The 54806-nt window shown below is 61.1% G+C and carries 60 protein-coding genes (2 of these 60 only partly in view); 19 read left to right on the top strand and 41 right to left on the bottom strand.

Annotated elements, in window-relative coordinates; all coding sequences use genetic code 11:
- The 6 genes from R0125_RS10685 to R0125_RS10660 all read left to right on the top strand — a co-directional run.
- Positions 1-527: the 3' portion of a TRAP transporter substrate-binding protein gene (locus tag R0125_RS10685; RefSeq protein WP_317238154.1), read on the top strand. 553 nt of this gene lie to the left of the window's left edge; the window shows 527 of its 1080 coding nt (coding positions 554-1080); the start codon falls outside the window, past its left edge; the stop codon is at positions 525-527.
- A 109-nt stretch (positions 528-636) separates the two neighbouring features.
- The gene (gene potA, locus R0125_RS10680) at positions 637-1761 is read left to right on the top strand and encodes a spermidine/putrescine ABC transporter ATP-binding protein PotA (RefSeq protein ID WP_317238153.1); all 1125 of its coding nucleotides are present in this window, start codon (positions 637-639) and stop codon (positions 1759-1761) included.
- Positions 1754-2611 carry a spermidine/putrescine ABC transporter permease PotB gene (potB, locus tag R0125_RS10675; protein ID WP_317238152.1) on the top strand — a complete coding sequence of 286 codons (858 nt, stop codon included), beginning with the start codon at positions 1754-1756 and terminating at the stop codon, positions 2609-2611. The genes potA and potB overlap by 8 nt, the downstream gene beginning before the upstream one ends.
- Complete coding sequence (potC, locus tag R0125_RS10670) at positions 2608-3381, top strand: spermidine/putrescine ABC transporter permease PotC (RefSeq protein ID WP_248183262.1); 774 nt, start codon at positions 2608-2610, stop codon at positions 3379-3381. Before potB ends, potC begins: the two co-directional genes overlap by 4 nt.
- Positions 3378-4418 carry an extracellular solute-binding protein gene (locus tag R0125_RS10665; protein ID WP_317238151.1) on the top strand — a complete coding sequence of 347 codons (1041 nt, stop codon included), beginning with the start codon at positions 3378-3380 and terminating at the stop codon, positions 4416-4418. Before potC ends, R0125_RS10665 begins: the two co-directional genes overlap by 4 nt.
- Before the next feature lie 161 nt (positions 4419-4579).
- Entirely contained in the window at positions 4580-6877 is a 2298-nt protein-coding gene (locus R0125_RS10660; protein ID WP_317238150.1) for a diguanylate cyclase, read from the top strand.
- A 20-nt stretch (positions 6878-6897) separates the two neighbouring features.
- On the opposite strand, the gene R0125_RS10655 is transcribed toward R0125_RS10660, so the two are convergent.
- The 6 genes from R0125_RS10655 to dctP form a co-directional block, all read right to left on the bottom strand.
- Positions 6898-7680: an alanine/glycine:cation symporter family protein gene (locus R0125_RS10655; RefSeq protein WP_317238149.1), complete on the bottom strand. Its 783-nt coding sequence runs from the start codon at positions 7678-7680 to the stop codon at positions 6898-6900.
- A 19-nt stretch (positions 7681-7699) separates the two neighbouring features.
- On the bottom strand, positions 7700-9283 hold the full coding sequence (locus R0125_RS10650; protein ID WP_317238148.1) for a hypothetical protein: 1584 nt from the start codon (positions 9281-9283) through the stop codon (positions 7700-7702).
- An 83-nt stretch (positions 9284-9366) separates the two neighbouring features.
- On the bottom strand, positions 9367-9810 hold the full coding sequence (locus R0125_RS10645) for a universal stress protein (RefSeq protein ID WP_248183270.1): 444 nt from the start codon (positions 9808-9810) through the stop codon (positions 9367-9369).
- 33 nt (positions 9811-9843) lie between these two features.
- A complete protein-coding gene (locus R0125_RS10640; protein ID WP_248183271.1) occupies positions 9844-11130 on the bottom strand; it encodes a TRAP transporter large permease in 1287 nt (428 codons plus the stop codon).
- 33 nt (positions 11131-11163) lie between these two features.
- Complete coding sequence (locus tag R0125_RS10635) at positions 11164-11757, bottom strand: TRAP transporter small permease (protein WP_248183274.1); 594 nt, start codon at positions 11755-11757, stop codon at positions 11164-11166.
- A gap of 104 nt (positions 11758-11861) precedes the next feature.
- Positions 11862-12893, bottom strand: a complete 1032-nt coding sequence (gene dctP, locus R0125_RS10630; RefSeq protein WP_248183276.1) for a TRAP transporter substrate-binding protein DctP — start codon at positions 12891-12893, stop codon at positions 11862-11864.
- Between the two features lie 244 nt (positions 12894-13137).
- Between dctP and R0125_RS10625 the strand changes: the two genes are divergently transcribed.
- The gene (locus R0125_RS10625) at positions 13138-13599 is read left to right on the top strand and encodes an META domain-containing protein (protein ID WP_317238147.1); all 462 of its coding nucleotides are present in this window, start codon (positions 13138-13140) and stop codon (positions 13597-13599) included.
- Here the strand turns inward: R0125_RS10625 and R0125_RS10620 are convergent.
- Entirely contained in the window at positions 13583-14107 is a 525-nt protein-coding gene (locus R0125_RS10620) for a YqiA/YcfP family alpha/beta fold hydrolase (RefSeq protein WP_317238146.1), read from the bottom strand. The genes R0125_RS10625 and R0125_RS10620 overlap by 17 nt on opposite strands.
- 146 nt (positions 14108-14253) lie before the next feature.
- On the opposite strand from R0125_RS10620, the gene R0125_RS10615 reads away from it, so the two are divergent.
- Positions 14254-14808 carry a glutathione peroxidase gene (locus tag R0125_RS10615; RefSeq protein ID WP_317238145.1) on the top strand — a complete coding sequence of 185 codons (555 nt, stop codon included), beginning with the start codon at positions 14254-14256 and terminating at the stop codon, positions 14806-14808.
- A gap of 3 nt (positions 14809-14811) precedes the next feature.
- Here the strand turns inward: R0125_RS10615 and R0125_RS10610 are convergent, their stop codons facing one another.
- From R0125_RS10610 to R0125_RS10600, 3 genes are read right to left on the bottom strand one after another with little or no spacing between them, the layout of a single operon-like run.
- The gene (locus R0125_RS10610; protein WP_317238144.1) at positions 14812-15795 is read right to left on the bottom strand and encodes an LLM class flavin-dependent oxidoreductase; all 984 of its coding nucleotides are present in this window, start codon (positions 15793-15795) and stop codon (positions 14812-14814) included.
- A 30-nt stretch (positions 15796-15825) separates the two neighbouring features.
- A complete protein-coding gene (locus tag R0125_RS10605; RefSeq protein ID WP_248183284.1) occupies positions 15826-16455 on the bottom strand; it encodes a metallophosphatase domain-containing protein in 630 nt (209 codons plus the stop codon).
- Positions 16456-16495: 40 nt separating this feature from the next.
- On the bottom strand, positions 16496-17272 hold the full coding sequence (locus R0125_RS10600) for a crotonase/enoyl-CoA hydratase family protein (RefSeq protein ID WP_317238143.1): 777 nt from the start codon (positions 17270-17272) through the stop codon (positions 16496-16498).
- 116 nt (positions 17273-17388) lie between these two features.
- Here R0125_RS10600 and R0125_RS10595 point away from each other — a divergent pair, with 116 nt between their 5' ends.
- The 3 genes from R0125_RS10595 to R0125_RS10585 all read left to right on the top strand — a co-directional run bounded on the left by R0125_RS10595 (position 17389) and on the right by R0125_RS10585 (position 20511).
- The gene (locus R0125_RS10595; RefSeq protein ID WP_317238142.1) at positions 17389-18789 is read left to right on the top strand and encodes an ethanolamine ammonia-lyase subunit EutB; all 1401 of its coding nucleotides are present in this window, start codon (positions 17389-17391) and stop codon (positions 18787-18789) included.
- On the top strand, positions 18786-19625 hold the full coding sequence (gene eutC / locus R0125_RS10590; protein ID WP_317238141.1) for an ethanolamine ammonia-lyase subunit EutC: 840 nt from the start codon (positions 18786-18788) through the stop codon (positions 19623-19625). Before R0125_RS10595 ends, eutC begins: the two co-directional genes overlap by 4 nt.
- A 145-nt stretch (positions 19626-19770) precedes the next feature.
- A complete protein-coding gene (locus R0125_RS10585) occupies positions 19771-20511 on the top strand; it encodes a ParA family protein (RefSeq protein WP_317238140.1) in 741 nt (246 codons plus the stop codon).
- A gap of 46 nt (positions 20512-20557) precedes the next feature.
- Here the strand turns inward: R0125_RS10585 and R0125_RS10580 are convergent, their stop codons facing one another.
- Positions 20558-22000 (bottom strand): hypothetical protein, encoded by a 1443-nt coding sequence (locus tag R0125_RS10580; RefSeq protein ID WP_248183294.1) that lies wholly within the window; start codon positions 21998-22000, stop codon positions 20558-20560.
- The gene (locus R0125_RS10575; RefSeq protein WP_248183297.1) at positions 22000-22212 is read right to left on the bottom strand and encodes a hypothetical protein; all 213 of its coding nucleotides are present in this window, start codon (positions 22210-22212) and stop codon (positions 22000-22002) included. Before R0125_RS10575 ends, R0125_RS10580 begins: the two co-directional genes overlap by 1 nt.
- A gap of 116 nt (positions 22213-22328) precedes the next feature.
- Here R0125_RS10575 and R0125_RS10570 point away from each other — a divergent pair, with 116 nt between their 5' ends.
- The 5 genes from R0125_RS10570 (at position 22329) to R0125_RS10550 (ending at position 27297) form a co-directional block, all read left to right on the top strand.
- Positions 22329-23063 (top strand): hypothetical protein, encoded by a 735-nt coding sequence (locus tag R0125_RS10570; protein ID WP_317238139.1) that lies wholly within the window; start codon positions 22329-22331, stop codon positions 23061-23063.
- A 45-nt stretch (positions 23064-23108) separates the two neighbouring features.
- Complete coding sequence (locus R0125_RS10565) at positions 23109-24332, top strand: DUF445 family protein (RefSeq protein ID WP_248183301.1); 1224 nt, start codon at positions 23109-23111, stop codon at positions 24330-24332.
- Positions 24333-24356: 24 nt separating this feature from the next.
- On the top strand, positions 24357-25145 hold the full coding sequence (locus R0125_RS10560; RefSeq protein ID WP_317238138.1) for a hypothetical protein: 789 nt from the start codon (positions 24357-24359) through the stop codon (positions 25143-25145).
- Complete coding sequence (locus R0125_RS10555) at positions 25142-25858, top strand: hypothetical protein (protein WP_317238137.1); 717 nt, start codon at positions 25142-25144, stop codon at positions 25856-25858. The genes R0125_RS10560 and R0125_RS10555 overlap by 4 nt, the downstream gene beginning before the upstream one ends.
- Positions 25859-25989: 131 nt before the next feature.
- Positions 25990-27297 carry a PAS domain-containing methyl-accepting chemotaxis protein gene (locus R0125_RS10550; protein WP_317238136.1) on the top strand — a complete coding sequence of 436 codons (1308 nt, stop codon included), beginning with the start codon at positions 25990-25992 and terminating at the stop codon, positions 27295-27297.
- A gap of 53 nt (positions 27298-27350) precedes the next feature.
- Here R0125_RS10550 and R0125_RS10545 read toward each other — a convergent pair whose 3' ends face one another.
- The 20 genes from R0125_RS10545 to phnP all read right to left on the bottom strand — a co-directional run bounded on the left by R0125_RS10545 (position 27351) and on the right by phnP (position 45079).
- Positions 27351-28535: an alpha-D-ribose 1-methylphosphonate 5-triphosphate diphosphatase gene (locus R0125_RS10545; protein WP_317238135.1), complete on the bottom strand. Its 1185-nt coding sequence runs from the start codon at positions 28533-28535 to the stop codon at positions 27351-27353.
- A 25-nt stretch (positions 28536-28560) separates the two neighbouring features.
- Positions 28561-29385 carry a phosphonate ABC transporter, permease protein PhnE gene (gene phnE, locus R0125_RS10540; RefSeq protein ID WP_317238134.1) on the bottom strand — a complete coding sequence of 275 codons (825 nt, stop codon included), beginning with the start codon at positions 29383-29385 and terminating at the stop codon, positions 28561-28563.
- Positions 29378-30178 (bottom strand): phosphonate ABC transporter ATP-binding protein, encoded by an 801-nt coding sequence (locus tag R0125_RS10535; protein ID WP_317238133.1) that lies wholly within the window; start codon positions 30176-30178, stop codon positions 29378-29380. The genes phnE (R0125_RS10540) and R0125_RS10535 overlap by 8 nt, the downstream gene beginning before the upstream one ends.
- A 57-nt stretch (positions 30179-30235) precedes the next feature.
- On the bottom strand, positions 30236-31132 hold the full coding sequence (locus tag R0125_RS10530) for a phosphate/phosphite/phosphonate ABC transporter substrate-binding protein (protein WP_317238132.1): 897 nt from the start codon (positions 31130-31132) through the stop codon (positions 30236-30238).
- A gap of 183 nt (positions 31133-31315) precedes the next feature.
- Positions 31316-32155, bottom strand: coding sequence for a transglutaminase family protein (locus R0125_RS10525; protein WP_317238131.1), 840 nt, complete (start codon positions 32153-32155; stop codon positions 31316-31318).
- A complete protein-coding gene (locus tag R0125_RS10520; protein ID WP_317238130.1) occupies positions 32152-33234 on the bottom strand; it encodes a permease in 1083 nt (360 codons plus the stop codon). The genes R0125_RS10525 and R0125_RS10520 overlap by 4 nt, the downstream gene beginning before the upstream one ends.
- Positions 33231-33884 (bottom strand): ribose 1,5-bisphosphokinase, encoded by a 654-nt coding sequence (gene phnN / locus R0125_RS10515; protein WP_317238129.1) that lies wholly within the window; start codon positions 33882-33884, stop codon positions 33231-33233. Before phnN ends, R0125_RS10520 begins: the two co-directional genes overlap by 4 nt.
- Positions 33885-33905: 21 nt before the next feature.
- The gene (locus R0125_RS10510; protein WP_317238128.1) at positions 33906-35093 is read right to left on the bottom strand and encodes an alpha-D-ribose 1-methylphosphonate 5-triphosphate diphosphatase; all 1188 of its coding nucleotides are present in this window, start codon (positions 35091-35093) and stop codon (positions 33906-33908) included.
- A complete protein-coding gene (phnL, locus tag R0125_RS10505) occupies positions 35090-35794 on the bottom strand; it encodes a phosphonate C-P lyase system protein PhnL (RefSeq protein ID WP_317238127.1) in 705 nt (234 codons plus the stop codon). Before phnL ends, R0125_RS10510 begins: the two co-directional genes overlap by 4 nt.
- A gap of 31 nt (positions 35795-35825) precedes the next feature.
- The gene (gene phnK, locus R0125_RS10500; RefSeq protein WP_317238126.1) at positions 35826-36635 is read right to left on the bottom strand and encodes a phosphonate C-P lyase system protein PhnK; all 810 of its coding nucleotides are present in this window, start codon (positions 36633-36635) and stop codon (positions 35826-35828) included.
- Positions 36632-37525 (bottom strand): alpha-D-ribose 1-methylphosphonate 5-phosphate C-P-lyase PhnJ, encoded by an 894-nt coding sequence (locus tag R0125_RS10495; protein ID WP_317238125.1) that lies wholly within the window; start codon positions 37523-37525, stop codon positions 36632-36634. The genes phnK and R0125_RS10495 overlap by 4 nt, the downstream gene beginning before the upstream one ends.
- Positions 37522-38637 carry a carbon-phosphorus lyase complex subunit PhnI gene (locus R0125_RS10490; protein WP_317238124.1) on the bottom strand — a complete coding sequence of 372 codons (1116 nt, stop codon included), beginning with the start codon at positions 38635-38637 and terminating at the stop codon, positions 37522-37524. Before R0125_RS10490 ends, R0125_RS10495 begins: the two co-directional genes overlap by 4 nt.
- A gap of 2 nt (positions 38638-38639) precedes the next feature.
- Positions 38640-39269, bottom strand: coding sequence for a phosphonate C-P lyase system protein PhnH (gene phnH / locus R0125_RS10485; RefSeq protein WP_317238123.1), 630 nt, complete (start codon positions 39267-39269; stop codon positions 38640-38642).
- Positions 39270-39272: 3 nt separating this feature from the next.
- Positions 39273-39773 (bottom strand): phosphonate C-P lyase system protein PhnG, encoded by a 501-nt coding sequence (gene phnG / locus R0125_RS10480; RefSeq protein WP_317238122.1) that lies wholly within the window; start codon positions 39771-39773, stop codon positions 39273-39275.
- Positions 39770-40501 (bottom strand): phosphonate metabolism transcriptional regulator PhnF, encoded by a 732-nt coding sequence (gene phnF, locus R0125_RS10475; RefSeq protein ID WP_317238121.1) that lies wholly within the window; start codon positions 40499-40501, stop codon positions 39770-39772. Before phnF ends, phnG begins: the two co-directional genes overlap by 4 nt.
- 93 nt (positions 40502-40594) lie before the next feature.
- The gene (phnE, locus tag R0125_RS10470) at positions 40595-41401 is read right to left on the bottom strand and encodes a phosphonate ABC transporter, permease protein PhnE (protein ID WP_317238120.1); all 807 of its coding nucleotides are present in this window, start codon (positions 41399-41401) and stop codon (positions 40595-40597) included.
- A gap of 33 nt (positions 41402-41434) precedes the next feature.
- Positions 41435-42445, bottom strand: coding sequence for a phosphonate ABC transporter substrate-binding protein (gene phnD, locus R0125_RS10465; RefSeq protein WP_317238119.1), 1011 nt, complete (start codon positions 42443-42445; stop codon positions 41435-41437).
- Positions 42446-42498: 53 nt separating this feature from the next.
- Positions 42499-43347 carry a phosphonate ABC transporter ATP-binding protein gene (phnC, locus tag R0125_RS10460; protein ID WP_317238118.1) on the bottom strand — a complete coding sequence of 283 codons (849 nt, stop codon included), beginning with the start codon at positions 43345-43347 and terminating at the stop codon, positions 42499-42501.
- 128 nt (positions 43348-43475) lie between these two features.
- On the bottom strand, positions 43476-44330 hold the full coding sequence (locus R0125_RS10455) for an EamA family transporter (protein ID WP_317238117.1): 855 nt from the start codon (positions 44328-44330) through the stop codon (positions 43476-43478).
- On the bottom strand, positions 44327-45079 hold the full coding sequence (phnP, locus tag R0125_RS10450) for a phosphonate metabolism protein PhnP (protein ID WP_317238116.1): 753 nt from the start codon (positions 45077-45079) through the stop codon (positions 44327-44329). The genes R0125_RS10455 and phnP overlap by 4 nt, the downstream gene beginning before the upstream one ends.
- A 163-nt stretch (positions 45080-45242) precedes the next feature.
- Here phnP and R0125_RS10445 point away from each other — a divergent pair, with 163 nt between their 5' ends.
- On the top strand, positions 45243-46010 hold the full coding sequence (locus R0125_RS10445; protein WP_317238115.1) for a fructosamine kinase family protein: 768 nt from the start codon (positions 45243-45245) through the stop codon (positions 46008-46010).
- Between the two features lie 15 nt (positions 46011-46025).
- On the opposite strand, the gene R0125_RS10440 is transcribed toward R0125_RS10445, so the two are convergent.
- Complete coding sequence (locus R0125_RS10440; RefSeq protein WP_317238114.1) at positions 46026-46754, bottom strand: RNA methyltransferase; 729 nt, start codon at positions 46752-46754, stop codon at positions 46026-46028.
- Positions 46751-48397, bottom strand: coding sequence for an NAD(P)/FAD-dependent oxidoreductase (locus tag R0125_RS10435; protein WP_317238113.1), 1647 nt, complete (start codon positions 48395-48397; stop codon positions 46751-46753). Before R0125_RS10435 ends, R0125_RS10440 begins: the two co-directional genes overlap by 4 nt.
- 162 nt (positions 48398-48559) lie before the next feature.
- On the opposite strand from R0125_RS10435, the gene rlmE reads away from it, so the two are divergent.
- Complete coding sequence (gene rlmE / locus R0125_RS10430; RefSeq protein WP_248183320.1) at positions 48560-49183, top strand: 23S rRNA (uridine(2552)-2'-O)-methyltransferase RlmE; 624 nt, start codon at positions 48560-48562, stop codon at positions 49181-49183.
- A gap of 21 nt (positions 49184-49204) precedes the next feature.
- On the opposite strand, the gene R0125_RS10425 is transcribed toward rlmE, so the two are convergent.
- Complete coding sequence (locus tag R0125_RS10425; protein WP_248183322.1) at positions 49205-50614, bottom strand: cytochrome P450; 1410 nt, start codon at positions 50612-50614, stop codon at positions 49205-49207.
- Positions 50615-50640: 26 nt separating this feature from the next.
- Positions 50641-50961 carry a 2Fe-2S iron-sulfur cluster-binding protein gene (locus R0125_RS10420; RefSeq protein WP_248183326.1) on the bottom strand — a complete coding sequence of 107 codons (321 nt, stop codon included), beginning with the start codon at positions 50959-50961 and terminating at the stop codon, positions 50641-50643.
- Between the two features lie 179 nt (positions 50962-51140).
- On the opposite strand from R0125_RS10420, the gene R0125_RS10415 reads away from it, so the two are divergent.
- A complete protein-coding gene (locus tag R0125_RS10415; protein ID WP_317238112.1) occupies positions 51141-52169 on the top strand; it encodes an AraC family transcriptional regulator in 1029 nt (342 codons plus the stop codon).
- A gap of 25 nt (positions 52170-52194) precedes the next feature.
- Here R0125_RS10415 and R0125_RS10410 read toward each other — a convergent pair whose 3' ends face one another.
- The 5 genes from R0125_RS10410 to R0125_RS10390 form a co-directional block, all read right to left on the bottom strand.
- Entirely contained in the window at positions 52195-52446 is a 252-nt protein-coding gene (locus tag R0125_RS10410; protein ID WP_410797608.1) for a sulfurtransferase TusA family protein, read from the bottom strand.
- The gene (locus R0125_RS10405) at positions 52439-52567 is read right to left on the bottom strand and encodes a hypothetical protein (RefSeq protein WP_282448412.1); all 129 of its coding nucleotides are present in this window, start codon (positions 52565-52567) and stop codon (positions 52439-52441) included. Before R0125_RS10405 ends, R0125_RS10410 begins: the two co-directional genes overlap by 8 nt.
- Positions 52564-53736: a formate dehydrogenase subunit gamma gene (locus R0125_RS10400; RefSeq protein ID WP_317238110.1), complete on the bottom strand. Its 1173-nt coding sequence runs from the start codon at positions 53734-53736 to the stop codon at positions 52564-52566. The genes R0125_RS10405 and R0125_RS10400 overlap by 4 nt, the downstream gene beginning before the upstream one ends.
- An 85-nt stretch (positions 53737-53821) precedes the next feature.
- The gene (fdh3B, locus tag R0125_RS10395; RefSeq protein WP_248183333.1) at positions 53822-54430 is read right to left on the bottom strand and encodes a formate dehydrogenase FDH3 subunit beta; all 609 of its coding nucleotides are present in this window, start codon (positions 54428-54430) and stop codon (positions 53822-53824) included.
- A gap of 15 nt (positions 54431-54445) precedes the next feature.
- On the bottom strand, positions 54446-54806 hold the final stretch of the coding sequence (locus tag R0125_RS10390) for a formate dehydrogenase subunit alpha (RefSeq protein ID WP_248183334.1). Its footprint extends 2447 nt past the window's final position; 361 of the gene's 2808 nt are visible here — the last part of the coding sequence; its start codon lies off the right edge, out of view; it ends in the stop codon at positions 54446-54448.

The raw sequence follows: 54806 nt of genomic DNA, 5'->3' as shown, positions 1-54806 counted from the left end.
TGTCGGAAATCGGTGTGGCGGTCACCAACATTCCACCCGGCGAGCTCTACACCGCCCTCGAGCGCGGCACCATTGATGCACTGGAGTGGGTGGGGCCGGCACTGGATCTGCCCATGGGCTTTCATCAGATCGCGGATTATTACTACTCCGGCTGGCAGGAACCCGGGGCGGAGGTTCAGTTCCTGATCAACCAGAAAACCTGGGATAGCCTGCCCGAAGACCTTCAGGAGATTCTGCGGGTGGCCATGCGTACCGCGGCCTACGACATGTACAGCCAGAGCACCCACATGAGCGCGGAGGCCTGGGACCGCATGAAGGAAGACTACCCCGATGTGACCCACAAGACTTTCCCTCCGGAGGTGATCGAGGCGTTGCGGGAGGCCACCGACAAGCTGCTGGCGCAGGAAGCGGAGAACGACCCGCTGGCGAAAGAAATCATCACCTCCCAGCGTGACTACCTGCGGAAGGTGCGCAAATGGACCAACATCTCTGACAAGGCCTATCTGAACAGCATCGCTACCGACTGATCAGGGATTGCTGAAAAGGGTGCAGTGGCTGCTTACAAAAGCCTGCTGTGCCCTTTTTGTTTGCAGTGGTTTCTGGAAAAATAGGCCGCTCATTATTGAGGCAGGGCCGATGAAACAGACACTGCTGTCATTGCAGGGCGTCAGCAAGGTTTTTGCAGACAAAACCGTACTCGATGGCCTGGATCTGGACATCTACGATGGCGAGTTCATTACGCTGCTGGGACCGTCCGGTTGTGGCAAAACCACATTGCTGCGCCTGATGGCGGGTTTCGAGCAGGCTGACGCCGGTCGTATCCTGCTTGGCGATAACGACATCAGCCATGCGCCTCCGGAACATCGCCCGCTCAACACCGTCTTCCAGCATTACGCCCTGTTCCCGCACATGACCGTCTTCGACAACGTCGCCTACGGCCTGAAAATGGAAAAGCGGCCGAAACAGGAAATCCGCGAGCGGGTCGAAGACGCCCTGGCCATGGTGCAATTGGGTGACTACGCCCGCCGCAAGCCCCACCAGTTATCGGGCGGTCAGCAACAGCGTGTGGCGATTGCCCGCGCGGTGGTCAAACGGCCCCGGCTGTTGCTGCTGGATGAGCCGCTGTCTGCACTGGATTACAAACTGCGTCGCACTATGCAAGTGGAGCTCAAGCGTTTGCAGCGGGAACTGGGCATCACGTTCGTTTTCGTGACCCACGATCAGGAAGAGGCGTTGTCCATGTCGGACCGGGTGGTGGTGCTGAAGGACGGTGTGGTTCAGCAACTCGGTACGCCGCGTGAAATCTATGAACGCCCGGCCAACCTCTTTACCGCCCGTTTTGTGGGGGAAACCAATTTGTTCCCCGGGCGCCTGAAGCAGATAACCGACAGCGCAATCACCGTGGACGTGTTCGGTGTGCACAGAACCCTGCGCAGACCGGATTTTTCCGTGGCTGATGGTCAAAGCGTACACGTGCTGCTGCGCCCTGAAGACATTCGTGTGCTGGAATCGAACGCCGATCATGGTCTGTCTGGCAAAGTGGTGGAGCGGAATTACAAGGGCAGCACCCTGGATTCGGTCATTCACCTGGACGATGGTACCGAGGTGCTGGCCAGCGAATTTTTTGACGAGGATGACCCGGCATTCGATTACCGCCTGGGCGAGCCGGTCAAGGTGAGCTGGGTCGATGGCTGGGAATGGCTGCTGCCGGAAGAAGTTGGTAAGGCGGTGCCGGACGGGGAATGGACGGCCGATGCATAGCGTGCGGCAGCAGCCGTTCAAAACCGCGGTGCTGGTCCTGGTCTGGGGCTGGCTGCTGTTCCTGGTGCTGGCCCCGAATCTGCTGGTGGTCGGCGCCAGTGTGACGACACGGGATCCGGTGTCGTTTCTGTCGCTGCCTCTGAATCTGGACGCCTACCGCCAGCTGTTTGATCCTCTCTACCTGGAGGTGTTTCTCCATTCGCTCTTCATGGCGGCGATGACCACGCTGGTGTGCCTGCTGATTGGCTATCCTTTTGCCTGGGCATTGTCCAGGGTGGGCAAGCAACGGCAGCTGTTGCTGATTTTCCTGCTCATTGTGCCCTTCTGGACCAATTCGCTGGTGCGCACTTACGCCCTCAAACTGATCCTCGCCACCAACGGACTGCTGAACAACGGGTTGATGTCCCTGGGGCTCATCGATGAGCCGTTGCAGCTGCTGTATACCGAAGGTGCGGTGATTGTCGGACTGGTGTACCTGTTGTTGCCGTTCATGATTCTGCCCCTGTACTCGGTGTTTGATGACCTGAAGCAGGAAGTGTTGCTGGCGTCCCACGACCTGGGGGCAGGGCGCCTGTCCACTTTCATTCACGTGATCGTGCCGCTTACGCTGCCGGGCGTGCTGGCGGGCGTGATGCTGGTGCTGCTGCCGGCCATGGGTCTGTTCTTTGTACCGGACATCCTTGGCGGCTCGCGCCATCTGCTGGTGGGTAATGTCATCAAGAACCAGTTTCTTGATGCCCGCAACTGGCCGTTCGGTGCGGCCGCCAGCATCGTGCTGACGGTGGCCATGGCGTTTCTGATGTTCGCCCACCGTCTCAGTAAGCGGCGCCTTGGCGAGGAAGGCCCGTGACACACCGATGGTTGCCGCGCACCTACCTTACGCTGGTTTATATCCTGCTCTACGTGCCGATCGTGGTGCTGGTGGTGTTCTCGTTCAATGAATCCCGTACCGGATATGCCTGGGAAGGGCTGAGCCTGCGCTGGTACGAGGCGCTTTTCAATAACCGCGCCATGGTAGCGGCTATGTGGAATTCGATCTGGCTGGCGCTGTCGGCGGCCACGGTTTCCACGGTGATCGGTGCGCTGACCGCCCTGGCGTTGCATCGTTACCGGTTTCGGGGCAAGAAGCTGCTGAACGGCATGCTGTTTGTGGTGATGATGTCGCCGGAGATTGTGCTGGCGATTTCCCTGCTGGCGCTGTTTTTGCTGGTCGGCCTGCAACTGGGCTACGTGTCCCTGTTGCTGGCGCACGTGACCTTCTGCCTGCCGTTTGTGGTGATCACCGTGATGGCCCGCCTGAGCGGGTTTGACGACAGCCTGCCGGAGGCAGCGCGGGATCTTGGCGCGTCCGATTTCACCATGACCCGCACCGTGCTGATACCGGTGATCATGCCGGCGTTACTGGCAGGCTGGCTGCTGGGGTTTACACTGTCTCTCGACGATGTGGTGGTCAGCACCTTCGTGAGTGGCCCCAGCTATGAGATTCTGCCGCTGCGCATCTATTCCATGGTGCGTGTGGGCCTGAAACCCGAGGTGAACGCCCTCGGCACCTTGCTGCTGGTGTTTTCACTGGTCATGCTGATGTTGTCTCAATGGATTCTGATAAGGAGCAAACGATGAAAAAACTGGCGCTGGCCGGCTTGCTGGCTGTGGGACTGACCGGCTGCAGTTCTGAAGAGCCGCAGGTTCTGAGCCTCTATAACTGGTCCGAGTACATGCCCCAGGAGGTTCTGGACCGCTTTACCGAGGAGACCGGTGTCGAGGTTGTCTACACCACCTATGACAGCAACGAGGCAATGTATGCCCGCCTCAAGTTGCTGGACGACAGTGCCGCCTACGACCTGGCGGTGCCCTCAACCTACTACGTCAGCAAGATGCGCCAGGAAGACCTGCTGATGCCTATCGACCGCAGCAAGATCGAGGGCTTCAACCGGCTTGACCCCGAGCTGGTGAACCTGGACATCGATCCGGATAACCAGTTCTCCGTTCCCTATCTCTGGGGCACCACTGGCCTCGCGGTTGATACCGCCGATGTTGAGGGTGAGCCGGTAAACGCCTGGCAGGACCTGTGGGATGACCGCTTCGAGGGTCGGGTCATGCTCACCAATGACATGCGGGAAGTGTTCCATGTGGGCCTGCGGGTGCTGGGTTATTCCGGCAACAGCACCAACCCGAAGGAGATTGAGGAAGCCTACAAGAAGCTGTCGGAGTTGATGCCGTCCGTGCGCACGTTCAACTCCGATGCGCCACGGATGCCCTACCTGGAGGGCGAAACCGATGTGGGCATGATCTGGAACGGTGAGGCGGTGATGGGCAAGGACACCATGGGCGCGTTGGAATACGTGTACCCGGAGGAAGGGGTCATCGCCTGGCTCGACAGCTTTGTGATTCCGAAGAATGCCCGCAATCCGGACGCCGCCCACCAGTTCATCAGCTTTGTATTGCAGCCCGAGATTTCAGCGCTGATCAGCGAGGACATCGGCTACGCGACGCCGAATCTGGAAGGCCGTGAGCTGCTGGACGATGCAGTGGCGGGCAATCGCGCCAGCTATCCGACACCCGAGGACATGGAAAACGCCGAGTTTCAGGTGGATATCGGAGACGATGCTTTGCAGGTGTACGCAAAATATTGGGAGATGCTGAAATCCGGCCGCTAACAGCCACGAACGTGTATTAGTTTGCAAAGAGCGGAGGCCCGAGGCCTCCGTTTTTTTGTCTGTCGCGCCGTGCACCTTGCGGATTGTCCGTTTGGGCCGTATCAACGGGGAGTGGTCTATAATCAGGGCAGACCGCCAACCTATTCAGGGTCTCCTTGCTGATGCCACCGTCAAGCCTGCCACGCCTGATCGTCCCTCTCCTGCTGGCATTCTGTCTGTCTGGCCAGGTGCTTGCTGCATCACAGCCTGTAACCGAGGGCTGGGAATATCGCTGGGGCGACTCTCCCTTTACTCCCGCCGGTGTCCCGGAATGGGTGCGAGACGAAACACCGGGGCAATGGCACCAAATCGGCTTCCCCTCCAATCCGCCCGGGCGGGCCGGGCGTGAAAACGTCTGGTTTCGGGTGACCCTTCCTCCCGGTGACTGGCAGGAGCCGGTGCTGTACATCTTCAGTGTGGACCTGATTGTCCAGGTATATCTGGACGGAGAGCGGATATACCAGCACGGCACATTTGACGAGGTAGGGCGGGGCCGGTTTGAGGGCTGGCCCTGGCATGAGGTCCCGTTGCCGGAAGGTTTCGAGGGCAAGGAGCTGTATTTCCGCGTGTTTTCCAATTACACCGATATCGGCCTGTGGGGGGAAGTGTCGGTCATGGATCGGCCGGATCTGGTGCTCTATATCCTTGGCAATTCCATGGAAGCGCTGATTATCGCCGGATTTTCCGCCCTGATCGGGCTGCTGGCACTGTTCTTCGCCATCCTCCAGGCTGAGAAAAAGAGCTTCGCCAGCATCGCCCTGTTTGCCTTTTCATCGGGCCTCATGCTGGTGGCGGAAAGCCAGGCCAGCCTGCTGGTTTGGAATGCCCCGCTGGCCTGGGATTACCTCGCGGCAGGGTCTTACTACCTGTTGCCGGTGGCCATGGCGCTGCTGCTGGAACAGTGGTTCGCCGACCAACGCCCGTGGCTGATCAATCTGGTGTGGAAGGTCCATTTTATCTACCTGGCCGGGGCTCTGGGGCTGTCCGCGGTGGGCGCCATCAATCTGTCCTCCACTTTTCCGCCGTTCGATCTGTTGTTCCTGGTGTCTCTGGTTACCATCAGTGTGGTGGTGATTAAGCGGTTTCGGGATCTGGCGATAGAGCGGCAGATCATTTTGCTGACCTACGGTATTTTCTGTGTGTTGCTGATCCTGGACATGGCCGTTGCCCACGGCTTTTTGCCCTGGGGTCGGGTGCCGGTAAGCTGGGGCGCCCTGGCGTTCTCGCTGTCGGTGGTGATCATTTCGCTGGTGCACTATGCCCGCAATCAGCACGCCCTTCACACCCTGAATGTTTCTCTCGAAAAGCAGGTCACCGAGCGAACCCGCAAAGCGGAATCTCTGGTGCATCGCGAACAGGCCCGGGTCCGGTTGCTGACCTTCGAGAACGAGAAGAACCGGGTGCTGAACGACATCATTGCCGGCTTGCAGGACTGCCTCAGCCTGAATCAGGCGTTCAATTACCTGTCCCGGGTCATGCCGGATCTGTGCAGCCCCCTGCGCGGCGCACTTTACCAGCGGGTGGATGACGGCAGGGCGTACGAGCGTTTGAACTACTGGGGTTATGCCCGGGAAATTCCGGATTTTGCCCTGATCCTCGACACCACCGAGGGCGTCCCGGAGGCAACAACGCTGCCCTCAAGATACCGGACATTCCCGGAGGATTACGAAGACGACAAACGCGCCGGACTGAAGGGCTCGGTGTGCCTGTACCTGGATGTCCAGTCCGCCAGTGAGGGTATGCTGACGCTCGGGTTACTGATGGTGGAGATTCCTGATGATTTCTCTTCCGAGGGCGCTGATTACGGAGCGGCCCGCCTGTTTCACGCGCTGGATCAGGGCATGCAACGCATCAGCATTACCCTGTCCAGCATCAGTCTGCATGAGGAACTCCAGAAGTACTCCTACGAAGATGCGCTGACCGGGCTCAAGAATCGGCGTTACTTCAATCAGTTACTGGAGCATGAAGGTGCGGTGGCCGAGCGCAGCAAAGTGCCCCTGGCGTTGTTGATCGTGGATATCGACCATTTCAAACGCTTCAATGATACCCATGGCCACGAGGCCGGCGACAGCGCTCTGAAAACCGTTGCCTGCGTGCTGTTGCAGCAGTTCCGTGACAGCGACGTGGTCTGCCGCTTTGGCGGTGAAGAATTTGTGGTGATCATGCCAGGCGCCAGTTTGGCGAGTGCGCGGGACAAAGCCGAGCGCCTTTGCCGGGTGTTGCGGACGACGCCGGTACAGCACGGTAGCAGGAGCCTGGGTTGCGTTACTCTCTCGGTTGGTGTGGCTGCCTGGCCCGAATGCGCGCACAATCCGGACGCTCTGCTGGGGCTCGCCGATAGCGCGCTCTACAAAGCCAAGGAAGGTGGTCGCGACCGGATTGAGGCGTGTCCGACAGACCTGCCCGCCCGTCTGGAGTGACGGCGGGCAGATGGATGACCTCAGTGCCAGATATCGCTGTCGATTTTCTCGTGCAGCTCCGGATAATCCTTCGAACGGAAGTGCGGCACCGCGCCTTGCTTGCGCTGGGCGAGGTAATCCCGGGTCAGCTTCACCACCGTGCCCGAGAGCAGCACAATGGCCACCAGGTTGATCGCTGCCATCAGCCCCATGGAGGCGTCAGCGGTATTGAACACGGTAATGACGGCCTCGTAACCGCCCCAGATCACCATGCCCAGTGCCGCCAGACGCAGGACCGTTACGCCGAGCGTATTGCCACCTTTCAGATAATAGAGCGCATTTTCCGCGTAGGTGTAGTTGGCCACGATGGATGTAAAAGCAAAGAACAGAATGGCCACGGCAATGAAGTAACCACCGAAATCGCCAAGGTGGGCTTCCATTGCCTCCTGGGTCAGTTGCGTACCGGTGACGCCGGAACCCGGTTCCAGCACGCCGGAGAGCAGAATCATGACCGCGGTGGCGGTACAGATGATGATGGTGTCGACGAACACCCCGAAAGCCTGGACCAGACCCTGGGATGATGGGTGATGAGGTGCCGGCGTGGCGGTCGCTGCAATGTTCGGCGCTGAGCCCATGCCGGCCTCGTTGGAAAACAGCCCCCGTTTGATGCCGTTCAGCATGGCGGCAGTGACGGAGCCGGCCGCGCCGCCGGCCGCTTCCTCGAGCCCCAGGGCGCTTTTCACAATCAACATCAGAATGCCCGGCACCTCGGTGATGTTGATGGCCATAATGCCCAGCGCAACCAGAACATAGGCGCCGGCCATGGCATCCGCGCGTGGTTCATCAGTGCGAAGGGAAGGCGGTCCAGCCGGTTAACCAGCTGCTTTGCAGGCGTGGGTTGAGGGCGCCAACCCAGGAGGCAGACTCATCGAAGAATTCCGATTTCGGAGGCGTTTTTGCCGCCATTTGTCTGACCTGGCCGCGGGAAAAGAAGTTCGGATTGACCGGGTCGCGGGCGGTAACGTGCAGGGCACTGTCGAGGCGTCTGGCGTTACCGTTGCGGGCATCCGTCAGCCAGCGATTCTCGCTGAAGCCGAAATCGTCGTTGCCGCTGCCGGATTCGTCAGAGTCTCTGCCGAGGTTGCCGGTGTTGGCAATCATGTTGTGGGAGAACGTGAGGGTGCCATTGTTGACCAGGGTCGCAACTTCGTCCCTCAGGTCGACGGCCTCGATACCAAAACTGTCCACGATCATGTTGTGGAAGTGCCCGCCGGTACCCTCGCGAAGCACCGTGCCGCGGTGGGTTGTGGCGGTTTGCCCGGTTCCAGCCAGGGTCACGTTGTAGAACACCGGCTCGGAGCGCGGCAAGGCCTGATGATCGTTGCCGTTGTTGTCCCCCTCGAAGGCATTGTCACCCACGTCACTGTGCTGCTGCACAACAAGGAACTGAACCCGCCCGGTCCAGCCCCAGTCCCAGTCTATGCTGTCGTCCGCAGCGCCGGTGACCACAATGTTCTTGAGGTCGACGGAGCCCCCAAACATCTCGATGCCATCGTCCAGGGCCCGGTGGACCTGAACATTGCGGACGATGGTGTCACTGCCGCAGCCACCCAGGGTCAGGCCGTTGAGTTCATTGTTCTGGTAAACCTCGAAGCCCGCGAATTCGATTCGGGTGTACTCGATGACCCCGCAACTGTGGCGCGGATCCTTGCCGCCAAATTGACCACGTGCGTCCTGTTCCGAAACGCCCTCGATTGACGCGCCGGGCTGGTTAACCGGTGCTTTGCCGAGAACGACCACCCCGCCCCAATCGCCTCGTGAACGCTTCCCTTCAGGCTGATTGCTGGTAAAGACGACCGGGCTGTCCGGGCGACCGCGGGAAAACAGCTTGCTGCCGCTGTTCACAATCAAGGCCGAACCATTGTTGCCTTTCACGGTGACGCCGCTCTCAATGGTGAGTTGGGCATTTTCGACGAAAATCGGTTTTTCGAGAATGTAGGATTTTCCGGACTCCCACACCGTGTTGGCAATGATGTCTTCATGCACGCGGACCGTCTGAGGCTCAAAAGCGGTGAACCCGACGATTGCGATAACACCGGCGACAGCGCCGGGCGCCATCCAGACCAGATTGCGGCGGAACCAGGAGTGATCGCGCGTCGTTGACTCGGGGGGGGTGATTTGCGCAGTTGAAGTGGTGGCAGTTGCCATCAGGGGTGCGCCGGTGTCTTCGGCACGGATCTCCTCCGCCAGTCGCTTCAGTTTCTCGGAGCCGGCGCCCTCAACACGACGCAGGACATCGCTCCGGTACCCCGGTTCCCGCAACAGATTATTCAGATGAACAAAAGACACACCGGGGCATTCGCCCTTGTCTATCAGGCGCTTGAGGCGCCAGAGTTTTTCCACCAGCAGAGATGAACGATCCGACATTGATACAGCTCCAAAAACACATGTCGGACCGTTTCTACCGCGTCAGTGTGACGTCTGTGTTACGAGTGGGCTATCGGGCCCCGCTACACCACCAGTACCGGGCATTTGGCATGGGAAGCGACCCGGTGTGACACGCTGCCCAGCAGCATGCCGTCTTTGTCGCTGTGGGTGCCGCGGGTGCCTACCACGATCAGATCCGCCTCTTTGTCCTCTGCGAATTTGACGATCACCTTGGACGGGCGGCCGCCTTTGACGAAGCCTCGCACTTTGGTGGCTCCATGGTCCTTTGCAAGGTCCTTGGCGTGGTTGACCACGCCTTTGGCGTAATCCGAGAGCACTTTGTCGGGAATGTCGAGCTCAACCGGGCGTTCGATGGACAATGACGCTTCGAACAGGCTGTGATGCTTGAACACGCAGAGTATATAAATCTCTGCATCCGGCATCAGTTTCTGCAGCGCAATGGCTTTGTCCAGCGCTTTGAGCGAGGTTTTCGAACCGTCCACAGCAACCAGCATTTTCTTGAACATGGCTTTCTCCAATTGGCTATGGCCCTATCCCCGTCAATCCCGGAAGGCAAGATCCCTCAGGAACAAGGCAATGTCCGGGAAGGCGATGATCAGCCCGGCCGCGGTCACCAACATGAAAATGAACGGAGGTGTGCCCCGGATCACCTCCAGGTAGGGGCGCTTGAAAATGGCGATGGCGGTGAAAATATCGCAACCAAACGGTGGCGTCGCCGAGCCGATGGCCACCTGCAGCGTGATCAGCACGCCCACCAGTACCGGGTCGAGCCCGGTGGACTGAATGGCGGGAGCAAAGATCGGCGTCAGAATGAGTATGACCACGATCGGATCAACGAACATACAGGCGATGAAGAAGGCGATACAGATCGCGACCAGCACGCCTACGGGACCGGCATCATTGACCCCGACGGATTCCAGGATCGCCTGGGGAATCTGGGCAAAGGAGATGATCCAGGAAAAGCCATTGCCGACCGCGACCAGAATGAAGACCACCGCCGTGATCAGGCCGGTGGATTTGGCGATGCGGTAGATGTCAGGCAGTTTCAGGGAACGGAAAACCACAAATTCCAGCAGGAAGGCATACAGCACACACACCGCGGCCGCTTCCGTGGGGCTGAAAATGCCGCCGTAAATACCGCCAACGATAATGACCGGGAAGAAGAGCGGCCAGAGAGCATCCCGGACGGACACGGCCCGTTGCGTCCAGGTCGCCTTGTCCTCCGTTGGCACGTTGTTCTTATAGGCGTAGATCAGGCAGTAAGCAGAGAACATCAACAGGATCAGCACGCCGGGTCCGATGCCGGCAATAAACAGTTCGGCAATGGAGGTGCCGGACACCACCCCGTAGATGATCATGCCGATGCTGGGTGGAATCAGGAAGGCAATGTCGCTGGAGTTGATAATCAATGCCAGGGTGAACGGATCGGAGTAACCCGCTTTCAGCATTTTCGGCCGTAGCGGCGAACCCACAGCGACAACGGTAGCCTGGGTAGAACCGGACACCGCGCCGAACAGTGTGCAGGACGTGGCGGTACTGATCGCGAGGCCGCCTTTGAAGTGACCGATAAAGGCCATGACCATATTGATCAGGCGATCTGCGGACTGGCCTCGGGTCATGATGTCAGCGGCGAGGATGAACATGGGGACCGCGATCAGCGAGGCCGGCCGGATACCCCCCATCATCTGCTGAATGAAGGTGCCCATCTGACCGAAACCATCAAACATCATTACAAACCCGACCACTGCACCGGTGATCAGTGGGACCATCATCGGGAAGCCCAGCAGCAACAACCCGACCATGACCAGCATCATTATAGTTGCCATGTTTTTATCCTTTCTGATTTGAGTCTGCGGGGGTCAGACTTCCGATTCGGTGTCTGCATAGCCATCAACCACGCCAGTTGAGAGATAGACGTCATCACTGGTGATGTTTTTGACCGCGGTCAGCAAATACTGGATCCCGGTAATGGCGAAGCCGATCGGCGCCCAGACGTAGATCCACCAGATTTCGAACCCGAGTGCTGGGAGGATGCGGCCACGGCTGTGCAGCGTTTCCACGTAACCAAACGCGTGATAGCAGAGAAAAAACATGACCACCGACGTGAACAGGGCAATAAATATCATCAGAACCTTGCGGCCTTTGGCCGGTATGGCGTCGTACACCGCTGACATGCGAATGTGTCGACCGTGCCGGGCTGCGTAGCCAATGCCGGCAAAGGTGATCAGGATAATGAGGATGCGGTTGATTTCTCCGGAAAAGAACAGGCCTTCGCCAAAGACAAAACGTGCGATTACATTGATACAGGTATTGATCGCCATCAGGATCACGCCAGCCGCCAGCATGACAGCCTCTACCTTGCTGATGAACACATCAATGGTTCCCAGAAACCCGGGCAAGCCGGACTCGTAGCTACCGGTGTCGTCTTCTATCTCCGGGGATTTCTCGGACATGGGTTCTGCTCCAGAACATGTCGCTCCCGGCCGGAAGGAGGTCCCCGGCGGGGCGGGGTGAAACGGATTCCCGCCGGCGTACCGGCGGGAATGGATGGCGAGGTTCAGTCGTCGCTTTGCACTTCTTCAAGATCTTCCTTGAATTGGGCCAGCAGTTCCTTGCCGCGCTCTCCGGTCATCTCGATGAACTTTTCTTCCACCTGCGGCGCACGGGCCTTGAAAGAGGCGATCTGCTCATCATTCAGGCGGGTCACCGTGACCTCGTCACTGGCTTTCTGGATTTTCCCCAGAGCCTCATCGGCAAGCCCGTCGATGTGCACAATGATTTCTTCGAAGGCAAAGTCGGCAGCGTCCTGAACCAGCTTTTTGTCTTCATCGGACAGGCCTGCGTAAAAGTTCTGGTTGGCCATCATGGCGGTGGTGAACCAACCGTGGCTGGTGAATACCAGGTTTGGAGACACTTCGTACAAACCACCGGACTCGATCCAGAAGATCGGGTTTTCCTGACCCTGGATCATGTTGGTCTGCAGTGCACCGTACACTTCGCCCCAGGGCAGGGGGGTGGGGGTGGCACCGAAGGCGGAATAGGTCTCGGACAACAGCGGGTTGGTCATGACCCGGATCTTCTTGTTGTTGAAATCCTCGGGGCTGGTGACCGGCTCATCGACAGTGACGACCATCTCACCTTCCGGATACATCTGCAGAAGCTCAAGGCCCTTCTCGGCATAGAGTTCCGGGAAGTCCTCGTTGATCGCTTCACTCTCACGGAAGAATTTGATCACCGTTTCCATGTTGGTCGGCATCAGATAGGGAATGAAGAAAATCTGCGCTTCCGGAATCAGCGAACCGGTGAAGCCCGGCGACTGATTGACGAAATTGAGAATGCCGGCCTGGGTCTGTTCCATGATGTCGTCAGACTCACCGAGTTCCCCGAAACGGAAAATCTGCAGGGTGTGGTCGGAGTTTTCCTCAATGTATTCTTTGAATTTGTAGGCGAAGACATCCTGGACATCACCCTCGTATTCCTCGTGGGCATAGCGCCAGTTGGCGGCGTTCACCGAGTTCGCCGCGGTCAGGGCTGCGAAAGCGATCGCGGATACACCGGCCAGTTTTCTGAATTTACTCAAGCTGCTCATCGTGTTGTCTCCGTTTGATTTTTTCGCTGTAATTTCTTGTTACATTATTAAAGACTGGCAAATCAAACCGAGTTTCGCAAGAAATTGGCCAATTTAGCCGGCTGGTAAGTCACACTTTAAAATGGTTTTGGCGGGCCGCATCATGGCGCGCTCTGGTGGTGCGGTACGTAGCGTTTTGGTGCGACCGGTCGCCTCGTTGATTGCTATCGCATTGGATAATGCGCACACAGTGGAGGATGGACTCATGGATACATTCTGGAATCGCGCCCGCGGGCTGGTGGCTGTTGTGGGACTCGTCCTGCTCACCGGCTGCGTGTCTCAGCCGATGCCCGGAGAGGGGGGCTTTGAGGCGGAAGTGCCGCTGACGAACACTTACTGGCAATTGCATGCGGTGGCGGGTGAACCGGTGGCCGACTCCGATGCGGCCAGCGAAGCTCACCTGATTTTACGGGACGATGGTGTGGTGAACGGCTTTGGTGGCTGCAACGCGTTTCGCGGCGAGTACGAAGTGATCAACAACCGCAATCTTGTCTTCAGCAGTATGGCGAGCACCCGCCGTGCCTGTCAGAACAGGGACAATCCGGAGCGGGCACTGTTTGCCGCCATGGCCAGCACCGCCGGGGTTCAGATGGGTGCGCGCCGCTTGCATCTGCTGAACTCCGAGGGCGAGACGTTGGCGGAGTTCGTCGCTACACGCCAGCCCTGATCAGGAATTGGCGGAATTCAGCCACGACCCGGTCAAGGCTGTGCTCCAGGCGGTGGCCATCGGCCAGCATCAGAATGGGCAGTGCCTGTTGTTGTGCCAGGGCAATTACCGGCATCACCGGGACCACGTCGTCGTCCCAGCCGTGAATGATCTGTGCGTGGTCGGCAACAATCCTCGGGCTGGACTGGGGGTAATCGGGCAGAGCCAGTGCCGGGGCGAGCAAAAAGCAGCCGAGCACAGGTTGCTCGGAGCTGGTTTGCGCACACACCCAGCCGCCCATGCTGGAGCCGGCGAGAATGGTGCGCTGCGGAACGGCTCCAGCCTGCGCCATGGCGTGACGCATTTGTGCCAGCCGGGTTGCCGGATCCTTGCTGCTGCGATGGTCGACCGCCTCGGCGATCACCCCGGGAACGTCCTCTGCCGCAGCTTTCATGGCCTGGATCTTGGTGCTCCCCGGACCACTCTCCAGGCCATGGGACAGGAAAACGTGGGTGGTGCGCTGAGTCATGGCTAAAGGTCCCTGTTTCAGACGAGATACGATGTTCAGGCATCATGCTGCTGCCCGCCAGCGATGTCCAGACAGCGGGCTGTGACCTGTTTTCATCGTGTCCCCGTAACACTTCAGACTTATCACAGCAGCAGGCAGGAACGGTCATGGTCAGGTTATCGGGTTGGTTGACAGCACTGGTGTTCTTGGCGCCAGGCATAGCCGTTGGTGCAGAACCGCAGCAACGCGAATGCCCCGCGTTTCTCGATCATGATCAGCGCAAACTGCATTCCCGTGACACCGTGAACCTGTGCGATGTGGCGGCCGGTAAGCCGATGCTGGTGGTCAACACCGCCAGCCGATGCGGTTTTACCGGACAATTCGAAGGGCTCGAGGCGTTGCACAATCGGTACCGGGAGGAAGGGCTGGTGGTGGTCGGCTTTGCCAGCGATGATTTTCGTCAGGAGGCTGACAGCGAGGAGGAAGCCGCCAAGGTGTGCTTCGTGAACTTCGGTGTCACTTTCACGATGATTGCCCCGGGTGCCGTCACCGGCGCCGACGCCAATCCGGTGTTCAGCGCCATCAACGCCCAGAGCCAGCCGCCACGCTGGAACTTCACCAAGTACCTGCTTGATCGGGAAGGTAACGTAGTGGCGTCTTTCCCCAGCCAGGTGCGCCCGCAGGATACCCGGCTGACCTCCGCGATCGAAGAGCTGCTGTAGCGATCAGGCCCGTCTCAGGATATCCAGGGCGTGACGTCTTTTCTGCGGGTCGTAAATGTCAACGGTAAACATCAGCTCATCCACCTCGATCGTGCTCAGTAACCGGTCCAGTTGCTGTTTTGCTGACGCCGGGCCACCGAGAATCTGCAACGACAGAAAGTCCCGCACACTGGCTTCCTCACCTGCATTCCACAGGCCGGCCATGGTGTCCACCGGCGGCTTCATCCACAGCGGTTGGCCCCGGAACAGCGCCAGAATGCGCTGGTAGCTGGTGGTTGCCAGCCATCGGGCTTCCTCGTCGGTATCGGCGACGACGGCCGGAACAGACAGCATGGCGTAAGGTTCCTGTAGCTGTTCCGAGGGCTGGAAATGATCGCGGTAGACCTTCAACGCCTCACGATACAGCCGCGGTGCAAAGTGACCGGCGAAGGCGTAGGGCAGGCCCCGCATGGCTGCCAACTGGGCACTGTAGAGGCTGGATCCGAGGAGCCAGATCGGCACGTGGGTGCCGGCACCGGGAATCGCTTTGACCGGCTGCCCGGGCTGCAGCGGCCCCAGCAGAGTCTGCAGGCGGGCGACGTCTTCCGGGAACTGCTCGGCCCCGAGTCCGTCACGCCGCAACGCCCGGCTGGTGATCGGGTCGGTGCCGGGTGCGCGTCCGAGGCCGAGATCAATGCGCCCGGGGTAGAGGCTCTCCAGGGTGCCGAACTGCTCGGCAATGACCAGTGGCGGATGATTCGGCAGCATCACCCCGCCGGAACCGACCCGCAGCCGCTCGGTTTTGCCCGCAATGTGGCCGATCAACACCGAGGTGGCCGAACTGCTGATGCCCTCCATATTGTGATGTTCGGCCAGCCAGAAGCGGCTGAACCCCAGCTTTTCGGCGTGCTGGGCGAAGGCCACGCTGTTGGCCAGCGTGGTGCCTACGGAATCACCCTCACGGACGGAGGCCAGTTCCAGCAGCGAAAGGGGCGGGCGTTGCGGCATGGTGTGCTCCGGTGGCATCGGGCCTGGGGTTTACAGGTCGATCACGATGGGTGGATTCAGCGGTTTGAAGGCGCCGGTACAGGTGCTCGCATTCACGTAAAGGCACTGGCCGATCTGGTGCTGACCAAAGCTCTCATGAATGTGCCCGAAAATATGGAGCCTGAGGTTCAGGCTTTCAACCGTGTCGGCAAGATCGTTACAGCCGACACTCTGAAAACCGGTGCCGGTCGGAACGGCATCCAGGATGCCGGCGGGCGGGCCGTGGGTAATCAGCACATCGGTGTCACGGGGAATCCGGGACCAGCGCTCGGCCATGGCCGGGCCACGGTCCAGATTGAACGCCCAGTTGAAGAACACCGGGGTCCACGGGCTGCCCCAGAATTTAAGGCCGGCCAGCTCCAGCCCTGTGTCCTGCAGATAGTGGGCGTGGCGCACCAGGGCACGGGCGTCCTGGGGTTCGTCCTGGAAACACCAGTCGTGATTGCCAGCGATCAGAATCTTGTGAGTGTGGGGTTGTTCCGCAAGCCAGTCATCGAGGTCTTCCAGCTCCTCCAGCGTCCCCACGCCGAGGCAATCGCCGGAATGGATCAGGATGTCTCCCTCGGGCACGTCAATCTGTCGATGCATGCTGTGGGTGTCGGAAATACAGACCAGCCTCATGTATGGGTATCCGCCTGGCGATGTGGGTGGAAGGTCAGTTTCAGAACTGACCGTGACGACCGGCACCGTTCTTGAACCTTTTTGCGCCTTCAATGGACTCCTCAAAAACTACAGGGTACCCCGCGGCTCCCTCGGCAACCAGTGCGTTGTGCAGTTCCAGATCCCACTGGCGCAGGGCCGAGGCCCGGTCTGCCAGCAGGCAGCGCTGGGGAAACGCGGCCAGTTCACGGGCAAGAGTCCGGGCGCTGTCCAATGCCTTCCCATCATCAACCACCCGGTTGGCCAGACCCATGGCAAGGGCTTCCTCGGCCTGCACCGGCCGGCCGGTCAGGATCATGTCCATGGCGCGGCCGTGGCCGACGACTCTTGGCAGTCGTACGGTGCCACCATCGATCAGCGGCACGCCCCAGCGCCGGCAAAACACACCGAACACCGCGGATTTTTCGACCACCCGCAGATCACACATCAATGCCAGTTCCAGCCCCCCAGCCACGGCATAACCGGAGACCGCCGCAATCACCGGTTTGCTCAGTGTCATGCGGGTGGGGCCCATCGGTCCGTGGCCGGTGCCGTGGGGATCGATCTCGTTGCGGCGCTCGGGGTCGTCCATGGCTGCCAGGTCCGCGCCGGCGCAAAAGTTTCCACCGGCACCGCAAAGAACCGCTACTTTTAAAGCACGGTTTTCCTCGAATTCGGTAAACGCCCGGCGCAGCGCACTGGCGGTGGGGCGGTCCACGGCATTGCGCTTGTCAGGGCGATTGAGGGTGATGGTGAGAACGCCATCATCCACGGAGGTCAGCACGGGTTGGTCAGTCATGGTGGATGTCCTGTTGATCAAAAGGGAGTGGGGCAGAACCGTTACACCAAGATAGCACCAGACGGTGGCATAACCATTGCGTGAAAAAAGAATACGATGCGAAGTGAGGGCGAGGCATGTACCGATACACCCTGGGTGTTCAGACCTGGCAGTTTCAGACGCTGGCAGAGTTGATGGCGAAGGCAACACCTGCCCGCTCCGGTGACCGCCTGGCCGGAGTGATGGCGTCTACGGCGGAGGAGCGGGTGGTGGCGCAGATGGCGCTGGCGGAGCTGCCGCTGAACACCTTTCTGAATGACGCGCTGGTGCCTTACGAAAGCGATGAGGTCACCCGACTGATCCTGGACGAACACGACAAGCATGCGTTCGCGCCCATCGCCCATCTCACGGTGGGTGACTTTCGTAATTGGCTTTTGGGCGATCAGGCAACACCGGAGGCGCTCGCAGGCATCCGCCAGGGCATCACCCCGGAAATGGCCGCCGCCGTCTCCAAGATCATGCGTAATCAGGATCTGATTCTGGTGGCGTCCCGTTGCCAGGTCATCACCGCGTTTCGCAACACCATCGGCACTCCGGGCCGGCTCTCGACCCGATTGCAGCCCAATCATCCCACCGACGACATCACCGGCATTGCCGCCAGCATTCTTGATGGCCTGCTGTATGGCAGCGGCGATGCGGTGATCGGTATCAACCCGGCTACCGACAGCGTGGCCCAGAGTGTGCGGCTGATGAAGATGATGGACGAAGTGATCCGCCAGTACGACATTCCCACCCAGTCCTGTGTCCTGACCCATGTGACCAACACCCTTGAGGCCATCGAACAGAATGCACCGGTGGATCTGGTGTTCCAGTCCATCGGTGGCACCGAGGCCACCAATCGCAGTTTCGGTTTCGACCTGGCGACCCTGGCAGAAGCACAAAGCGCCGCGCTGTCATTGCAGCGCGGTTCGGTGGGCAACAACGTGATGTATTTTGAAACCGGCCAGGGCAGCGCCCTGTCAGCGAATGCGCACCACGGTGTTGACCAGCAAACCTGCGAGGCCCGGGCCTATGGGGTGGCGCGCAAGTTTGATCCGTTGCTGGTGAACACGGTGGTGGGCTTTATTGGTCCGGAGTACCTGTACGACGGCCGGGAAATCACCCGCGCCGGCCTGGAGGATCATTTCTGCGGCAAGCTACTGGGTCTCCCCATGGGTTGTGACATCTGCTACACCAATCACGCCGAGGCCGACCAGAATGACATGGACAACCTTTTGACCCTGCTCGGCGTGGCGGGCTGCAATTTCATCATGGGCATTCCCGGTTCCGACGACATCATGCTGAATTACCAGACCACGTCGTTCCACGATGCGCTCTATCTGCGGCGGGTGTTGAACAAGCGCCCGGCGCCGGAGTTCGAGCAATGGCTGGCACGGATGGGGATATTCCGCGACAGCCGCGGACAATGGCCCGCTGACACCCTGCCGGAGGCCTTCAGCGCGAGCCTGTCCCGTCTGCCGGAAGGAGATGACCAATGACCGATTCAACGCCGGAACTGGTGACGGATAACCCCTGGCGCCACCTGCGGGCCTATACCGATGCCCGGATTGGTCTTGGCCGTGCCGGCACCAGCTTGCCGACCCGCGAGTTACTGGCATTCCAGCTGGATCACGCGCGGGCCCGGGACGCGGTGCACCTGCCGCTGGATACCGGGGCGTTGCTTGAAGCACTGACGACCCTGTCGGCGGCCCGGGGCCTGCCGCCGCCGCTTTTGCTGCACAGTGAGGCGGCGGACCGGGTCACGTACCTGCAACGCCCGGATCTGGGCCGACGTCTTGATGCGACATCCTGCAAACATCTGGATCGCTCCGGGCACACCCACCAAAGCCCGGTAGATCTCGCGCTGGTGGTGGCCGATGGGCTGTCCTCGCGGGCGGTACAACAGAATGCGGTGCCACTGCTGCAGGCATTTCTGGCGTTGCCTGAGTTGGCGCCTGCCGGCGGGCAGCGGGCCCCTCTGTGCGTGGTGACCCAGGCGCGGGTGGCGATCGGTGACGACATCGCGCAGCGGCTCAATGCCCGTTGTGTGGTGGTGCTGATCGGCGAGCGGCCCGGGCTGAGCTCGCCCGACAGCCTGGGCCTCTATCTGACCTGGGCGCCGCAACCGGGGCTGACCGATGCCAACCGCAACTGCATCTCCAACATCCGTCCTGGCGGCCTGGATGTCGATGAGGCCAGCCGGCGGTTGCGGTATCTGCTGAATGAAGCGCGTCGCCTCAACCTGTCCGGAGTCGGGTTGAAGGATCGATCCGCCCAGGCCGTGATTGAACAGGGGTACGGCAATTTTCTACTGAGGCCGCGGACGGGTGGGTAACAAGGGAGAGTGCTGTCATCAAACTGTCACGACTCAGTGCCATGATCAAAACTTCAGGACGATCTGTAGGGTTTTGAAAATCGTGTTTAAGCTTTAACCGGGGGTCGCCCCGGTTTTTTTATGCCTGCAGGTCGGGAGCCGCAGAATGAAAACAATCGCGTTCTACAGTCTCAAGGGCGGTGTGGGCAAAACCGCGTCGGCAGTGAACATCGCCTACCTTGCCAGTCAGGCGGGCTATTCCACGCTGCTCTGGGATCTGGACCCTCAGGGCGCCTCCAGCTGGTACCTGGCCGGGGCCGATCGCATCAAGGGGCATAAGTTGTCGGCATTGATGAAGGGCAAAAGCCCGATCGCTGACTTCATTCATGCAAGTCGCTATGACAACCTGGATTTCATCCCCTCGCACACCAGCTTCCGTAATCTCGACGTCAAGCTGGATCAGAATGACAGCGTCAACCTGATCAAGGAGTGGCTGGCACTGTTGTCGGAGGAGACCAGTCTGGTGGTGCTGGATTGCCCGCCATCGCTGTCACGGCTGTCGGAGCAGGTGCTGAAAGCGGCTGACCGGGTGTTCGTGCCGGTCATTCCCACCTGGCTATCCCTGAACAGCTGGGAGCAACTGCGGACCTTTGCCAAAGATCACAAAATCAAACCCTCGCGGTTGCGCCCGTTCTACGCCATGGCGGACCGGCGCAAGAGCCTGCATCGGGAACTGATTGATGATCAGGAGCGACACTTGCCGGGTAGCCTGAACACCATTATCCCCAACGCCAGCGTGGTGGAGCGCATGGGTGAACAGGGGGTGCCGGTGGAATTGCTGGCGCCACACTCGGTTGCCGCCGACGCCTACCGCCGGTTGTGGCGGGAAATCAACGGGCTGCTGTAACGAACCGAAAGAGCTCAGTGTGCTGGTGCTCGGACCGCTGACGGCGCTACTGTCGTAGCGCCTTGAGCAGATCTGTGCCCATGTTCTCGGCATGGGTTTTCAGTGCCTGTGACGCCTGGCGGGACTGGTAGCGGATCACGTCGGCGATCTCCCGGGCCTGGTCCGGCAGCCGGACCCGCGAAATCAGGGTGACCAACTCGTTCCAGTCATTATTGCCGAGCAATTCCGAGCGATTGAGCAGCCGTTCCAGCAGCGCACCGTGGTCCGCGGCCATCAGGCTGGCGATCAACTCCTGCCCCTTGCGTGGCAGTCGTCGTGCAAAGCGGATCAGCACCCGAATCTGCCCGGTGGTTATGCCCGATGCCACCATGGCCCGCAGAATGATGTTGTCGGTGAAAACGTCGAGGGTGGTCAGTTCCCGGAGTTCCTCGTCCGACATTCTGCCAATCAGAGTGAGTACCAGATCGGCGTGTTCTTGCCGCACCGCGTCGCGGATAAACGATTCCAGGATATCGGCACCCTGTCGCAACCCCACTTTGGCCACGAAGGCCTGCAAATCGCTGTTCATCGCGGCGATCAGGGGCAGGGTATTGGCCATCAGCCCCTCGTCATGGGCGGCCTTCATCAGGCCTTCCAGAACCTGCTCGTCCCGCAATGCCTGCAGATGCACCAGTGAACGCTGATGGCGTTCCTTGATGGTGTCCAGAGAGCGCAGGATCGGCCCCCACCAGGCGTGAGCATTGGCGACATTGATCAGTTCGTTGAGGGTGCCCGGGTCACGCTCCACGATCAGGTTGGTGATCCGGCTTTTGATGTCCCGTCCCACCTGGTCGATCACCCAGATCAGGATCGGCCAGGTGTCCGGGTTCCCAAGCCCCGAGAGAATGATGCGGTTGAGCCGATCGTTATCAATCAGACGGATGATGTCCCCGAGTTTTTCGGGCTCGTCCATGTAGAAAATGGTGCGCAGCAGGGCGGCATCGTCGCTGACCAGTGCCAGTACCTGACGAATGACCGCCGCTGGCAGCGCGTCCGCCAATTGGCCCGCCCGCACGTATTGCCGTTGCTCAATAAGCGCTACCGCCACTCCGGTCAGCTGTTCGGCGGGAATGTGCCTGATCAGGCCGCGCAGAGCCCTCGGATCTGAAATCAGCGTGATCTCGGTGAGGAATGCCACCGGCAGACGACGGGCAATTTTTCCTACCTTCAGCGCGTCAACAAACGGCAGCGTGCCGGCTGCGACCGTTGCCCCGCAATGCTCCGCCAATGCCGCGGAACGCTTTGTCGGTAATGCGCTGACCAGACGGCCAAGGCGGCCGAAGGTGGGGGCTGCAGAGCGGTGCAGCTCATCCAGAATGGCGTCACGGGTCTGGCGAATCTGACCGGGTTGGCAGGCATCCGCCAACTCTCGGGTGGGAGCGGGCAGTTCGCCGATCAGGGCCTCGAGTTTCTCGAGCTCGGCGAGGGTCTGCAGTGAGGAAATCGTCATCACGCGTCACCCTCTGCCGTGTCGGGTTTGCCAGTCGCCATGCTGAATACCAGCCGTGACGGCAAGGGCAGCCGGAGGCGTGCGGCCGCCAGTTCGCTGGCAATGTCCTGACGATGGCGGGCCACGGCGCTGTCGGCTCCGTCGCGGATGGCGCCGGCCAGTTCATCGGGCAGAGTGTCGAGAATGTCGGGCAGGTTCGCGGCAGGTGTCATGGTGAGCCTTTTTTCGTTTGTTCTTGTTAATTTGCTCTTGCAACTTTATTTTAAAAATGTGACATATGTCACGTAAATTGTCAGCAACATAACAACAAGATTGTCAGGCGAGCGCAATGGACAAGCGAAAGCTTACGTCAGCATTACCGGCACCCCTGGTGCCCCGCAGCGGGACTCTTTACCGCCTGCGATCCGTGCTCGGAGAGTTGCCCCCGGTGCAACGGGCAGCGGCGGTTGCCTCCGGGGTCGAGAACCAGCTACTGCTGGCGCTCCGCCATCGCCTGCAACGCCTTGATGGCACACCGTCGCAATCCCACGACGACAGCGTCGACACCCTGCCAACCCTGATCGGCGCAGACACCGCTGGCATGCTCCGGGATCTTCATCAGCGCTCGATTTACCAGACCCGAGAGTCCGCCACCGAGGACCTTATCCGCACCATCGTGCAGCAATTGGTGCCGGACGAGTTACGGGTGCTGGCGCTGGTGTCCGATGAGGGGCCCCATGCCATGTGTCATCTGGACGTGGCCGGTCGCATGGGCAAACCCGGCTATCGCTTGCGGGGCCATCTGAGCCGGATAGGCCAGGAGTCCGGGCTGATGCTGGCGCAGTGGGCACCCCACTACCTCAACCACATGATCCAACTGGGCCTGCTGGACACAGGACCGGTGGTGAAAACCCTCGAACGCAACTACGAAAGCATCGAGAACGGCCTCGCCGTGCGGGCGCTGGCCGCCGATATGGAGCGCCAGGCCGGCGCGAAGGTGCGGTTTCAGCGCCTGTCCTTCGCGATCTCCGATCTGGGCAAGACTCTCTGGGCGAAAGCCCTCGACTGCCGCGACAGCGACTAGACACCGGCCCAGACGGGCAAACAACAACAACGACTGGAAGTATGTATGGAAGCGGTAGTAAATGACTTCGTGTCAAACCTCTGGCTGTATCTGTCGATGCCGGTGATCAGCGGGGCTGTGGGGTACGTCACCAACGTCATCGCCATCAAGATGATGTTCCAGCCGCTGGAGTTCGTGGGTAAGCCTCCGTTCCTGGGGTGGCAGGGCATCATTCCCCGGCGGGCGGCCAAGATGGCGGCGATTTCCGTGGAGACCATCACCACGCACCTGATCACCCAGGAGGAGATTTTCTCCCGCCTCGATGCCGACAAGGTGGCCAGCGCCCTGGAACCGGCACTGAACGGCATGATCGAGGAAATTGTCGATCAGGTGATGCTGGAGTACGAGCCCAGGCTGTGGGAGTCGCTGCCGGAAGTGGTTAAGCGGCAGATCTACAAGCGGGTCAAACGTGATGCGCCACAACTGATCAATGACATCATGGCCCAGCTCAAGGTCAACATTTCCCAGATGTACGACCTGGAAGACATGGTGGTGACCAACCTCAGTCGCGACAAGGCTCTGCTGAACAAGATCTTCCAGGAGGTGGGGGCAACGGAGTTCCGCTTCATCGGGCGTTCGGGTCTGTATTTCGGCTTCCTGTTCGGTCTGGTGCAGATGGCGGTGTGGCTGTTTTTCCAGCAGGGCTGGCTGTTGCCGGCGTTCGGCCTGCTGGTGGGTTACGCCACCAACGCCATTGCCCTGCAGATGATCTTCAATCCCAAGGAGCTGATGCGCATCGGGCCGTTCAATATCCAGGGTCTGTTCATGAAGCGTCAGAACGAAGTGGCCAGCGATTACGGCCGCCTGGTGTCATCCTACGTGCTGACGCCGGCCAACATCATCGAGGGCATTCTGAAAGGCCCCTACGCCGACAAGGTGTTCGATATGATCGGGCGGCACGTGCAGCGTGCGGTTGATGAGCAGACCAATCTGGCCAAGCCGTTTGTGACCTTTGCGGTGGGTACTCAGACCTACCGGGACATGAAGGCCAGTGCGGTGAAGCGGCTGATCCAGCGTTTACCGGCGACCCTGAAACACATTGAAGACTACGCCGATGAGGCCCTCGACCTTGAGCACACCCTCTCGACCCGGCTGCAGAGCCTGAAACCCACCGAGTTCGAGGGAATGCTCCGACCGGCTTTCGAGCAGGACGAGTGGATACTGATTGCCGTCGGTGCGGCGCTGGGTTGTCTGGTGGGGCTGTTCCAGCTCACCTTCATGTTCGGATAACAGCGCTGGCCCGGGGAAACCGCTATGCCCATACAGATCACGATTCGCAAGACATGGCTGGCCATCGCTGGAACCGTGCTGATTCTGGCGCTGGTGCTGGGTGCCCTCGGCGCCTTCTGGCTGTGGAAAAACCTGGGTGCCGAATTGTTACTGCGTAACCAGCAGGCCAAGGTGGCGATTCCCGAGCCCATGGCCGTCGGCATCGACATTCTCGACAGCCTCGACATTGAGCTGGACACGGTGCTGTCCACCACGGTGCCGATCGACCAGACCCTGACCCTGCCGATCCGGGATACCCTGAACGTGTCCGTGACCTTTGACAGTGCCGTGCCGATCCGCATGGTGGTGCCGTTGCGCCAGAATATCCTGCTGGACCAGACCATCGCGGTGGATGGCGAGGTGGAGGTCAAAGCACTGGGCCAGTGGTTCGAGTTGCCACTGCGGGGCGAACTGCCGGTGAAAGCGACTATTCCGCTGAACGAGGAGATCGAGATTGACCAGATGGTCGATCTCAAGTTCACCGCGCCGGCCCAGGTGGAGTTGCTGGACTCACTGGAGGTGCCGCTAAAAGTGGACATTGCCACGGACATCCCCCTGAAAACCCGCATGTCGGTGCCCGTGCGCTCTCGCATCAACGCCTACGCGACCATCCTCGAACCGGCGGACGCCCTGCTGGCGGAAATGGACCTGGAACTGCCGATTCGGGAGATTGGCCTGTCCTGGGCACCGAAAGAAGGCCCGGAGTCTGACAGTGGCGAACCCACCGCGGCCGGAGCGGAGATTGAGCCGACGTCAGAGCCCACCGCTCCATGAGTACCCTCGGGCGCTGGATCCTGTTCGGCTGGCTGTTTCTGTTGATCGTTGTGCTGGGACTTGCGGGTGGCTTTTTGTTGTACACCCGGGTGGTCATCGGGGTGTCGCTGACCGATCAGTTTGCATTGCTGCGGCTGCCGGCCGAGCTGCGCGTGGATGCCCACACCGATCAGAACGCCGAGCTGACGTTACTGGGCCGGGTGGATGTGGAGGTGCCTTTTCGTCACGAAGCCCTTCCACTGCCGCTGAAAGGGCAGTACCGAACTCACCTCGAACTGGATACCTGGGTGCCCCTGCGGATGGATATCCGCTACCGCGATACGTTGATGGTGGAGACCGACCTGGCAGTGTCTGCCGACACCGGCATGATCTATTCCTGGCTGCCAGAACTGCCGGTCAAGGGCGTATTGCCGGTGCGCTTCGCTTTGCCGGTAGACATTCTGGTGCCGGTGGAGACCATGGTGCGATTGCAGTTCAGTGGCCAGGTGCTGGCGGCGATCGATCAGGTGGTCACGCCGTCGGTGGACACGAAACTGACCACCACGCTGGACCTTGATCTCGATATTGAATCCCCGGTGCTGAATCGCTTTTCGGCCACGGTGATCCCGAAGGAGCGTTCCGTGCCGATCATTCTGGACGACTCGGTGCTCGAGCTTCCACTACAGGATTTGGGGTTCTTCCGGGCGGGTGGCGGTCGCGCACCTATCCAGTAAGTGCTTTCCCAAACCGTCGTCTTTGCTTACAAATCGTTTCCCTAAACATACTTTTTTCTACGCTGTTTTTCGGGTGGGCTGACTATACTCAAAGTTATGGACCGCTCAAATAATACACAGGGGAAGGCAACATGTTTGGCCGCCACCGCATTGCAGAACTGACGCAAGAACTTGAAATCTCACGTAACGATTACACCAGGATGCGCCAGATCCTCGACGCCATCAGCGCTCAGGTTGGGTACATCGAGTTCAGCCGTTCCGGGATTGTGGAGGCTGCGAACGACAATCTGCTGGCACTGGTGGGTTATCAGCGCGAGGAGGTTGTTGGCAAACATCACCGCGCACTGTGTGATTCTCGCTATGCCGCCTCCCCCGAATACCTGCGTTTCTGGGAAGAGCTGGGGCGCGGTACGCCACAACAGGGCACCTTCCCCCGCTATGCCAAAGACGGTCGCCGGGTCTGGCTGGAGGCCACCTATTTCCCGGTCACCGGTGAGGACGGCAACATCTGTAAGGTGGTCAAGATCGCCTGGGATGCCACCGCCGCGCAGGACAGGGTCGCGGACGACACTGCGATGCTGACCGCCATCGACCGTTACATGGCGGTGATCAAGTTCACCCCGGACGGCGAGATACTGGAAGCGAACGACAATTTCCTGGCCACCACCGGTTACAGCAAGGAAGAGATTCTTCACCAGCACCACAAGATGTTCTGCTTCGACGATTTTTATCGCGACAACCCGGACTTCTGGGGCCGGCTGGCCCGCGGCGAAAGCTTCTCCGGCCAGTTCGAGCGTAGAGAGAAGAACGGCAAGAGTATCTGGCTGGAGGCGACTTACAGCCCGGTGCTCGACGCGGACGGAACGGTCTACAAGGTCATCAAGTTTGCCGCCGACATCACCGCACGGGTAAACAGTGCCAAGGAGGCGGCCGAAATCGCCGCGTCCACCTCGGAAGAGACCTCGCAGATTGCAGCCGAGGCCAACCGTGCCCTGGCGGTGGCGGTGGAAACCTCGGAATCGACCCTGGCCGAGGTGGCCAGCGCCGCCGAGGTGAGCCGGGATCTTGAAGCCCAGGCGGAGCGGATTGGTAGTATCGTCAGCACCATCCGGTCGGTGGCCGATCAGACCAATCTGTTGGCGTTGAATGCGGCCATCGAGGCGGCCCGCGCCGGAGAGATGGGCCGTGGATTCGCCGTGGTGGCGGACGAGGTTCGTCAGTTGGCCGCCAAAACCGCCCAGTCCCTGGAAGAAATCTCGGCGGTGGTGGGCAAGAACAGCCAGCTGATCGGTTCTCTGCGCTCCAGCATGGACGGTGTCTCCGACCTGTCTCGCCGCAGCTCTGGCGAAATCTCCAATGTGGCCACAGGTATCCAGGAGGTCGAAAAAGGCATGACCGACCTGGCGGCCGTGGTGGCGAGCCTGACCCGCAGCGAGTAATAGCCGCAGGCCTCACGCCGCCGGTTGCCATGCGTCTGGCCCCGGCGACCGCATCATCCCCTGCGGAACACCAGCCTGCCACCCACCAGCGTGGACTGCAGCGAGAGCGGTGAGCCGTCGAGTTCGCTCAACAGCAGCAGGTCGGCGTCGAAGCCGGGGGCGATCTGCCCCTTGCTGGCGCCAAGGCCGGCGGCTTTTGCGGGGTTCTCGCTGACCATTTTCCAGGCCTGCTCAAGGGGCAGCAGACCATGCTCTGCCGCGACAAACGGTGCGCGGAACAGGCTGGGGTAGTGGTAATCGCTGCACAGAACGTCCACCAGATTCCCGGTAATGGCATCCCGCACACTGATGGCCCCGACATGGGAGCCCCCGCGCACCAGGTTGGGCGCGCCCATGAGTACGGCAACGCCGGCTTCCCGGCTGGCGCTCGCGGTTTCTGCATCCATGGGGAACTCCGCAATGGAGGTGCCGAGCACGCGATTACGCTCTACATCGTCGAGCCCGTGATCATCATGGGACGACAGGCTGACTCCGGCTTGCCGTGCCTGCCGCGCCAGCTCTCCGGTCTGCCGGTCACCAAGGTCTCTCCGATTCTGCAGGCCCTCGAGAAACCGTTGGGTTTCAGCGGCGTCCATGGTGACCCGGCGCCGCAGTCCTGCCAGGTAACGCTCGGTGGCGGCAGGGTTGTCCAGCTCGGGTAAGTGGTCGTTCAGCGACAGCATATGGACGCGCCCGTCTGCCAGCCAGCCCATCAGTTCTTCGTGAAGCTCGGTGTTTACCCGTTCATGACGAATGTGCACCCGTGCCTGACAGCTGAATCGCGGCGACAGTGCCTCGAGTGCGAGCAGGAGCTCGCGCACAGTGTCGCGGCTGCGGGGGCCCGGCTCGAACCCATCGGTGATGCTGTAGTAAAACGTTGTTATGCCATTGGCAATGAGACTGGCATCGTTGGCGGCCAGGGCAAGGTCCAGTGGAAAGGTGGTACCGGCCCGCGGTGTGATGTCCCGTTCGAAGGCGTCGCCGTGAAGATCGATCATGCCGGGCAGCAGGTAACCGCTGCGCCCGTCCAGTGTCGGTATGGAGGTGGTGACGTCCGCGCCGACGGCTTTGATCTTGCCGCCGCTCAGCTCCACCCGGCTGTTGCGAAGCCATCCGGTGCTGGTGAGAACATGAACGTTGTCGATCAGCAGGCTGTCGGTCGCGCGCGGTGTGTCTGATGGTGTGTTGGGATTGTGCATCGAAAAACTCCGGAGTGGGATGCGTTTACTGGCTCTGATGCATCAGGCGGTCCCGCAAGCGGGAGGACAGATGCTCAACGGCGTAAACCAGAATGAAGATCATCAGAATGATGTAAGCGGCCTGGTCGTAGCGGAACATTTCCATGGACGCCGCCAGCTCGGCACCAATGCCCCCCGCGCCCACCAGGCCTAGCACCACCGAGGAGCGCACGGCTTTCTCCAGTGAAAACAGACCGGTGTTGATCATGCTGGGCAGGGCACCGGGAATCTGCACTACGGCAATGCGGTCGAGGGGGCTGGTGCCGATGGAGTCCAGCGCCTCAGAAGGGCCGGGGTCGACTTCCTCCATGGCTTCGGCGAAAAAGCGGCCGCAGAAGCCGATGGTGTCAACAATGATGGTGAGGGTTCCGGCGAACGGGCCCAGGCCGACAGAGACCACGAAAAACAACGCCCAGGCCAGGTCCGGCACCGTTCGCAGAAAGCTGATGATCGATCGGGCCACATGTCGGACCAGCGGGTGCGGTGAGGTGTTCCGGGCCGCCAGCAACGCCATGGGTATACTCAGGATTACCCCGATCACGGTGCCCACCAGAGCCATCTGGAAAGTGACCAGAATGGCCGCCATGATCGGCTCGGCCCGGTCGGTCGCGGGGGGGAACATTTCACCGGCGATCGTAGCCATGTTGGGCAGGCCGCTGATCAGCTCGCTGATGGACATGCCGGCGCCGGCCAGTGACCAGAGGAAAAAACCCAGGAACAGCGCAAATAACGCGGTGCTGAACCAGCCCGGGCGCTGGAAGCGAGGCGGGAAGGGCGCTTTACCGTCGTTGGAAAGGTGCGCTTCAGGCATAGAAGCCTCTCAGGCTGACGGTGTTTTCGGTTCCGCTGGCGGCGTCGAGCTGTAGCTCCGAGTCCCGCAACCCGATAATACGGTCGGCATAGTGCAGAGCGTGCTCAACGTGATGGGATACGAAAAACAGCGTCAGATTCTGTGCCCGTGACAGCCGCGCAAACAGTTCCATGATGACCTGCCCGGACTTGGGGTCCAGGCTGGCGGTGGGCTCATCTGCAAACAGGATGCTCGGCTCCTGCATCAGCGCGCGGGCGATGGCAACCCGTTGCGCCTGCCCCCCTGACAGCTGATCGCAACGCTTGTGCCAGAAGTCGGCCAGGCCGACCAGGTCCAGGTAGTGCAGTGCGCGATCCCGATCCGCCTGCCGGGCCCAGCACTGGGACCAGTTTCGCGGACCCGAGCGGTGGGCAAGGTTGCCGTGCAGGACATTGGTCAGCGCAGACAGTCGCGGGACCAGACAGTGCTTCTGGAACACGAAGCCGACCCGATTGCGGGCGCGCTTGAGTTCACGTCCTTTCTTGCTGGACAGAGTTTCGCCGGAAAGCAGGATGTTGCCCTCGTCCGGCTCGATCAGACGAACGCAGCAGCGCAACAGGGTGCTTTTTCCGGCACCGTTTGCCCCGATCAGAGCCACCGACTGCCCCTTGTAAATATTGAAGCAGACATTTCTGAACACCGGTGCGGTTGTGCCTTGGAACCGTTTGGTCAGCCCCTGCACTTGCAGCGAGCTTGCCGTTGACGGTTCGCTGATAACGGGCTGTCGTAACAGCGGTGATGCGAGACTGGTCATTGGAAGTAGTCCTTGGGTACGGAAGAGGCAGGGAGTGCCTCTTCCGATGAGACGGGCTCAGTCGCCAACAAAATCGGAGTATTCCGGGAAACCGATAGTGGAATACATGGACCGGACGTAGTTGTAGTCGCTGTCCTTGATGTTGCTGATAAACCGCATGCCGGTGTACTTGTCGACATCGGTTCCGCCGCCATTGACGATGGCGTTGATCAGATCGTCGGAGTGATTGACGAACGCGTCTCGCATGCGGTCAATTACCGCCTGGTCAACATGGCTGCCTGCCATCAGCAGGTCGTTCGGCAGGTCCCGGCCGCGGGCGATCACGCGGAAGGCGCCAGGTTGCAGACCACCCTTCTCCAGTTCCTGCTGGCGCAGTCTGCGGAATTCGGTGTGGTTCATACCGACGGCAGCGGCGTCGCCTTTTTTCAGGGATTCCCAGAGAATGGGCACTTTGGTATGCACAATGTCCAGATCTTCCATGGGCGAGATGCCGCCATCGGCCAGCACCTGAATCGGTCCCAGGTGGCGTGAGGTGGAGCCCACACTGCCCATGGCGACCTGTTTACCCACCAGGTCCGATACCGAGGCGATGCCGCTCTCGGCGAGGGTGACAATCAGCGCAAAGTAGTCAGGACGGGAGAACCCGACCACCACCCTGGCATCGGCCCGGTTCTGCATCACCACATACTCCGCCGGGCCGGTGAGTACAAAGTCGACCTGTTTGAAGCGCAGGGCTTCGACTGCGGCGGTGCGATTGGTGACCGGCAGGAACTCAATGTCAAAGCCCGAGGCCTTTGACAGGGTATCCCGAAACGCGCCGAATTCCCGTTGCAGTTCCTCAAGACCCACCAGATCCGTGACCGCCAGCTTGACGGTTTGTGCCTGGACCGCAGGTGCGATCAACGCCAGTGATAACACCACCAGGGACAGACATCGGTACAGATTTTTGAACATTGCTGCTTCTCCACGCCATGAATGATAGTTGTCTAGACTAGTGAGCGGGCATGACAGCGGGGTGAACAAAATGTGAACAGGGTGTGGCAGTTTGATGAACAGCAAGCGCACCCTGCACGATGCGCGGGCGGCTGTCGTGCAGGGGCGCCAGGAGGGCCTGTGTTAGGGCTGTCGGCTTTGCGGTCAGGGTTTGTGGGCCGAGCGGACCCGAAGCTGACATTTGTCCCAGGAACCGGACGCCGAGAGCGCAAGTGGGCCGGCGAGCAGCTTGAGACCAATAGTCTGACCTGCCCCGGTATGGTAGCGGTGGCCGAGCGAGTGGCCGAGTGCAATCCGGTGACCGGGACGAGGGTTCAGGCCCGGGCGGGTGTTGCCCAGCCCCGCCTTCATATGGTGAGCGACGTCCCACTCCAGTATTTCACCGTGGTGTCGGGTGATCACCCAGCAGTGCATGTCCTGGGTCTGGCCATCACGTTCACGGGGAAAAAAGTAGCCGTACACATAGCCCGCCTCAAAGCCGGCCGCTCTCAGGCTGGCGATCAGATAGGTGTTGATGTCAATGCAAGAGCCAGGGGTCGTTCCGCAGGCGAGAAAGGGAACACGTTCGCTGTCATCATTAAACCGCACCTCCGGATGTGCGTAGGTGAACCGGGCTTCTGCCTCGGCTACCAGCGCTTCGATGCCCCCACGGCCGCCTCCGGCTGCCGCAGCAATTTCACGGCTGGCGTGCGCCAGTTGCTCCGATGCCTCGGTAAAACGGTTACGGCGAGGCGTAAAGACAGAGGCGGGATAGGCCGCCGTGTCCGGAACCGGTGACAGTTGGTGCATGATCTGGATAGAGTCGTCCTGTACTTCCAGAAGCAGGGCGGACAGGCCTAGTTCAGGCTCCATCAGTACGTTGACAACTTGCGCGCCCTTTACCCCGGTCGACGTGATCGAGTCGTGAGGCGTGGTGATCCCGGCCGGTGCCATCAGCAGGGTGCCGGGTTGCAGGTTCAGAATATCGACAGTCAGCGTGGTCATGTCAGGCTCCAGAGTTGAAACAGTAACCCGGAAAGAAAAGCGCCGATCAAAGCCAGCGCGATATAGAGACCAAACACCCGGGGTTTTACCAGCGCCCAGACTGCCAGCGCGGCCGGTAGCGAGGTCACGCCACCGGCGACCAGAAAGGCCAGCCCTGCGCCGGGCGCCATGCCCTGGGCAATGAGGCCGCCGACCAATGGCAGGGCGGCATAGCCGTTGAGATAGGCGGGCACACCGACAAGGGTGCCGAGGGCAATAGGGCCGATGCCTTCTCCCCCCAGAACCGACGTGATGGTCGCTACCGGCACGAAAGCCAGAATCAGGCTCTCTAACAGGAAGGCCAGCACCAGCCATTTCGCCAGAAACAGGGTGATGTTCGATGCCTCGCGGCCGAATCGTGCGCGGCGCTCAGGTTCTGCCCAGAATCGCCAGACCACCGGTTTCGGCGCACGGACCTTACTGCCGCCGCAGCCGCCGTTGCCGATGCCCTCACGCAAAGGCTCCGCCAGGCCGCCGATACGGCCGACCAGACGCGCGACCCAGCCACCGAACAGGCCCAGCCCTATCGCCGCCAGGGTTTTGCCAATGGCAAACTCGAGCCCCAGAACGCCGGTGGTCAGCGCAAACATGGAAGGGTCCATCACCGGAGAAGCCAGCCAGAATGCCATTACGGCGGACAGCGGTACCCCCATGGCGAGCAATGCCGCGATCAGCGGTATCACGCCGCAAGAGCAGAACGGCGAAATGCCGCCCGCAATCGCGCCCATCAGGATCATCATTCCCGGAGCGCCGGTGAAGGCCCGGGCAATCAGGTTGTCGGCGCCGGTTGCGGACGCCCAGGCGGCGACGACAATGGAGAGCACCAGAAAAGGCGCTGTTTTCATCAACGCGGTTGCCGCAAAAATCACGCTGGCCTGCGCCTGCGCCTGGTCCGGATCAACCATGGCCAGCAGCGTGACGACCATCAGGGAAGCCAGCCAGACCCAAAAATCCTTCCAGATCCGGTTCAGGCGCTGTGCGGTGGTGCCATTCAGGCTGATTTTCCCCCGCGATACATCCATCAGGTATGAAATTTTCATTGTTGCCAGGATTCCGTCTGGTGTTGCGCCGGCCTCGCCCGCTCGCCGGTCGGGCGGTGGTCCTGCGGGGCAGCGATGGCTGTCAACAACTCCCCCACGGCGGTGTCTGGCTCGCCATTGTTCTCGATCACCAGACAGTCCGGGGGCAGCTGTTGTTGCAGTTCGCGGGCACGGCGGAGACGGGCGGCGATGGCTTCGTTGTCTTCCCGGCCCCGCAGGCGCAGGCGACGTTGCAGCCGGTCTGGGTCGACGGTGATCAGCACCGGAATGAGTGTGCTGCCATAGCGCGCCCGCGCGGCGTCAAGATAGCCGCGGGAACCGTTGACCAGGACCGGGCTGCCGCCGGCCAGCCAGAGGTCAATTTCCCGCCCGATGCCGTAGCGGAATCCGTTGGCGGACCAATGCATGGCGAAGGCCCCCAGGGTGACCCGCTGCTCGAATTCGGCGTCTGACAGCCAGACATGATGCTCGGTGCCGCCATCCGGTGTGCGGGTGATGTAACGATGCGCCACCAGCAGACCGGGGGCTTCGCCGGTGCGCTCCCGGCACCCCCGCAACAGGGTGTCCTTGCCGGCGCCCGATGCCCCCATGATGTAGAACAGACGCCCGCGACGGGCGCTGTTTTCCGATTGGTGCTGGAGTTCTGACACTTTCATCTCCCCGGGCACGGTTCAGTAAACCCGCTCGCCCCGTCGCCAGACGTTGTGAATGAGCGGCAGTTGCCCGCGGGATTCCACCAGCACCAGGTCCGCGCGTTTGCCGGGCTCGATCAGACCCCGGTCGTGGAGATTGGCGCAGCGAGCGGGCGTGGCGGTCACCGTGGCGATGGCCCTCGACAGGTCGTAGTTGTTGTCTTCCATGCGGGCCAGGCGGAAGGCCGCGTCCAGCATACTGGCGGGGTAGTAATCCGATGACAGAATGTCGAGTACGCCTGCGGTGGCCAGCTCGGCGGCGGCGATGTTGCCGGAATGGGAGCCGCCACGCACAATGTTGGGCGCGCCCATCAACACCCGCAGCCCGTGGTCGTGAGACGCCTTTGCCGCCTCCAGTGTGGTGGGGAACTCTGCAATGGTCATACCGAACCCGGCCGACTCCACCACGTGATCCAGGGTGGCATCATCGTGGCTGGCCAGCGGGATGCCGCGTGCCTGGCAGATGGCGACAATGGCCTGGCGGTTACGGTCGCTGTGCAGTCGCGCGGATTCCTTGCGGTTGCGGGTGAAGGTGTCCATCTCCGCATCACTGAGACCGTGTTTGCCCTGGTAATACTGCCGGTACTTGTCTTCCCGCACGAACTGACGTTGCCCGGGGGTGTGGTCCATCACCGACACCAGCTGGAGCAGGGGATGATCCACAAGATCTTCGAACAGCTGCAGGGTCTCACCGAAGCTGACTTCGCAGCGCAGGTGTAACAGGTGTTCGGCCCGCAACAGGTCGGCGTTGTGGGTCTCGGCCAGGGCGTCGATCAGGGTTCGCAGGTGGGCGAGGCGATTGCTGTCATCCACCACATCGCCGACGGACAGGGCATCGAACACCGTGGTGATGCCGGACGACACGATGTGGGCATCGTGGGTCAGCACCGCCGGATGGCTGGGCCAGATGACCCCCGGTCGTGGTGAGAAATGTTTTTCCAGATTGTCGGTGTGCAACTCTACCAGGCCCGGAATGAGGTAGGCCTGCTGGCAATCGCGGGCGCCAGGCACCGAGGTGTTGCCGCGTTCCATGGCACTGATCAATCCGTTGCGGACGGTCAGCGTGCCGGTGAAAACGTCGTCCTCGGTCACGATGCGGGCATTGGTGAGCAGCAATTCGCGGCTTTCGAGTTGCGGCCGCTCCAGGGTCAGATCCACGGCACTCATGCGGCTTTCTCCTTGGCTGGGCTGGTCAGGGGGATGCGGCGGTCTGCGAGCTGGTCCCGCAGGCCGCCGTCGTGGAAGATGCCGACCACGGCTGCGCCACGTTCCCGCGCCTGCTGGATCAGCGACACCACCACGGCGCTGTTGTCTGCGTCCAGTGAGGCCGTGGGTTCGTCGAGCAGCAGGATGGGGTAGTCCACCACGAAGCCACGGGCGATATTGACCCGCTGTTGCTCGCCACCGGAAAAGGTCGAGGGCGCCAGGTGCCAGAGGGTTTCGGGAATGTTCAGTTGACGCAGCAGCCCGGAGGCCTTTTCGCGGCAGGTGTCCAGATCCACGCCTTGGGCACGCAAGGGTTCCATGACCACCTCAAGGGTGGATACCCGGGGAATCACCCGCAGAAACTGGCTGACGTAGCCCAGGGTCTGCCGCCGGATGGTGAGGATTTGCCTTGGCGTAGCCGTGACCAGGTCCACCAGCTCACCCTGGTGCCGGACATGGAGCTGGCCGGACTGAGGCTTGTAATTGGCATAAAGCGAGCGCAGCAGTGTGCTCTTGCCGGAGCCGGAGCGTCCGTCGAGTACTACGCATTCGCCGGCGTTGACCTCAAAGGACACATCGGTGAGCACCGGGTAGGAGACGCCACCCTGGTTGTGCAGGGTGAATCGTTTGTTCAGGTCGTTAACCTGGATCATGACAGTCATGGCTGTTCTCCGGTTTGTTCAGCGTTGGGTGTTACGGGGTCAGCACCGAAGACACCAGCAGCTGGCTGTAGGGGTGTTGGGGGTCGTCCAGAATCTGATCGGTCAGACCCTGCTCGATCACCTTGCCGCCACGCATGACCATCAGCCGGTGGGAGAGCAGGCGGGCAACGGCAAGGTCGTGGGTGACCAGCACCACCGACAGCCCCAGGTCCACGACCAGGTTGCGCAGCATGTCCAGCAGGCGGGCCTGAACGGACACGTCCAGCCCGCCGGTCGGTTCGTCCATAAAAATCAGCCGCGGTCGGGTGACCAGGTTGCGGGCAATCTGCAGGCGTTGTTGCATACCCCCCGAAAAGGTGCGGGGGAGGTCGTCGATGCGGGCGGTGTCGATTTCCACTTCCCGCAGCCAGGTTTCTCCGGTCGCGCGCAGGGTGCCGTAGTGGCGCTCGCCGATAGCCATCAGCCGCTCGCCAATGTTGGCGCCGGCGCTGACGCCCATCCGCAGGCCATCTCTGGGATGCTGGTGCACGATGCCCCACTCGGTGCGCAGCAGCTGGCGGCGCTGGCTTTCGCTGATACCATAGAGATCGAGCCTGTCGCCCTGTGCACTGCTGTAGCCGATGTGTCCGGAGTCGGGGGTCAGCATGCCGGAAAGGCACTGCAGCAAGGTGGTTTTGCCCGAGCCGGACTCGCCGACAATGCCCAGCACCTCGCCGGGCCAGAGCTCGAAGTCAACGCCGTCCACGCCCTTGCCGGGGGCATAGAGTTTGCGCAGGTTGCTCACGGTCAGCAGCGGTTCGGCCGGTGCCTCGTGGGACACAGCCAGTGCGGTGTCGGTCATACGGCCTCCTTTCGCGCGCCGGTACTGAGGCGCTGATTGCAATAGTCGGTGTCAGAGCAGATGAAGATGCGCCCGCCGTCGTCGTCGATCACCACCTCATCGAGGAAGGAATGGTCCGAGCCACAGAACTCACAGGTCTGATCCCAGCCCTGCACCTCGAACGGGTGGTCCTCGAAGTCCAGGCTCTCGACCCGGGTAAACGGGGGGATGGCGTAGATGCGTTTTTCGCGGCCGGCACCGAACAGTTGCAGCGCCGGGCAACCATGCATCTTCGGGTTATCGAACTTGGGGATGGGCGATGGGTCCATCACGTAGTGGCCGTTGACCTTCACCGGGTAGGCGTAGGTGGTGGCGATGTGCCCGAAGCGGGCGATGTCTTCGTACAGTTTCACGTGCATCACCCCGTATTCCCGGAGGGCGTGCATCTTCCGGGTTTCGGTTTCCCGGGGTTCAATGAAGCGCAGGGGTTCCGGGATCGGTACCTGATACACCAGGATCTGACCCCGGCTCAGCGGGGTTTCCGGTATCCGGTGACGGGTCTGGATCACGCTGGCCTGCGGGGTGGATTCAGTCGTGGCGACGCCCGCGGTGCGGGCGAAAAAGCGCCGGATGCTGACGGCATTGGTGGTGTCGTCGGCACCCTGGTCGATAACCTTGAGCACATCATCACGACCGATCACCGTTGCGGTGACCTGCATGCCACCGGTGCCCCAGCCGTAGGGCAGGGGCATCTCGCGGCCGCCGAAGGGCACCTGGTAGCCCGGCACGGCCACAGCCTTCAGCAGACAGCGGCGGATCATGCGCTTGGTCTGCTCATCCAGATAGGCGAAGTTGTAACCGTTGTCTTCCGCCGGTGTATCTGTGGTCTGGTCAGGAAATGCGGTGGTCATGGCTGTTTGGCCTCCCGGCGTTGGTCAAACTCTTTGCGCAGGCGCCTCAGCAGCACCAGCTCCGACTGGAAATCCACGTAGTGGGGCAGTTTCAGGTGCGACACAAAACCCGAGGAATCCAGGTTGTCGCAATGGGCGAGCACGAACTCCTCGTCCTGTGCCGGCGAGACGATATCCTCACCGAGTTCCCGCGCCCGCAACGCCCGATCCACCAGCGCCATGGCCAGCGCCTTACGCTCGGCGTTGCCGAACGCCAGGCCGTAACCACGGGTAAAACGGGGGGCTTCGGTTTCGGTGCCGCTGAACTGGTTGATCATGTCGCACTCGGTCACTTCGATGTCGCCGGCGATCACGGAAAAGCCCAGCTCCTCCGGCGCAATCTCCACCGCCACCTCACCCTGGCGGATCTCGCCGGCGAACGGGTGGTTGCGGCCGTAACCGCGCTGGGTGGAATAGGCCAGTGCCAGCAGGAAGCCCTCGTCACCGCGGGCCAGGGCTTGCAGCCGCAGGTCCCGGTCAGCGGGGTAGTCCAGCGGCTGGCGGGTCAGATCCGCCGGTGCGTCCGGCGCCTCCACCGTGCCCGATGGCTTGTGCTCATCCTGCCCCTGTGGGCTCTCGATCAGCCCCTCGCTGTTGAGAAAGTCCAGCACCCGCGGGCAGTTCTCGACGGTGTCGTCCGCCGGCGGTGCGGTTGCCCGCTCGCCGTTGGCCAGCAGGGTAAAGTCCAGCAAGCGGTGGGTGTAGTCGTAGGTCGGGCCGAGTATCTGACCGCCGGGCAGGTCCTTGTACGCCGCGGAAATGCGGCGGCGGATCGCCATCCGGTCGGTTTCCACCGGGCAGGACGCCAGAAACCGTGGCAGCGTGGTCCGGTAGGCGCGCAGCAGGAAGATGGCCTCGATGGCGTCGCCACTCGCCTGCTTGAGCGCCAGTGCGGCCAGTTCCGGATCGTACAGCGAGCCCTCGGTCATCACCCGATCCACCGCCAGCCCCATTTGCTGGCGAATCTGCTCGACACTGAGCTCCGGTAGCGAGGTGTCACCGCGACGTGTTTCGTCGAGCCAGCTGTGGGCCTGGTCGATGGCTTGTTCGCCCCCTTTGACAGCTACGTACATGGTTATATCTCCACTCGGGTGGTGCGCGGCAGCCCCATCAGGCCGCTTCCCGCGGTAAACAGAATGTCGACGCCACAGGGGAAGCGACGGCGGTTATCCGCCAACATGCCCGGCCAGCGCGGGTCCAGGCCGGTAATCCCGACCTTGCGCGTGCCATCAATGCCCGGGCCGCTCAGGGTCCAGTCTGCGGTGGCCTCCAGGCTCCCGACCTGGACAATCAGGGTGGTGGAGCGGTGCGGGTACTCGTGGCTGCCCTGGGCAAACCGGGTCAGTTCACCGTCGATGTCCGGCGAGATCAGCGCGAATTCGGCCCGACCCGGGTCGTCGACAATCCGGCAGCCGCAGTGAAAACGCAGGGCGCTGACCAGGGCTTCCGAGTTCAGCGCCGGTGCGATCCACAAGGGGGTTTCCGCATCCAGCAGCGCCAGGCACAGCTGGTAGGCGGCCGGATGGATGCCGGCGGGCGCGTCAGCCGCTGGCAGCGATTGCAATGTTCCGGGTTCCGACAGCGCGGTCAGTGCGCGGCGAAACACCTGTTGCGACTGCTGAACCGGATCGTCGAATCCGCCACAGAGCCCCGCGAGGGACAGGGCGGGCGCCTTCGGGGTCCGGGTCTGGTTGGGCGTGGTCATCGGTCAGCTCCCTCGTACCATGGTCATGAAGTTCACTTTGGTGGCCGCCGCTTTGCGCGAGACCTGCTCGCGGCGTGCCAGCCATTGCTGGTGCAGAGGCTGGATCAGAGCGGGGCCGTGGAGATCGCCGTGCTGCTGCATCAGGCCGTCGAACAGCGCGGCCAGTTCGGCGTGGCGCCGGCTGCGACCGGTGACGTAACCGAAGCCCTGTACGCCGGCATCCAGCTCCACCACACATCGGGTCAGGGTGACCTCGCCCAGATTGAACGGTGAACCGGTGCCGCCGGCCCGGCCGCGCAGCATGGCCATGCCGATTTCCGGTTTGCGCAGGTGCCGGTATTCCGGTGGTGGCGAGAAGGTTTGCCAGTAGGATTCGAGGTCGCTCAGCTCGGCCCGGGCCAGCACCGACATCCAGAACTGACGGTCGCTCTGGTCCGGGTTTGCGTCGGGAGAGGCGTCGGCAGAGACATCGGCAGTCCGGGAAAATGCATTGGCCTTGGTCATGGTGTGAGTTCTCCGTCGGGTAAATCGGTGATCCCGGGCTGGACCCGGAACTCGAAACAGTCGGCGCGGCCGCGAGACAGGCTGTATTCGAGCACCTCGTCTGTGCCGGTTCGAACGTTGTTGGACTTCACCACCAGCACTGGCATGTGTCGGGGGTATTGCAGCAGCTCAGCGTCACGCGTGCCGGGCAGGGTGGTGCTGATCAGCGCCTGTTGGCGAACCAGTTTGATGCCGTGATGCTGCTCAATGTGGGCGTGCAGGGAACCGCCGCGATAGTCGGTTTCCAGGCCGGGAAAAGCCTCACGCCGCAGGTAGTGACTGATCAGGTTGACCGGCTTGCCCTTGACGCTGCGCAGGGTATCCACCTGCAGGATGGGTGTGCCGGCGGGCATCCCGCTTGCCCGCGCAAAGCGCTCGTCGGCCACCAGTACCCGGCGCCCGATGACCTCGCTGACGGGGTTATGGCCCATGGCTTCCAGAGCTTCACTGAAACGCGCCCTGGCACCAATGTTGTACTCCAGGGCGTGCTCCACCACGAGAGTGCCCTTGCCCTGCTGGCGAAGCAGCATGCCGGCGTCCACCAGCTGATCCACCGCCCGTCGCAGGGTATGGCGATTGATCGAGAAGCGCCTGGCCAGTTCTGCCTCGGATGGCAGGTAATCCCCGCTGACCAGGTTTTCGCGGATGTCCTGTTCCAGGATCCGTGCGACGTCTTGGTATACAGCCATCGGGTGTCCTCTTGTATAGACAAGTTGGTGGATGAAAAACCCCGCCTGGGCGGGGGGCCGGACAACACCGTCCGGGTCAGAGGCGGATGGGCCTCAGATAAAGCGTTTGCGAATGTACTGGGATGCAATGTCCAGTGACGTCACCACCAGGATGATGATGATCATCACCGCGCAGGTCTGGGCAAACTGGAAGCCCCGCATGCTTTCCCAGAGGATCACGCCGATGCCCCCGGCACCCACCATGCCGACCACCGTCGCTGAGCGAACATTGGATTCGAAGCGGTACAGCGAGTAGGAAATCCATAGCGGCAGAACCTGGGGAATGACTCCGTAAATGATTTCCTGAAGGCTGCTGGCGCCGGTCGCGCGAACACCCTCCACCGGCCCCGGATCAATGGCTTCCACGGCCTCGGAAAACAGTTTTGCCAGCACCCCGGTGGTATGGATGAACAGTGCCATCACACCGGCGAACGGACCCAGACCGACCGCCACCACAAACAGCATGGCAAACACCATCTCGTTAATGGCGCGGAACGAATCCATCAGGCGGCGCACCGGTTGGCAGACCCACCAGGGCACCAGGTTCTCCGATGACATGATTCCAAAGGGAATGGCCAGAATCACTGCCATCACCGTGCCCCAGACCGCGATCTGGACCGTGACAACCATCTCGCTCAGATACAGCCGCCAGTCGTGAAAGTTCGGGGGGAAGAAATCGGCGGCAAACACGGCCATGTTATTGCCGTCGGCAATCAGGGCTGCCGGATTCATTTCCGCGCCACCCCAGGACCACGCCAGTACGGCACAGGCGATGCCCCAGCCCAGCAGGCTCGTCCAGTTCCGCGAGAGCAGACTGGACTGGCCGGCGGGAAGGTTCGAATGTGTGGATGCGCTCTGCATGAGATTGGCCTGTCGCGGTTACAACTTGAGTTGTTAGTTGGACTCTTCGCGCGCGGCGTCAAGCGCCGCCAGGCGACGATCCAGGCCAGCCAACTGGGCTTCAATTTCAGCCAGCTTCTGGCTCTTTTCCTGCGCGGAATAGTTGTCGTCGTTCTCGATCGCCGCTTTCTGCTTGAACAATTCGAGCTGACGGATCGGAATCAGCTGGTCGTTGCTGGAGGCGCGGAACGGCGCCCACTGCAGGTCGGCAAGGATTTTCAGCTCTTTCTCGTCGCCGGTGGTGCCGTAGCTCATCAGGAAGTCGTAAACTTTCTGCTTGGTTTGCGCCGGCAGGTTCTTACGCCAGACCAGCGGGTCGGACGGGATCAGCGGCGATTTCCAGATCACCTTGAGGTCGTCTGCCTTGTCCGGGAAAGTGATCTGCAGGCGTTCCATGCTTTCGGTATTGAAGGTGGCTACGTCTACTTGCTTGTTCGCCACCGCCATCGCGTTGGTCTCGTGCCCGGAGTTCAGGGTGCGCTTGAACGCTTCCTTCGCGGTGACGCCGTTCTTGGCGAAGATGTAGTAGCTCGGCACCAGGAAACCGGAGGTGGAATTGGGGTCGCCGTTACCGAAAGTGAGGTCCTTGGCGTTGGCCAGCACATCCTCGACGGAGTTCAGGTGATCGGCATCCTTGTGGACGATCATCAGGCTCCAGTAGCCCGGGGAGCCATCGGCGGCCACGGTCTGTACCACCACTTCACCGCCGGCACGATCAACCGCTTCCATGGCGGACTTGTTGCCGTACCAGGCAATGTCGACCTTGTCGAAGCGCATGCCCTGGATGATGCCGGCGTAATCCGGAGCAAAGAACCCTTTCACTTCCATATCCAGCTTTGCTGACATGTCTTCGAGAAACGGTTCCCAGACATTCTTCAGGTTGCTGGAGGATTCGGTTGAAATAATGCCGAAGTTGAGCGTTTGCTGCTCCTCTGCCTGCAGTCCGGTGGCGCCGACGGTGACGGCGGCGGCCAGCGTAAGGCGGCTAATCCATTGCTTGATCATGGTTGTTTCCTCGGTTTTGGGGTGGTGATGAATAGGCTGTGCGTTGATCCGGGTCAGCTAGCGGGTGCCAGGGCAAACCCTTTGCTGGGCGCGGGCGCCTTCCGTTTTCTGGCGGGTTCGCCATCAACGTCGAACGAGGTGGTGCCGTAGATGCTGGCCAGCAACGCTGGCGTCAGGTTTTCAGCGGGACCGTCGTAGACGATCTCACCCGCCTTCAGGGCCACGGCCCGGCGGCAGAATTCGCGGGCGTAATCCACCTGATGGAGAGTAACCACCACCGTGCGACCGTCCTCGCTGTTGATGTCGGCCAGGATTTCCATGACCCGGCGGGCAGATTCGGGGTCCAGCGAGGCGATGGGTTCGTCCGCCAGAATCACCTCGGCTTTCTGGGTGAGGGTGCGGGCGATGGCAACGCGCTGCTGCTGGCCGCCCGACAGGCAGGTTGCTCGCTGGTCTGCTTTGGCGTCCATGCCGACACGGTTCAGGCATGTCAGTGCCAGCGCCCGCTCCTCGGCATTGAACAGTCCCAGGCAGCCACGCCAGCCGGGAACGCGGCCGAGGGTGCCGGTCAGTACGTTGGTCAGTACCTTCATACGCCCCACCAGGTTGAACTGCTGGAAGATGTAGCCGATGCGGGCCCGGGTCTTGCGGACATCCGGAGACAGCCGCCCGTTGCGTTGCACCGATTGGCCCAGTACGCGGATCTCGCCGTTGTCGGCATCACCACAGCTCAGGCCGGCAATGTGCCGAAGCAAGGTGGATTTGCCGGAACCGGACGGACCGATCAGGGCCACCATTTCGCCTGATTCAATAGAGAGGTTGATGTTCTTCAGAGCCTTGTCACTGGCTTTGCGCTTGGCAAAGGTTTTTGACAGACCTTGAATCTGGATCTCGGGCTCCATGGGGCGCCTCCACTGTCGTGTTCCCAACTTGTATAGACAGTGTCGATGGTGGGTGTGACGGTTCGATGTCGCTCAGGTGACAGGAAGTTGAAGCTTTTAAGACCGACCCGTGAAGGGGAGCATGTGCGCTAGGTGGCGAGCCGCATCAGCATCAGCCCGGACAGAATGATACCGGCACCGGTCAGGCGTCGGCGCCAGAATTGTCGCTCCCGGAAGACCACAACGGATGCCAGGCAGGCCAGAACAATGCCGGCATTGGTGTAGGCGACCGCTTCCGCTGCGGGCATGAAACGCATGGCGTGAATCACCAGAGCGTAAGCCAGACCGACGCACAGACCGCCGGCCAGAACGACATACCAGGCCGGTCTTGCTGCCGGCAGCCAGCGGCCCTGAGTGCGGCGGTGCTCAACACTCAATGCCAGCCAGGCCATTAGATAGCCGACGCTGACAAAGCCCACCAGCCCACGGAAACTGTCGACCGACTCGGTTGCCGCCTTATCGCTGACCGAATAGGCGCTGGTGGCCAGCATGGCCAAAAGTGCCCATGGCATGGCTTTCCCCTCGCCACCCCGGTGATCGCCACTGGCCATCAGCAGCAGACCGGCGACGCTGACAACGATTCCGGCCCACACCATCGCTGAGAGGCTGTCACCAAACAGCAACATGCCCCAGAGCGCGATCAGCAGGGGTGAGCTGCGCACAACGGGGTACACCAGAGCCACCGGCGCATGGCTGTAGGCGCGGCGCAGGGCGACGAAGTACACACCATTGGCCACAGCCGATATGGCCAGCAGCGCGGCAAATTCCGCCGTCCACCGGGTGTCCGCAATCAGGGCGGGCAGGCCCCACAGGCCAAGAATCAGCAAATGAGCGCCGAGAGCCCACCACAGCGCATAGGTGTTGGCGGGCTGATGTCGGGCCAGCAGATTCCACCCCACGTGCATGACTACCGAGGCAGCGAGCGCCAGCGCTGCCTCGTTCACAGATCCACCTGCTCGCCGTCGTGGGCAACCCTGATGGTTGCCGGCAGCTCGGGCCTGGTGACCAGCCGCCAGAGGTCCAGTTCGTGACTGAGGTGGATCAGCCACGCCTGATCGGGGCCCAAGGCTTCAATGCATTTCAGCGCCAGTGGCCAGTCGTTGTGGCCGCGGGGTCGATCGGAGGGGGGGAACGAGCAGTCGATCGCAAGCCCTTCGGGCTTCACGGTTTTCAGGAAGCTTTCGGTGTCCCGGGGCAGGCCGCGAGTGTCGGTCAGGTAGGCGAAGGCCGGACCGCTCGGGCACTCGAACACATAACCGAAGGTGGGCTTGGAGTGGATCAACGGCACCGGGGTGATTCTCAATGGCCCGATGTTAAAGGCCGATAATGCGGTTTGAGGCTGGAAATCCAGAATGCCGGGATGCCGGAACAGGTCGGCACAGCCATCGGGGTCGGGAGGGATGAGTACCGGAATCCGTGGGACTTTGCCCCAGCGCAGGTGAAACAGCCCCTGCACATGATCCGGGTGAAAGTGGGTTAGCAGGATGGCGTCCAGTTCACCCGGGGCGAAGCGGGTGTGCAGATCCATCAGGCCGCCATCAATGAGAATGCGGGTGTCGCCTGTCTCGATCAGGGCGGAGCAAGGCGCCCGTCTGAGGGCCGGATTCTCCGTGGCCAGCGTACAGGCTTCGCACCTGCAGCCGTAAAGCGGTACGCCACCGGCGGCACCGGTGCCGAGAAAGGTTATGCGCATGAGGGCTTCCAGACGTCAGGGAGCTAGGCAGGCTTGATGAGTTGCCAGCGCCGTATCGGTCAGACAAGTTTAGCGGCACGGAATGAATATTTTGTGACAATATAAAGGTTGAAACACGTGGTCGGAGGGGGCAGATCACCCAAGCGGGGAAGTCTGAAGCGTTATGTCGCACTTCATCAAACACAACCACACGCCTTTTCCCGATACCTTGCTGCGCGAAGCCGAGGGGCTTGAATCGCTCCGGGCCGGCTTGCGACAGGCGGGCGTCCGAGAGATACGGCTCCCTGAAATATACGCAGCGGACCATGACCGGCTGACCCTGACCCGCATCGACGCCGCCCCGGCATCTGAGGCCACCCTGGTCATGCTCGGTGAGGGGCTGGCGGGTTTACATGCTATACCGCAGGACCAATACGGCGGGTCAAACGACAACTACATTGGGCTGTCTCCCCAGCCTAATACTCTCTCGTCGTCCTGGGGCGATTTTTTCGTGGAGCACCGCCTGGGTTATCAGGTCGGCAGAATCAAAAATAGTGCGCTGCGAGGCGAGTTTCAGAAGACGCTGGACGCCTGTGGCGACCGGCTGGCGCAATGGCTGGACCGTCACTGCGAACACCCCAGCCTGTTGCATGGGGATCTGTGGAGCGGCAACGTGCTGTTCGATCGTCATCAGCCGTGGCTGATCGACCCGGCCGTATACCGGGGTGACCGTGAGGCCGACCTCGCCATGACCGAAATGTTCGGGGGCTTTGGCCAGGCGTTCTACGATGCCTACGATCGCCGCAATAGTCGCACTGAGGTGTATCCGCTCAAGCGCAGTGTCTACAACCTTTACCACTACCTAAACCATTACAACTTGTTTGGCGGCGGCTATCTGGGCGGGTGCGAGCAGGGTATCGGTGCCATAGAGGCGCTGGTGGGGCGACCATGAGTGGCGGCAAAGGCTTTATCCCCGGTTCAGCTCATACACCGCCATGTTGACGGCAGATGCCAGGTTCAGCGACTCAATGGCGGCAGCGCCGGGGATGGTGAAACGGCGGGCGCCAAGTTCTGTGAGCGATTCGCCGGGAACACCGCGGGCTTCATTGCCGAACAGGTAGCAGTCGTGGCTCTGGAATTCCGCGCTGGTGATCGCGTCACCGCCGATATCGAGGCAAGCGATCCGGGCGTAACGGCTGGCCAGGGTGTCCAGGCTGACGTCGGTCTCCACCGGTACATGGAAAATGGCCCCCATGCTGGCACGCACCACTTTCGGGTTGTAGGGATCGACGCTGCCGGGGCTGAGCAGGCAACGGAACCCGCCAAACCAGGCCAGGGTGCGCAGAATGGTGCCCAGGTTTCCGGGGTCCTGAACCTCATGCAGGTAGACGGCTTTCCCCACGGCCGTTTCGCCGGTGTCGGCGGGTGGCGGCAGGGGTACCACCGCGAGGATGCCCTGGGGGGTTTTGGTGTCCGCCAGTTGCGCCATGTGCCGGTCGCTGATCAGCTGCCGTGGCCAGGAGCCCGGCCAGTCCTGATAGGCGCTGGTGACCAACAGCTGCGCGTGCTGCCAGTGGCGGTTGCCGGCTGCGGCCTTTTCCAGCTCCTGCACCAGATGTTCGCCCTCCACCAGAAAATGGCCGAGAGCCTGGCGGTATTTCTTTTGATGTAGCTTCTTGATGTCGTCCAGCTTCACGGCGCGCTTCCCTGACTCTCTTCACTGCGCTGAAGATCCGTCATGATGGCTTTGGCGACGGCTTCGGCGACCTTGATGCCGTCGACCCCGGCGGACAGGATGCCGCCGGCATAACCGGCGCCTTCACCGGCCGGGTAGAGGCCGCGGGTGTTCAGACTTTGCAGGCTCTCACGATCGCGGGCGAGACGGACTGGAGAGGAAGTGCGGGTTTCCACGCCGGTCAGCAGCGCGTCGGCCCGGTCAAAGCCACGGATCTGGCGCCCGAACGCCGGCAGGGCCTCGCGGATCGCCTCGATGGCGTAAGGCGGCAGTGACGGCGCAAGATCCCCCAGGCGGATACCGGGTTGGTAAGAGGGCTCTACCTCACCCAGCGTGTCTGACGGCCGGCCCGCGATAAAGTCCCCCACCAGTTGAGCCGGCGCGCAGTAGTCGCTGCCGCCGAGCACGTAGGCGTTGGCTTCCAGCCGTTCCTGCAGTTCGACCCCGGCCAGGGCATCGCCCGGGAAGTCCTGCTTGGGTTCGATATTGACGACAATGCCGGAGTTGGCATTGCGCTCGTTGCGGGAGTACTGGCTCATGCCGTTGGTCACCACCCGCCCGGGTTCTGAGGTGGCGGCCACTACGGTGCCGCCCGGGCACATGCAGAAACTGTAAACTGCGCGGCCATTACTGGCGTGATACACCAGCTTGTAGTCCGCCGCGCCCAGGGCCGGATGGCCGGCGTATTTGCCCAGCCGGGCATGGTCGATCAGGCCTTGCGGGTGCTCGATGCGGAAACCGATGGCAAACGGCTTGGCTTCGACAAACACACCGCGGCGGTGCAGCATACGGAAGGTATCCCGGGCGCTGTGGCCCAGCGCCATCACCACGTGGCGGCTCTGCAACTGTTCGCCACTGGCCAGTTCCACCCCCTGAACCTGGCCGTTCTCCACCATCAGGTCGGTGACCTTCTGCTGGAAGCGGATTTCGCCACCCAGCGTGATGATTTCGTCGCGCATGCGGGACACCACGCCGGTCAGCCGGAAGGTGCCGATGTGGGGTTTGCTGACGAACAGGATCTCCTCCGGGGCACCGGCTTTCACAAACTCAGCCATCACCTTGCGGCCGTAGAATTTCGGGTCCTTGATCTGGCTGTAAAGTTTGCCGTCGGAGAACAGCCCCGCGCCGCCTTCACCGAATTGCACATTGGATTCCGGCGACAGCTGCTTTTTCCGCCACAGCGCCCAGGTGTCCTTGGTGCGGCGGCGCACATCCTTGCCCCGTTCCAGCACAATGGGCCGGAACCCCATCTGGGCCAGCAGCAAAGCGGCGAACAATCCGCAGGGCCCGAGCCCGACGACAATCGGGCGCTCGGTCAGGTTCTCGGGGGCTTCCGCCACCGGATAGTAGGCGGTATCCGGCGCCGGGCGCACATGGGTATCCTCCGCGAACCGTTCCAGTACTGCGGCCTCGTTCTGCACGGCCAGATCGACGATGTAGACGAATTTGATCTCGCTGTTCTTCTTACGGGCGTCGTAGCTGCGCTTGAACACGGTAAAGTGCAGCAGATCGGCGTCGCGGAGCTGCAGGCGCTGCAGGAGGGCGGCCCTTAGGGCGTCCTCCGGATGATCAAGGGGTAATGCCAGTTCGGTAACGCGAATCATGGGATTTCCTGGCCGCCGGGTTATGGCCCGGCAGGTTGCAGTTGCAGAAGTGCGTCTATTGTACTGCCGGGCAGGAGCCTTGTCAGGCATTGGGCGGCTTTTGCGGTGGGCTTTGGGCAGGCGTACAATGCGGCTTTTCCCGCAGTGAGCAGAAGGCACCCCATGGCCCGTTCCAAAAGCAGTAACCGCTGGCTCGAAGAGCACGTCAACGATCCCTTTGTGAAGCAGGCACAGCAGGACGGTTACCGCTCCCGTGCCAGTTACAAATTGCTGGAGATCAATGACAAGGACCGCCTGATCCAGCCCACGGCACTGGTGGTGGATCTGGGCTCTGCGCCGGGCGGCTGGTCCCAGGTGGCCGCGAAGCTGGTGGGCCACAAAGGCCGCGTGGTTGCATCGGACATCCTGCCCATGGATGCCATCGCCGGGGTCGAGTTCATTCAGGGGGATTTCACCGAGCAATCGGTGTTTGACGAGATCATGACGACATTGGATGGCGCCCGTGCCGACGTGGTCATCTCCGACATGGCACCCAACATCAGCGGTGTGAATGTGGCCGACCAGGCCGCCTCCATGTATCTGGTGGAACTGGCGCTGGACATGGCCTGTCAGGTGCTCAAGCCCAAAGGCAGTTTTGTCGCCAAGGTATTCCACGGTGAAGGCTACGACGAGTATGTCAAAGCCGTGCGTGAGTCCTTCGACAAGGTGGTGATCCGCAAGCCGGATTCCTCACGCGCGCGGTCGCGGGAGGTGTATCTGGTGGCCAAGGGGTTCCGGGGCGCGTGAGCCTCGCCCCGGCCCCTGTCGCTAGGTTTTCGCTGTGAGTTTCACCTGCATCCGGGTGTAGCCACGGACAAAGTTCGACTGCACATAGCCCGGCTCCTCCAGCACCTCAATGTGATCAAAGCGCTTCAGGATTTCCTCCCACAGAATCCGCAACTGCATTTCCGCCAGCCGATTACCCATACAGCGATGGACGCCAAAGCCGAATGACAGGTGTTTGCGGGCATTTTTGCGGTCAATGATGAAGCGGTCCGGGTCTTCATCAAACGCCCGTTCATCGCGATTGCCCGAGGCATACCACATGACAACCTTGTCGCCCTTGCGGATGGTTGCCCCGTTCAGGGTCACGTCCTGTTTGGCAACCCGGCGCATGTAGGCCAGCGGCGTTTGCCAGCGGATGATTTCGGACACCATATTGGGTATCAGGGCGGGGTTCTTTTTGAGTTTGGCGAATTCATCGGGGAACTGATTGAGCGCCAACACACCGCCGGTCATCGAGTTACGGGTGGTGTCGTTGCCACCCACAATCAACAGTACCATGTTGCCCATGAACTCCATGGGACGGTTGATCATGGTGCGAGTGCTGTCGTTGGCCAGCAGCAAACTGATCAGGTCGAAACCGGGCTCTTCGCCGGCGGCCAGGCGTGCCTCTTTCTCGCGCCACAGCAATGACAGGGTTCTGGCCATATCGGTGGCAACGTCGAACGCTTCGTCCGTATTGGACAGGCCGCCGGTGGCTTCCGGCGGGCTTGCGGCTACGTCGGACCAGTAAGCGAGCTTGTGACGCTGATCGAGCGGGAAATCAAGCAGCGTGGCGAGCATCCTCGAGGTGAGGTCAATGGACACCTTCTGTACCCAATCAAACGGCTCATTGACCGGCAGTTGATTCAGGACATCCGCGGTACGGCTGCGAATCAGGCTTTCCATTTGCGCCAGATTCTTCGGCGCCACAACACCCTGCACCGCCTGGCGCTGTACATCATGTTTTGGCGGATCCATGGCAATAAAGGTTTCCAGCTCCAGCCCCTCGGGTTGTGGCCCGATGGAAATGATCGGCTCGGCAGAGAACAGATCATGGTGGGTGTCGACGAACATGATGTCTTCGTAACGGGTAACCGACCAGAACGGGCCAAACGGACTGTTGCCCTGATAGTGCACCGGGCATTCATCCCTCAGTCGCCTGAAATAGGAATGCCATAACCCCTGCCGGTACAGGAACGGGTTGCTGACATCGATATCCCGGAGCGCCAGCGTCGACACATCCGGCAGTGGGGTCTCGCGGAAAACCGGAATCGGGCGGGCTCGGCCTGCCCGTTGTTTGAGACCCTGAAACGCGTGAGCGCCTCTGATCTGCCAGTGCATCGGGATAATGGCGGTGGCTTTATCCAGCGCCGGCTGGATAACCGGCTCAAGTAACGGGCGCAGTAGGCTCATGCTTCACCTTTGAAGTGTTGTGGTAATCACATCTGAAATTCGGGCAGGCGCACAACCATGCCATCCAGGTGCTCCGTGACGGTGACCTGGCAGGACAGGCGAGAGGTCTCGGTTTTCTCCGGCGTCAGTCCCAGCATGCCCTGCTCATCCGCCTGGATGCCGCCGGTGGCCTGAATCCAGTGTTGATCGACGATTACGTGGCAGGTGCCGCACGCGCACGCGCCGCCGCAATCGGCGTCGATCCCGGGTACGTCGTTATCGACAGCCGCCTGCATCAGTGACTGGCCCTCCTCGATGTTGACGACATGTTCTGTGCCGTTGTGCTCAATGAAGGTGATCTGACCCATAACCCTCTCGCTTCTGTTGTGTCCGGAATTAGCAGTGATGCGGCCAGATTAGGTGCTGCAGTGCGGCGGCGGCAGGTCATAAATTGACATTAGGGAGTCATTTAAAGACACTCGGGTACGGCGGGATGGGTTTGAGGCAGGCCGCCTGATCAACGCCAACGGATTAACAAGAAGCCCCTATGACCACCATCGACTCCGGCATTGCGAGTATTCCCTCGAACTACAGCCGCCTGATTGCCCGGGAGCTGGGCCTTCAGACGCAGGACGTGTCCGATTTGCTGGCGATGACCGGCTTGTCTGTCGATCAGTTTCTGCGGGAGGACACCTTGCTGACACCCCAACAGCAATTGCAGATCCTGCAGAACAGTCTGCGTATGGCCAATGATGCAGCTTTCGGTTTCCGGATAGGGCGTCGCCTGACCTCGCCGACTCACGGTGCTATGGGGTTTCTGGTGAACAGCAGCCCCGATCTGCATACCGCGTTGCGGGCATTCCAGGAATTTTTGCCAACCCGTATGAGCCTTGCCCGGCTGCAGTTAGAAACCCGGGGAGACTGGCTGGAGGTCACCTGCAGCTTTGACAGGGTGCACGAGGAAGAACTGCATCGGGTGCTGAGCGAGATCGCCGTCACCATCTTTTTTGAAAGTGCCGAGTTCATTGTGGGCCGCCCCCTGGAGGAGGCGGTCAGTTGCTTTGTTCACCAGAGGCCGGCCTACGGAGACCGGTATGCCGACCATATTCCCGGCCCCGTAGAATTCGGGGCCGGGGCGTTCAGGCTGAGAATGCCGCTGGCGGTGTGCCGGATTCCGAACGCGTCCGCTAACGATGAAAATTACAGGATGGCGTTGCAACAGTGCGAGGCCATGCTTACCCAACTGCATCCGGATCAGAAAACCTGCACCTACCAAGTCAAGAGAATGCTGCTGTCGCACCCGCCCGGAACCTTGAGCGAAGACGAGGCCGCCGCGATGCTGTTTGTCTGCAAGCGAACGCTTGCGAGAAGGCTGAAGCGCGAGGGGAGCAGTTTTCGACAACTGCGAAACGAAATTCTCTCGCAGCAGGCGATCGGTTATCTACGGGACGGCACTCTGTCGATCGAGGCGATGGCAGAATTGCTGAACTATCACGACAGCGCCAATTTCCGGCGGGCGTTCAAAAAGTGGTTCGACGTGACGCCGGATGAATACCGGCGTCACAACCTGTCCTGACCGTGTGCCGACGAACTTAGTCGCGTCAGGCCAGACAGATGCGATAACGGATCACGCCCGCGTCTTCCTCGCGGATCCATTCAATCCTGTGGCCGGTGACTTCGCACAGTAACTGCAGGTCGCTACGGCCGCTGGGGTCGTCGGCGAGAAAATCGACCCGTGTTCCGCTGGGCAGATGTTGGGTGCGTTTTTTCAAACGCAGAATCGGGAGGGGGCACACCAGTCCGATGGCGTCGATCTGGTGAACCTCCTGCAGCGCGGCGGCTTGATCAGTCAAGCCGCACACTCGTTGCGCTGCTGCCTTGTTCGGCGGTGGACCAGCCGAGTTGCTCCAGTATTTCCGGGGCGAGAAAAGCAATCACCAGGGCGGCGGCAAACGCCAGAATCATGACCTTCACGTTGACTCTCCTTTCGCCTGCTTGGCTTCGACTTCGGCCACCCACAGATCATGATGCTGGCGCGCCCATTCGACATCTACCTGACCGTTACCCATGGCATCGAACGCACCTTCCATACCCACCGAACCGATGTAGATATGAGCGATGATGGCGACCATCATCACGAACGCCACGATCGAGTGCCAGATATTGGCGTACTGCATCTCCTCGTGGGGCGCGAGAACCGTCGGGAAATCGGTGCCCAAAATGCTGTTCATTACGCCAAAGGTCTTGGCAAACATCGGCATTTCAAACGGAAACAGCAGTGACAGGCCAGACAGTGACACCGAGAAGCCCAGAATCATCACTGTCCAGAAAATGATCTTCTGGCCGGCGTTGAACTTTTTGGCGGGCGGATGGGATTTGGTGAAGATGCCGCCGCCTGCCTTGAGCCATTGCCAGTCCAGCTTGTTGGGGATGTTGTGGGCGACCCACATGACGAACGTCATGACCAGACCCAGCATGAACGCCCAGGCCACGTTGTTGTGGAGCCACTTGGAGCCTGCTGCCAGGGTCGCAAAGGCGTCCGGCCCCATCACCGGGATCAGAAAGCTGCGTCCCATCAGGGTAATCAAGCCGGTGAGGCCGAGGGCAATGAACGAGCCGGCCAGCAACCAGTGGCCGAAGCGTTCGATGGCCTTGAAGCGTTCGATGGTGGTCCCTGCGGGTCCGCCATCGATTTTGATGCGTCCGCGCACAAAGTAGAACACGGTCAGCAACGCGATGATGCCAAGCAGCGCCAGGCCGCCGTAGGTGAGCACCGGGCCTTCACGAAGCTTGTACCAGGGCATGCCGCCGTCCTGGATCAGAACGTCAGCGGCCGGGCTGCGGGCCTGGGTGGTGATGTCACTGTCGTTATAGCGAATGCCGCGCCAGGTGTCGGCGTCCGATACACCTCCGCGGGTGCCGAGCGGTTCGCTGATGGCGGGCGCCTTGTCAGGGGTGCCCAGATTTTCTGAGCGGAACGACTCGTCAACTTTCATCTGTTGCTGACGGGCCATTATGTCTTCGAGGGTCTGAGCACCCCCGGTGCTGGACCGGTCGACCTCGGCGGTCTCCTGCGCCCACGTCGGGTTGACCAGCAGCGTCGCCAGTGCAAACACCGCGGCACCAAACAGTTTCATGTTCATGAGAACACTCCAGCGGAATGGACAATAAGAAGCGGTTGCCCGAAGGAATTCCGGGGCACTAGGGCCCCGGATCCATCAGTTGGGCTTAAGCGCCCTTCTTCTCGTAGGCTGTGCCCCATCCCCAGGCGCCAGAACCAAAACCACGGTTCACCACGCGTTGGCGATAGATATCCGCCACCTCGTTGCCATCACCGGCCAACAGGGCTTTGGTTGAGCACATTTCCGCACAGATGGGCAGTTTGCCCTCTGCAATCCGGTTGCGCCCATACTTGGCGAACTCGGCCTGGGAGTTGTCCTCTTCCGGACCACCGGCACAGAACGTGCACTTGTCCATCTTGCCCCGGCTGCCGAAGTTACCCGCCTGCGGGAACTGGGGCGCACCAAAGGGGCAAGCGTAGAAGCAGTACCCACAACCGATACATAGATCCTTGGAGTGCAACACCACACCGTCCTCAGTCTGGTAGAAGCAATCCACCGGGCAGACGGCCATACAGGGCGCGTCTGAACAGTGCATGCAGGCTACCGAGATCGAACGCTCTCCGGGTTTGCCATCTTCGATGGTGACCACGCGTCGACGGTTGATGCCCCAGGGGACCTCATGCTCATTTTTACAGGCCGTTACGCAAGCATTGCATTCGATGCAGCGCTCGGCATCACAAAGGAATTTTGCGCGTGCTTGTCCTTCAAGAGCCATTTTCTACACCTCTTATTATGCTGGCATAATCGAACACAGGGTGGCTTTGGTCTCTTGCATCTGCGTGACCGAGTCATACCCGTATGTTTGAATCGTGTTGGTGGATTCGCCCAGGACGATGGGGTCGGCGCCCTTGGGGTACTTGTCCCTCAGGTCCTTGCCCTCCAGATGTCCGCCGAAGTGGAACGGCATGAAGGCCACGCCTTCGCCAACCCGCTCGGTGATCATGGCCTTCACCTTGATGCGCCCGCCTTCCGGGCCGGAAACCCAGACGTCCTCGCCGTCACGAATGTTCAGGTTGTTGGCGTCACGGGGATTCACCTCGATGAACATGTCCTGCTGCAGTTCCGCCAGCCAGGGGTTGGAACGGGTTTCG

The organism is Marinobacter sp. M-5 (assembly GCF_032911545.1).
GTDB lineage: Bacteria > Pseudomonadota > Gammaproteobacteria > Pseudomonadales > Oleiphilaceae > Marinobacter > Marinobacter goseongensis.
This window is presented reverse-complemented; position numbering and strand designations above follow the sequence as displayed.

What these genes read in the sequence shown, in the direction of transcription:
- R0125_RS10510 (WP_317238128.1), bottom strand. Translation starts at nt 35,093, where the DNA reads ATGAGTGCCGTGGATCTGACCCTGGAGCGGCCGCAACTCGAAAGCCGC.
- eutC (WP_317238141.1), top strand. Translation starts at nt 18,786, where the DNA reads ATGACCGATTCAACGCCGGAACTGGTGACGGATAACCCCTGGCGCCAC.
- R0125_RS10570 (WP_317238139.1), top strand. Translation starts at nt 22,329, where the DNA reads ATGGACAAGCGAAAGCTTACGTCAGCATTACCGGCACCCCTGGTGCCC.
- phnD (WP_317238119.1), bottom strand. Translation starts at nt 42,445, where the DNA reads ATGATCAAGCAATGGATTAGCCGCCTTACGCTGGCCGCCGCCGTCACC.
- phnK (WP_317238126.1), bottom strand. Translation starts at nt 36,635, where the DNA reads ATGACCGACACCGCACTGGCTGTGTCCCACGAGGCACCGGCCGAACCG.
- R0125_RS10615 (WP_317238145.1), top strand. Translation starts at nt 14,254, where the DNA reads ATGGTCAGGTTATCGGGTTGGTTGACAGCACTGGTGTTCTTGGCGCCA.
- R0125_RS10545 (WP_317238135.1), bottom strand. Translation starts at nt 28,535, where the DNA reads ATGCACAATCCCAACACACCATCAGACACACCGCGCGCGACCGACAGC.
- R0125_RS10605 (WP_248183284.1), bottom strand. Translation starts at nt 16,455, where the DNA reads ATGAGGCTGGTCTGTATTTCCGACACCCACAGCATGCATCGACAGATT.
- R0125_RS10600 (WP_317238143.1), bottom strand. Translation starts at nt 17,272, where the DNA reads ATGACTGACCAACCCGTGCTGACCTCCGTGGATGATGGCGTTCTCACC.
- R0125_RS10525 (WP_317238131.1), bottom strand. Translation starts at nt 32,155, where the DNA reads ATGACCACGCTGACTGTCGATATTCTGAACCTGCAACCCGGCACCCTG.
- R0125_RS10435 (WP_317238113.1), bottom strand. Translation starts at nt 48,397, where the DNA reads ATGATTCGCGTTACCGAACTGGCATTACCCCTTGATCATCCGGAGGAC.
- phnG (WP_317238122.1), bottom strand. Translation starts at nt 39,773, where the DNA reads ATGACCAAGGCCAATGCATTTTCCCGGACTGCCGATGTCTCTGCCGAC.
- dctP (WP_248183276.1), bottom strand. Translation starts at nt 12,893, where the DNA reads ATGAGCAGCTTGAGTAAATTCAGAAAACTGGCCGGTGTATCCGCGATC.
- R0125_RS10645 (WP_248183270.1), bottom strand. Translation starts at nt 9,810, where the DNA reads ATGTTCAAGAAAATGCTGGTTGCTGTGGACGGTTCGAAAACCTCGCTC.
- R0125_RS10595 (WP_317238142.1), top strand. Translation starts at nt 17,389, where the DNA reads ATGTACCGATACACCCTGGGTGTTCAGACCTGGCAGTTTCAGACGCTG.
- R0125_RS10650 (WP_317238148.1), bottom strand. Translation starts at nt 9,283, where the DNA reads ATGTCGGATCGTTCATCTCTGCTGGTGGAAAAACTCTGGCGCCTCAAG.
- phnL (WP_317238127.1), bottom strand. Translation starts at nt 35,794, where the DNA reads ATGACTGTCATGATCCAGGTTAACGACCTGAACAAACGATTCACCCTG.
- R0125_RS10625 (WP_317238147.1), top strand. Translation starts at nt 13,138, where the DNA reads ATGGATACATTCTGGAATCGCGCCCGCGGGCTGGTGGCTGTTGTGGGA.
- phnF (WP_317238121.1), bottom strand. Translation starts at nt 40,501, where the DNA reads ATGGCTGTATACCAAGACGTCGCACGGATCCTGGAACAGGACATCCGC.
- R0125_RS10635 (WP_248183274.1), bottom strand. Translation starts at nt 11,757, where the DNA reads ATGTCCGAGAAATCCCCGGAGATAGAAGACGACACCGGTAGCTACGAG.
- phnH (WP_317238123.1), bottom strand. Translation starts at nt 39,269, where the DNA reads ATGACCACGCCCAACCAGACCCGGACCCCGAAGGCGCCCGCCCTGTCC.
- R0125_RS10655 (WP_317238149.1), bottom strand. Translation starts at nt 7,680, where the DNA reads ATGGCCGGCGCCTATGTTCTGGTTGCGCTGGGCATTATGGCCATCAAC.
- R0125_RS10560 (WP_317238138.1), top strand. Translation starts at nt 24,357, where the DNA reads ATGCCCATACAGATCACGATTCGCAAGACATGGCTGGCCATCGCTGGA.
- phnE (WP_317238120.1), bottom strand. Translation starts at nt 41,401, where the DNA reads ATGCAGAGCGCATCCACACATTCGAACCTTCCCGCCGGCCAGTCCAGT.
- R0125_RS10550 (WP_317238136.1), top strand. Translation starts at nt 25,990, where the DNA reads ATGTTTGGCCGCCACCGCATTGCAGAACTGACGCAAGAACTTGAAATC.
- R0125_RS10575 (WP_248183297.1), bottom strand. Translation starts at nt 22,212, where the DNA reads ATGACACCTGCCGCGAACCTGCCCGACATTCTCGACACTCTGCCCGAT.
- R0125_RS10580 (WP_248183294.1), bottom strand. Translation starts at nt 22,000, where the DNA reads ATGACGATTTCCTCACTGCAGACCCTCGCCGAGCTCGAGAAACTCGAG.
- potB (WP_317238152.1), top strand. Translation starts at nt 1,754, where the DNA reads ATGCATAGCGTGCGGCAGCAGCCGTTCAAAACCGCGGTGCTGGTCCTG.
- R0125_RS10665 (WP_317238151.1), top strand. Translation starts at nt 3,378, where the DNA reads ATGAAAAAACTGGCGCTGGCCGGCTTGCTGGCTGTGGGACTGACCGGC.
- R0125_RS10585 (WP_317238140.1), top strand. Translation starts at nt 19,771, where the DNA reads ATGAAAACAATCGCGTTCTACAGTCTCAAGGGCGGTGTGGGCAAAACC.
- R0125_RS10530 (WP_317238132.1), bottom strand. Translation starts at nt 31,132, where the DNA reads ATGTTCAAAAATCTGTACCGATGTCTGTCCCTGGTGGTGTTATCACTG.
- potA (WP_317238153.1), top strand. Translation starts at nt 637, where the DNA reads ATGAAACAGACACTGCTGTCATTGCAGGGCGTCAGCAAGGTTTTTGCA.
- phnC (WP_317238118.1), bottom strand. Translation starts at nt 43,347, where the DNA reads ATGGAGCCCGAGATCCAGATTCAAGGTCTGTCAAAAACCTTTGCCAAG.
- phnP (WP_317238116.1), bottom strand. Translation starts at nt 45,079, where the DNA reads ATGCGCATAACCTTTCTCGGCACCGGTGCCGCCGGTGGCGTACCGCTT.
- R0125_RS10495 (WP_317238125.1), bottom strand. Translation starts at nt 37,525, where the DNA reads ATGACCACCGCATTTCCTGACCAGACCACAGATACACCGGCGGAAGAC.
- R0125_RS10425 (WP_248183322.1), bottom strand. Translation starts at nt 50,614, where the DNA reads ATGAGCCTACTGCGCCCGTTACTTGAGCCGGTTATCCAGCCGGCGCTG.
- fdh3B (WP_248183333.1), bottom strand. Translation starts at nt 54,430, where the DNA reads ATGGCTCTTGAAGGACAAGCACGCGCAAAATTCCTTTGTGATGCCGAG.
- R0125_RS10520 (WP_317238130.1), bottom strand. Translation starts at nt 33,234, where the DNA reads ATGAAAATTTCATACCTGATGGATGTATCGCGGGGGAAAATCAGCCTG.
- R0125_RS10445 (WP_317238115.1), top strand. Translation starts at nt 45,243, where the DNA reads ATGTCGCACTTCATCAAACACAACCACACGCCTTTTCCCGATACCTTG.
- R0125_RS10610 (WP_317238144.1), bottom strand. Translation starts at nt 15,795, where the DNA reads ATGCCGCAACGCCCGCCCCTTTCGCTGCTGGAACTGGCCTCCGTCCGT.
- R0125_RS10490 (WP_317238124.1), bottom strand. Translation starts at nt 38,637, where the DNA reads ATGTACGTAGCTGTCAAAGGGGGCGAACAAGCCATCGACCAGGCCCAC.
- R0125_RS10660 (WP_317238150.1), top strand. Translation starts at nt 4,580, where the DNA reads ATGCCACCGTCAAGCCTGCCACGCCTGATCGTCCCTCTCCTGCTGGCA.
- R0125_RS10555 (WP_317238137.1), top strand. Translation starts at nt 25,142, where the DNA reads ATGAGTACCCTCGGGCGCTGGATCCTGTTCGGCTGGCTGTTTCTGTTG.
- phnE (WP_317238134.1), bottom strand. Translation starts at nt 29,385, where the DNA reads ATGCCTGAAGCGCACCTTTCCAACGACGGTAAAGCGCCCTTCCCGCCT.
- R0125_RS10420 (WP_248183326.1), bottom strand. Translation starts at nt 50,961, where the DNA reads ATGGGTCAGATCACCTTCATTGAGCACAACGGCACAGAACATGTCGTC.
- R0125_RS10620 (WP_317238146.1), bottom strand. Translation starts at nt 14,107, where the DNA reads ATGACTCAGCGCACCACCCACGTTTTCCTGTCCCATGGCCTGGAGAGT.
- rlmE (WP_248183320.1), top strand. Translation starts at nt 48,560, where the DNA reads ATGGCCCGTTCCAAAAGCAGTAACCGCTGGCTCGAAGAGCACGTCAAC.
- R0125_RS10535 (WP_317238133.1), bottom strand. Translation starts at nt 30,178, where the DNA reads ATGACCAGTCTCGCATCACCGCTGTTACGACAGCCCGTTATCAGCGAA.
- R0125_RS10400 (WP_317238110.1), bottom strand. Translation starts at nt 53,736, where the DNA reads ATGAACATGAAACTGTTTGGTGCCGCGGTGTTTGCACTGGCGACGCTG.
- R0125_RS10565 (WP_248183301.1), top strand. Translation starts at nt 23,109, where the DNA reads ATGGAAGCGGTAGTAAATGACTTCGTGTCAAACCTCTGGCTGTATCTG.
- R0125_RS10640 (WP_248183271.1), bottom strand. Translation starts at nt 11,130, where the DNA reads ATGGCAACTATAATGATGCTGGTCATGGTCGGGTTGTTGCTGCTGGGC.
- R0125_RS10415 (WP_317238112.1), top strand. Translation starts at nt 51,141, where the DNA reads ATGACCACCATCGACTCCGGCATTGCGAGTATTCCCTCGAACTACAGC.